Genomic DNA, 56,803 nt, shown 5'->3' with positions numbered 1-56,803 from the left:
CATCACCCAGTTCAACAAGCAGGGTGACTTCGAGCTGCTGGACAGCGAGACCTATCGCCCCATCAAGCACGGCACCCCGGACATGGGGACCCTGATCCAGGTGATGAACGAGCTGAACCGTTTCTATCGCGCCCCCTGAGCGCCGTCAGCCTGACCCGAGAGCCCGCCCTTTGGCGGGCTTTTTCTTGCTCCCTTCCCCGCCCTGGCACGCGCTCTCGCCCCTATTCAGGTGCCATTCGAAAACGCACCACGCCTCACTACTGAGATACCCATCAAAAAATTTCAATTTGATCAATGCCATAAAAACAAAATGATAATGATTATCAATCGCTGATCTGTTTGGGTCTCTCTGCAATAATCCGCGCCCTTCAGGCTCAAATAATAATTATTCTCAACATGAAAAATTTGCTTCACTACTGGCCCATGCTGCTGTCCGGTACGGCACTGGCCGCCAGCGATCCCGCCAGCACAGATCTCGCCGGCCATCCGCCCGCTCTCCGGGAACACGAGACCATAGTGGTCAAGGGGCAGCGCATCGAACAGAAGCTGTCCGATGTCGCCGGCTCCATCACCGTCATCACGGAGGAGGATCTGGAACGCCAGGTCGCCACCGAACTCACCGACGTGTTCAAGAACGAGCCCGGCGTCTCGGTGACCGGCTCAGCCGGACGGCCGCAGAACATCATAGTGCGCGGCATGGGCGGCAACCGGGTGCTGATCATCAAGGACGGGGTCCGGGTCAGCGACGGCTTCGGCGCCGACGACCTCAACGACAAGGTGGGCCGCTTCAGTTTCGACCTCGACGACGTCAAGCAGATCGAGGTGGCCAAGGGCGCCGGCTCCTCCCTCCATGGTTCGGATGCCATCGGCGGCACCATCGTCATCAGCACCAAGCAACCGGAAGACTACCTGCAGGGCCAGGATGCCTACCTCAGCAGCAAGGTGCTGCAGGATGGCGGCAGCGACAAGCAGAAGCTGAGCGCCACCGGTGCCGCCAGGCTATGGGAGAGCGAACACCTGCTGCGCCTCTCCGGCTGGCAGGGGCACGAGACCGCCAACTACGACGAGAGCCGCATCCCGGCGGATCTGGACGGCCTCAGCGCCTCCACCAGCTCCCGCTTCCCGCTAAGCGATCATCACCAGCTGCGCCTGGAATTCGACTACTTCGAGGACAACGCCGAGCGGGATCAGGGCCCGCGCGAGGTGCCCCAGCCCGACGGCAAGTGGCAGGTGCGCCAGTACCAGGAACAGGGCAGCCAGCGCACCCAGGGGGGCAAGCTCGCCTGGGAGGCGAGCCGCCTGGACAGCACCCTCGCGGATCAATTCACCTGGAGCCTCTATGGCAACCACTCGAAGAACACCGCCAACAAGCGCAGCCTGCTGCAAAACGACCTGCTGAGCGGCTACCCCCGCTATCGCAGCGAGCGTGAGCTCGCCACCTTCACCGAGGAGCGGATCGGCACCGAGCTGGACGTGCGCCGGGATCTCGCCACCGGCAACCTGATCCACAAGTTGAGCTACGGCGTCGAGCTGGAGCGCACCACCCACGAACGGCCGGTGGAGAAGTTGAGTCTGGAGGCCGGCATCCCCCAGCCCACCCAGTCCGCCCCCTTCAGCCGCGCCCGCACCGACCGTGCCGGGGTCTGGCTCGGCGACGTGGCGACCCAGGGGCCATGGCAGTTCACCCCGACCCTGCGCATGGATCACCAGTGGCTGCAGCCGCTCGATGGCAGCAACGGCGAGAACCACAGCTGGCACCTCTCCCCAAGCCTGGCCACCAGCTACCGCTTCAACGAGCAGTGGCGCAGCTGGCTGAGCTACGCCAACGGCTTTCGCGCCCCCTCCTATGACAAGGTGTACGGCAACATCCCCCACTACTTTGCCCTGCCGCCGTTCGAGATCATCGCCAACACCGGCCTCAAGGAGGAGACCAGCCACAGTTTCGAGTGGGGGGTGAGCGGTGAAGGGGATGAGTGGAGCATCAAGCCTGCCCTCTTCTACAACCGCTACTACAACTTCATCGACTGGCGCGAGGTGGGGCTGCGCCTGAGCGATGGCGTCATCCTTCGCCAATACCGCAACGTGGCCAGGGCCGAGACCTGGGGGGCCGAGGTGGCCGCCAGCTACTGGCTCACCCCGGCCTGGGAGCTGGCCATCAAGCTCGGCTGGGTCGACGGGGAAGACAGCCAGGGCGAGGCGCTGCGCACCCTCACCCCGCTGGAGGGCAACACCCGCCTGAGCTACCAGGCCAGCGACTGGAGCGTCGGGGTACAGGCAGACTACGCCGCCGCCATGAGCCGGGTGCCCAGCTGCGGCAACAGCCTGAGCGGTCGCCAGGGGGACTGCCTCAAGAGCGCCGGCTGGTTCAGCCTGGGTCTGACGGGAGACTGGCTCGTCACCGACGCCCTCAAGGTCAACCTCAAGCTCGACAACCTGTTCGACACCCGCTACACCCGCTACCAGGATGTGGCCGGGCTGGAAGCCGGCACCGATGCCTCCCTCTTCACCCAGAGCGGCCGCACCCTGAGTGCCAGCCTGCGCTACACCTTCGTGGGGTTATGATGCAGGCACTCTTGATCCTGGCCAGCCTGCTGGCCGCCCCGGCGCCGACGGCCGCGCCGGCCCCCCGGATCCCCGAACGCCCTCTGATGATGAAGGGGGAGATAGCCCGCCTCGATCCCTACGGCGGCTGGCGCGACGACAGTCGCCAGGATCCCGCCCTGCTGGCGCTGCTGGGGGAGCAGAACCGCTGGACCGAGCAACAGCTCGCCAGCCAGGCCCCCCTGGCGCAGGCCCTGCAGGCGGAGTGGCAGACCCGCCCCCGCGGCGAGCCCATGCCACAAGAGTGGCTGAGCGAGGCCGGCAGCCAGTGGCGGATGGACGCCGACGGCAGCCTGTGGCAGCGCAGCAGCGAACAGACCGCTCCCCGCCAGCTGCTGGCCCCGCGCCAGCCTGCCGAGGGCTACTACGAGCTCGCCGCCTGGGCCCTGCGCCCGGACGGGCACCTGCTTGCCCTGGCCGAGGATCGCAGGGGAGATCGGGACTACCGCATCACCCTGCTGGATCTGGCGAGCGGCGAGACGGTCGCAACCCTGGAGCACCGCGCCGCCGATCTGCTCTGGAGCCGGGACGGCAAGACCCTCTACACCATTGCCAACGAACCCCGCACCCTGCGCCCCTGGCAGCTGTGGGCCTGGCAAGAGGGTAAAGAGGTGCTGGTGCATCAGGAGGCGGACGCCGCCTGGCTGCTCAGCCTCTATCGCACCACGGATCGGCGCCACCTGATCCTGCAGAGCAACAACCACGACAGCGCGGAGCAGTACCTGCTGGAGGATGGCAAGGCGACCCTCGTCAAGGGGCGCCAGCGCGGGCTCGAGTACTACCTGGATACGCAGGGGGAGCGGGTGCTGCTCAAGAGCAACCGGGATGGCGCCATGGGTCTCTACCAGGCCGCCAGCCTGGGAGAGGTGGCCAGCGGGCCCTGGCGTCCGCTCTGGTCAGGCGAGGGCAAGGATCTCGAGAAGTGGCGCCTCTTTGCCGACTACACGGTCCTGCAGTATCGCCACAATGGGGACGACTGGCTCGATGTGCTGGATGGGGGTGGCCAGCTCACCCACCGCCTTCCCCTGACCGAGGGGGCCGGCACGGCCTGGATCCAGGGCAGCCAGGATCCGGCTGGTGCGCGGGTACTCATCCGCCGTCAGGGCATGGCCGAAGCACCGCACCAGCGCTGGCTGGATCTGGCGAGCGGCCAGTGGCAGGCCGATGATCGGCCCGCCGAAGACGCTCTCTATCAGAGCGAGCGGCGCTGGGTGACGGGCAAGGACGGCGTCAAGGTGCCCGTCTCCTTGGTGTGGCGCAAGGAGATCCACACGCCCAGGGCGCTGCTGCTCTATGGCTATGGCGCCTACGGCACCCCCATGCGCCCCTACTACCAGCCTCAGGTGCTGAGCCTGCTGGATCGCGGATTCGTCTACGCCATCGCCCACGTGCGCGGTGGCGGTCTGCTCGGGGACGAGTGGTATCGGGCGGGGCGCGGCCGGCACAAGCAGCAGAGCGTGGACGACTTCCTGGCGGTGGCCGATGCCCTGGCCCGGGATCCCGCCATCGATCCCGCCCGGCTGTTCGCCATGGGGGGCAGTGCCGGCGGCCTGCTGGTGGCGGCCGCCCTCAACCAGGCACCGACCCGCTTCGCCGGGGCCGTGTTGCAGGTGCCCTTCGTCGATCTGCTCGGCACCATGAGCGATCCCGAGCTCCCCCTCACCCGCCAGGAGTATGCCGAGTGGGGCAACCCGGCCGTGGCCGCCGACTATCAAGCCATGCGCCGCCTGAGCCCCTATGACAACCTGCACGCGGCGCCCTATCCCCCCGTCCTTGTGACGGCCGGGCTGCACGACAGTCAGGTGCCCTATTGGGAGCCCCTCAAGTGGGTGGCCCGTCTGCGGGAACGCAGCACGGCGGCCGGCCCCTATCTGCTGCGCACCGAGCTTGACGGCGGCCACCTCGCCACGTCCCGAACGGCCCAGCAGCGCGCGGCGCAGGAGTATGCCTTCCTGCTCACCCTGGCCGGCGTCGACCACTGATGCCAGCCCTATTTTCTTCTGTCTTGGAGTCACTCATGAAATCGTCCTCCCCGGCCCTCTGGCTGGCGGCTACCCTGCTCTCCCAGCCGCTGCTGGCGGCCGAGCTGCAGTTTGTCGATGAACCGCCCCTCTCCACCACGCCCCGGGCCTGGCTCGAGGCACGCCTCGGCGTGACACTGGCCCCCGATTACGACAGGGCCAGTCTGCTCGGCCACCACTACAGCTTCCGCCAGCGGGTCAACGGCCTGCCGGTGGCCGCCACCCAGGCCGCCGTCAGCGTCAACACGGCCGACAGCCCCTGGCGCCTCTATCACAACCTGCGCCCTTTGCAGAGCAGTGAACCCGGCTGCGACGCCTCCGGCAATCTGGATCCCCTGCTGGGCCAGCTGCGCGACGGCGGCAGCGAGATCGACACCCTGGGTCCGGTCGAGACCTGGTACTGGCGTGACGGCGACACCCTGGTGCCCGCCCTGCGCCAGCGGGTGCGCGAACACCAGGCGGGCAACGCCAAGGCCAGCCAGGTGCAGCTGTTTGCCAGTTGCGACGGCGAGCGCGAGCTCGGCCGCCTCGGGGATCAGGCGACCACCCAGGCCCTGCGGGCTCCTGATACGGGGGATCACCTCGTCCAGGCCCGGGTGTTCGACCCCGACCCCCGCACCCAGTTGCAGGACGCCAGCCTGGTCTGGCACGAATCCCTGCAGTTGGCGGATGCCGCCTATCAAAACCAAGTTCCCCTGCCGGTCAGTCTGATAGAGGGGCACTATGTGCTGAGCGGCCCCAATGCCCGGGTGGTGGACGCCATGGCCCCCGAGTCTGCCCCCTACAGTGCCGACAATGCCCAGGCGTTTCGCCTGATCCGGGACGATCGCGGCTTTGCCGACATCAACGCCTACTACCACCTGGATCTCGCCCAGCGCCACCTCAAGGGGCTGGGCTTTGGCGAGCTCATTCCCGGTGCCCTCGACATCGACACCGATGCCGGCTATCAGGACAACTCCCTCTACGACCCGTTCGAGCGCAGGCTGGAGCTCGGCCGCAGCGGCGTGCCCGATGCCGAGGATCCCATGGTCATCTGGCACGAGTTCGGCCACGGGGTGCAGCACCACATACTGCCGGATCTCGGGGAAGAGGGGGACTGGGGCGCCATCGGCGAGGGCTTCAGCGACTACCTGGCCGCCAGCCACCGCCAGCGCAGCGAGACAGGCCGCCAGTTCGAGCCAGCCATGGTGTTCAACTGGGATGCCCGCTTCACCGACCGCACCCCGCGCCAGCTCGACGATCTGCGCGCCCGCTACCACCCGGACTACAGCTACCCGGCCCACCGCACCATCAACGGCAGCAACGGGGATCAGCTCTGGGGCACCCCGCTGTTCCAGGCCCTGCTGGCGGCGGTGGCCGCGCACGGCGACGAGGCCAGAGACGAGTTTGACCGCCTCGTCATCGAGTCCCACTTCGGCCTGGGCCCGGCCATCCGCATGCCGCAGCTGGCCCGCGTCACCGTGGATACCGCGGCCCGCCTCTACCCGACCCGCCACTATGCCCGGCTGCTGGAGCAGGCTTTCCGCCAGCACGGCCTGCTCCAGGCCCCCATCCAGGTCGCCCTGGCAGAGGGCAGCGCCATCGAGCTCGGCCAGCGCCAGTCGGTGCAACTGAGCCTCAGCAACCCGGGCAAGGCCCCGGTGACCCTGAACGCCCTGGCCCTCCAGCTGCCAACCGGGCTGCAGGCCGATCCCTATGCTTGGCAACCGGCAACCCTGGCCGCCGGCGCCACCATGACCACCACTTTGCGTCTGCTGGCCGAGAGCCCGCTCGCCTGTGGCGACGAGGTGGCACTGCCGGTGAGCCTCGCCATGAGCGGCACCAGCCCGACCGAGCGCCAGTGGCAACAGTCCCTGACCCTGCCCATCGGCACCCCCGTCATCCACCGGGCCAACGGTCAGCCGCTGACCTTGAGCGACGCCACAAGTGACGAAGTGCGGGGGCTGAGCGAAGCCAGCCTGCTGCTGGAGAGCCGTGACGCCCGTGTGAACGACAGGCTGCAACTGACCCTGGATCTGCAACACGAGGCGCTGGACGAGCTGGAGATCTGGCTCAACTCCCCCGCCGGGACCCGCGTCCAGATCTGGGACAAGGGCTACAGCCCGCTGCCGCGGCTCAAGGGGGTCTTCCCCACCGAGCTGCTGCCCCTGCAACCCTTCAGCGCCTTTGAAGGGGAACCCCTGGCCGGTCGCTGGACCCTGGAGATAGTGGACAGCAAGCCGGGCCACCGGGGCCGCCTCAACGGCTGGAGCATCAGCCAGCGCATCGGCGCCCAATGCGGTGAGCCCGTCCCCGTGCCCGACGACGGCATCATCCACTTCGACACCTCGGACAGCAGCGGCGGCGGCACTTTCAGCCTGCTCTGGCTGCTGCCGCTGGCCCTCTGGCGCCGCCTTCGCCGCCACGGCTCTACCCATATATAAGGAAGAGAGGGGCCAAGGCCCCTCCAAGGACACCCCATGACCATGAGAATGACCCCGATCGCCTGCCTGCTGGCCCCCCTGCTCAGTGCCTGTGGTGGCGGTTCGGATGAAGCCCCCCTGGCCGCTCCGGACTACCGCCTGACGGTCAACCTGCCCGCCGCGGGCACCCTGTGCGTGAACCTGAATCAGAACGACCGCTGCGAGGCCGAGGAGCCCGCCGTCAGCGGCAACGCAGGCCCCCGCTCCCTGAGCGGTGGCAGCCCCGCCCTGCTGACCAGCCCCTTGCTGTTCCTCCCGGCGGATCCGGCCGCCCTGACCTTAAGCCACCCGGCTGCCCGCCAGGACAACCAGACGCTCACCCCCAGCCCCCTGAGCACCCTGCTGCAGACCCGCATCGCGGACGGACTGCCGCCGGCCCAGGCCCTGGCCGAACTGCTGCTCGCCCTGGCGCCCCTTCACCCCGGCACGGATCTGGCCGCCCTGACGCAACTGCAGGACTTCAACGCGGCCCTCGGCGAGCTCGCCCTCGCCGTCCTCGATGACGACACCGCATTGCCCGGGCTCACGGCCAACGAACGTCAACGCCAGGTGTGGCAGGGGTTGCTCACCCTGCTGCCCGCGCTCGGCCAGCATTTCGCCGCCAGCCCCGAGTTGCTGAGCCTTCAGGCCGAACTCGGCGCCGTGTTGCAGCAACAGCAACCCGGGGCGCTGGTCACCGCCAGTGGCGTCACCACCTACAGCGACGGTGTCGACTACCTGCTCGAGCACGAACCCGCCGATCACCCGGGCCAGGAGGCCAGCCTTGGCCAGGCGCCGCTGCGCTATCGCAAGCTCGATGGCCGGGGCCTGCCCCTGCCGGACAGCGCGGCTCAATGGGATTGCGTGGAGGATCTCAATACCGGCCTCGTCTGGGAGAAGAAGCTGGCGGATCCGGACAGTCCGCGGGATCTGCACCGCACCTTCGCCTGGGAGTTCGATCATTACCACCCGACCCAGGAGGAGCGGGATTACGCCTGCCCCGAGGGGGAGGCCATCTGCACCACGGAGCAGTACCGTCAGTGGCTCAACGCCCAACAGCTGTGCGGCATCGCCAGCTGGCGCCTACCCCACGCCCGTGAGCTGATGAGCCTGCAGCACTACGGCTCCCTCGCCCGCCAGGATGGCCAGCTCGTCACCCTGGATGTGCACTACTTCCCCGATGTCGGCACCGGACTCAATGGCTTCGATGGCTATTACTGGAGCCAGACCCTGACCCCGTCCCGTCGGCTGGAGAGCGCCCCTCTGAGCGCCATCGCACAGATCTTCCTTGGGGACGACGCCGGCACCGACTACCCCACCCCAGTACAAAACAGCGACGATGCCAACGGTCTGCAACTGCGACTGGTGGCCGAGGTAACCCGATGAACAAGTATCTTCTGACCCTGCTGCTCTGCCTCGGCAGCCCGCTGGCCCTGGCCATCGCCATCTGCGACGACACCCTGCCCCGCACCAGCCCCACCTCCCGCTTCCTCGATCACGGCAACGGCACCGTCACCGACAGGGGCACAGGCCTCACCTGGATGCGTTGCCAGCTCGGCCAGACCTGGCGCGACCAGAGCTGCAGCGGTGAGCCGACCCGGCTTTACTGGCAACAGGCCCTGCTGACGGCCGAGCGGATCCGCACCGAACCGAGTCACGCGCTCCATGGTTTCGGCGGCCACAACGACTGGCGCCTGCCCACCATCAAGGAGCTCGCCAGCCTGCTGGAGTCCGCCTGCTACAAGCCCGCATTGAACGAGACCATCTTCCCCCGCGCCATGGCCGGAGACGGCAAGGAGGTGAACGACGGTTACGTCTATCTCTGGTCTTCCACCCCCTTCCCCTCGGGCAAGGCGGTAGCCTACCTCGACATCACCAGCGGTTCCGTCGGCCTGCGCGCCCCCGGTGCCTGGGCGAAACAGGTCTTGCTGGTGAGATGAAGGAGTCAGACGGGGGTCTCTTGGGCCCCCGTCAGCATTGCGGCACCGGGCCCGTTGTGACCCGAGCCGTCAAAAAAGCATCAAATTGCGTCACTGCATGCCGGTTAGGGCCGGTTTTGCGCCCCTGAGCGCTGGCGCGAAACCGGCAGAGCGGTTAGTCTAGCGGCGTTGAACCAATCCCAAGAGGTACAGATGAAAACCGTGTTGCGTTTTAGCCTGCTGGGCGCCTTGCTTTTGGGCGGCCATGCCTTCGCCGCCGAACCGAAAAAATTTGATATCAGCATGTTCCCTGCCGCCGAGGTGAACCAGGAACGTGTCGTGATCCGCCTGCCGGAAGTCGAGAACGAAGCCGACATGATGGTCGAGCTGCAAGTGGGCAAGAAGATGCTGGTCGACTGCAACCTGCCCCGCTTCGCCGGTAACCTGGAACAGCACAGCGTCAAGGGCTGGGGCTACAACTACCTGACCCTGGGTCAGGTCTCCGGCCCCGTCAGCACCCTGATGGCCTGCCCGGACGGCCAGAAGAAAGAGAGCTTCGTCCAGATCTATGGCCAGGGCTTCTTCGTGAACTACAACTCCAAGCTGCCCTTCGTCATCTATGTGCCCCAGGAGTATGAAGTGCGTTATCGCCTGTGGCGCGCCGACAACCTGGCCCAGCCAGCCATGATTGAATGAGTCCACGACTCTCAGGTTCAGCTCCGTCATGAAGTCAAAATAAGGCGCCATTTGGCGCCTTATTTTTATCCTGCAGACCCTGTCATGGCCGTTTTCTGCTGTACAAAAAGTGTCATAACTCCACTATTTTTCAGGCTTTTTTGTGCTGCTCCCCGCAAATTTCCGGTACGGGATGGGACAAACCCCGTTCGATAAAAGATATTTATTAACATAGTAAGAAAATTGATTTTGCACTCTGCGACGGCCTGATGATACTTGCCCGCAAAGGTCAAACTAACCAGAACAAGAGCACTATGAGCTTCGAATCAGACAAGCGTTTCAACGACTTCAAACATTTTCCCCGTGGCCTGCGTCGCAGTGGCGAATTCACCGTGGCCGAAGCGGACAGTCTGGAAAAATACGGCACCGTGATGCTGGCGCTCTATCAGGGCAACCAGGCTCCCCGCGATGACGTAGAAAGTGCCTTTATCGAACAGGTCAAATCCGGCGCAGCCGGCACCAACCCCCACGCCAAGGTGTGGTTCAAGTACCTGAAGGTGATTGGTCCCAAGCGCGTACACCGTCTGTGCACCGTCGCTGGCGGCGCCAATGAAGATGCGGGTGGCAGCTATGAGGGTGGCGGCGGCGGTGGCGGCAGCGACGAGTCCCTCGATTAATGGATACCGAGCTGCTTCGGACTTTCATCGAGGTCAGCAAGACCCGGCACTTTGGCCGGGCTGCTGAGAATCTCTACCTGACCCAATCGGCGGTAAGCTTTCGGATCCGCCAGCTCGAGCAGCAACTCGGGGTCAGCCTGTTTGCCCGCCATCGCAACAACATCCGCCTGACCGCCTCCGGTGAGCGTCTGCTACCCTACGCAGACGCCATCTTGCATACCCTGGGCCGTGCCAAGCAAGACGTGGCCCTCTCCCCCGGTTTCAGCCAGCAGCTCGCCATCGGTGCCCCCGCCGTCTTCTGGGAGCTCGATTTCAACGACTGGCTCAATCATGTCTATGCCCTGGCCCCCGGCCTTGCGGTGCGGCTCGAGACCGCCTCCCGCGAGCACCTGTGCCGCCAGTTGCTGGAGCGCTCCCTCGATCTCGCCCTGCTCTCCGAGCCCACCAAGATCGACGAGATCGCCCTGCACCCCATCGGCGAGCTGGTGTTCGAGCTGGTGAGCCGGGAGCCGGCCGCGAGTGCCGACAGCCTGATGCAGATGCCCCACATCCACCTCGACTGGGGCACCAGCTTCGAGCCGCCGTCGAGCCGGCTGCAGAGCCTGCAGAAGACCCCGGTGCTGCATTCGAGCTCCGCCAGCATGGCGCTGCAGTTCGTGCTGGCCAACGGTGGCGCCGCCTATCTGCCGCGGCGCATGGTGAGCCCCTTCCTGGAGCAGGGACGGCTTCACCTGGTGGAGGGAGGCCAGGCGCTGAGCCGTCCGCTCTACCTCGCCTATCTGGAGAAATCCGATCGCCGGGAGCTGATCGATCAGCTGCTCACCCTGCCCCTTGGCTGGGATGACGCCGATCTGCGCCTGCCCGTCGCCGAGCCGAGCCCGTCGCTCTGACAGGACCAGCGTCTCCCTACCGAGTACGACGCAAAACACATGAAAAAAGGGGCCGACAGGCCCCTTTTGCATGAATCCGGCACGGCCTCAGCCGTGATGACGACGATCGTTGGCCTGAGCCAGCAGGGTGCGGCTCTCCCGCAGGAACTCGTCCGCCCGCGCCCCGAAGAAGCCGGAGACCTGGGAGAACGCCTCGATGAAGCCTTCCCTGTCCCCCCGCTCCAGCAGCCCCAGCGCCTCGCCGAAGTTCTGGTAGTAGCGGCGGATCATCGCGAGGTTCTGCGGCGACGACAGAATGATGTCGGCGTAGAGGTGCGGATCCTGGGCGAACAGCCGTCCCACCATGGCCAGCTCCAGCCGGTAGATGGGGGAACTCAAGGCCAGCAGGCGGTCGAGGTTGGCCTGCTCCCGGGAGAGGTGCCAGCCGTAGGCGAAGGTGGCGAAGTGGCGCAGCGCCTGGATGAAGGTCATCGCCTCGTCGTGGGCCCTGGCTTCCACCTGCTGCAGGCGGGCGCCCCAGATGGTCATCTGATCCAGCAGCCACTGACTGGCCGCGGGCTCGCGCCCCTGACAACAGACGATCACCTGCTTGGCGAGGCTCGCCACGTCCGGCCCGAACATGGGGTGCAGCCCCAGCACGGGGCCCTTGTGGACCGCCAGCATGTGCTCGAGCGGCGCCGCCTTCACGCTGGTCACGTCCACCAGCAGGCAGTCCGCCGGCAGGTTGCCGAGCCGGTCGATCACCTCGCAGGTGACGTCGATGGGCACGGCCACCATCACCAGCCCGGCACCGCGCAGGATCTCGTCGGCGCGCGGCCAGTCGGCCTGACCCAGGGTCTCGACCCGGTAGCCCGAAAGGCTGAACAGGTTGCCGAACAGGCGGCCGAGCTGGCCCTGACCGCCGATGATCACCACCTTGCCAAGGTCCGGCTTCATGCACTTGAAGTGGTGCTCCTTGTCGCTGGCGGACTCCAGGATATAGGACTCGCGCATCACACGGCGCAGCACGTCTTCGATGAGATCGCCGGGTACCCCCAGGACTTCTGCCTCCGCACGGCGGCGGGCCAGCATGCTCGCCTCCCGATCCGGCGCGTAGATGGGCAGGCCGTGCCGGCTCTTCACTTCCCCCACTTCTCCCACCAGGGCGAGACGGGCGGCCAGCAGATCGATCAGCTGCTTGTCCACCGCATCTATCTTGTCCCTGAGGGCATTCAACTCTTCAGCCATGTCCAGTCCCTGCCGGCGCCGCCCGTGGCGGCGCCCTGTGAATCAATACGTTGCCACAAGATACCACGGCTTATGCCGATGTTCTGGCCAAAAGTGGTGCCGCCAGCTGGCTGTGGCAGCGGGCCAGCAGCGCGTCCGTGGTCTCCCAGTCGATGCAGGCATCGGTGATGGAGACACCGTAGCGCATGTCGCACTTGGGCTGCTCGCTGGACTGGTTGCCTTCGAACAGGTTGGATTCGAGCATCACCCCTATGATGGAGCGGTTGCCCTCCTGGATCTGGTGGATGACGTTGTCGGCCACCTTGGGCTGCAGGCGGTGATCCTTGCTGGAGTTGCCGTGGCTGCAATCCACCACCAGGCCGGGCAGCAGGCCCGCTTTCTCCAGCGCCTCTTCCGCCAGCGACACGTTGACCGAATCGTAGTTCGGGTGCTTGCCGCCGCGCAGGATCACGTGACCATCCGGGTTGCCCTGGGTCTGCAGCAGCGCAACCTGGCCCTGCTGGTTGATCCCCATGAAGGCGTGGGGGCTGGAGGCCGCCTGCAACGCATTGATGGCGGTACCCAGGTTGCCGTCGGTGCCGTTCTTGAAGCCGACCGGCATGGAGAGGCCGGACGCCATCTCCCTGTGGGTCTGGGATTCGGTGGTGCGGGCACCGATGGCCGACCAGGAGAAGAGCTCCGCCAGGTATTGGGGGCTGATGGGGTCGAGCGCCTCGGTGGCCAGGGGCAGCTCCAGCTCGGCGAGCCAGCAGAGCAGCTCGCGGGCCCGGTGCAGCCCCAGCTCCACATCGAAGGTGCCGTCCAGGTTCGGGTCGTTGATAAAGCCCTTCCAGCCGACCGTGGTGCGCGGCTTCTCAAAGTAGACCCGCATGACAATGTAGAGAGAGTCCTGATAGGCATCATGCAGCGCTTTGAGTCTGGTTGCGTACTCTTTGGCGGCGTCCATGTCGTGGATGGAGCAGGGACCACAGATCACCAGCAGACGGTGATCGCGACGGTGGATGATGTCGGCGATGGTGTTGCGGGCCCCTTGCACGAATGCCAGCGCACGATCGGAGATGGGCAGTTTCTCCTTGAGCTGGGCAGGCGTGATCATCACTTGTTCGGACTGGATATGGATGTTGTTCAGGGGATCTCTTTGCATTTTCTCATTCTCTCTACTGTATTAAGCCAAGGGCACCGACCGTATACTTTAGTTTACATAAGTCAGCACTTTGTTACGCAACCGCCCCCACCTTACCAAGGAAAAACAAACAATCAAGTGAAACCAGCGGCATCATGTACCAACAGATGGATAAATGACCACTGCGGCGCGCACAAATGCCAGAAAATAGCGTCCAGGAGTCCTCTCACAACCAGAATTCGTAAACATTTATTTCCAATCGCCTACAGCAAGGCCTCACCCAACGGCCGCACGTCCTGCCGATGAGCCCCCCATGACAGCGGCAGGACATAAAAAAGCGGGGCACCTGGCCCCGCTTGCATTCCCGTGTCGCTCTTCTTTTATTATTTGCCGTGCGCCTTGATCACCTCGACCGCCTTGTCGGGGAAGTCGCTGAATACCCCGTCCACATCCGCCTGGTAGAGGAAGATGTTGAGCAGGTCGGTGAAGTCTTTCGCATAGGCAGGGATCTGCCCCTCGTCCTGACGGAAGGTGTAGGGGTGTACCTTGAGGCCCGCCGCGTGGGCCTCTTTCACCATGGCGGTGAAGACCGGCTTGCCCGGGGTGCCTGGCTCGGTCACCACCATGGGCTTCCAGGGGCCAATCCCCTCGGCGTAGGTGGCGATGGTCTTCATGGCACCCGGCTTGAACATCCAGTCGTAGTCATAGGGGGTCGCCTTGCCCCTGGCGTCGTAGACCATGGTCTCGTTCCAGTCGGTCTCGGCCATCAGCTGCACCAGCTTGAGATCCATCCCCATGGCAGGCATCAGCTCGCTGTTGATGCGCTTGAGCTCGTTGGCATCGAAGCACTGCAGGTAGACCTTGTCGTCCTTGCCGGTGTAGCCGTACTCCTTCAATACCTTGAGCACCGCCCTGGAGATGTCCTTGCCCTCGTGACGGAACAGCCAGGGGGCCTTGATCTCCGGGTAGATGCCGATGTTCTTGCCGGTGCTCTTGTTCATGCCCTGGATCATCTCGATCTCTTCCTGGAAGGTGTGGATCTTGAAGCTGGACTTCCAGAGCGGGAAGCGGGCGGGATAGACGGGCACCTGCTTGCCGTCCACCAGCTGGAACGGCTCGGTCATGCGCAGGGAGCGCACCTCGTCCAGGGTGAAGTCCACCACATAGTAGCGGCCGTCCGGGCGGGCCCGGCCGGGGAAGCGCTCGGCCACGTCGGTGATGCCGTCGAGGAAGTGATCGTGCATCACCACCAGCTGGTCATCCTTGGTCATCACCAGATCCTGCTCCAGGTAGTCCACCCCCATGGCGTAGGCCATGGCCTTGGACTCCAGGGTGTGCTCGGGCAGGTAACCGGAGGCGCCGCGGTGGGCAATGACAATCTTGCCTTCATCGGCGGCAAGTGCGGGCAATGCGAGGGCGATCCCGAGGCCAAGGGCCACCAGGGTACGGTGAGTTTGTTTCATTCAGGGTTCTCTTTGTTATTGTTTATTTGGTGTAGGTGATTGTTATAGCAGAGGTTTATTGCTGTTTTACGGCGGGCGGCAAAGGCCGCCCGCCGTCATTCATCAGCTGGCCTTGGGCAGGGCGTTGTGGTGCTCCGCCAGCCAGGCGGCGAGCTGCTGTTGCTCGGCCTCGGAGAGGCGCAGCCCCAGCTTGCTGCGGCGCCACAGGATGTCTTCCAGGGAGTGGGCCCACTCCCGCGCGATGAGGTAGCGCACTTCGGATTCGTACAGACCGGCGCCGAAGTGCTGGCCACGATCCTCCTTCAGCCAGAGCCGGGCATGGCTGCCGTAGGCTTCGGCGATGCGGCGGGCGCTGCGCTCATCCAGCCACTCGAATTCGAGCATGTAGGCCCGGGCCAGCTCGGTGGTGGAGCAGTCAAACTCGCCCCCCGGCAGCCGGCAGCTGGCAGTCCAGTCCTCGCCCATCTGGCTGAACCAGGGTTTGAGCTTGTGGCAGGCGGCCTGGGCCAGCTTGCGGTAGGTGGTGAGCTTGCCGCCAAAGACCGACAAGAGCGGCGCGCCGTCGGACTCGCCGGACAGCTCCAGCGTGTAGTCCCGGGTCACCGCCTGGGGCGAGTCGGACTCGTCATCGCACAGGGGGCGCACGCCGGCATAGGTCCAGATCACGTCCTTGGGGGCGATCTGGCGGGTGAAGTGGGCGTTGACCACCTTGCACAGGTAGTCGATCTCGGCGTCGCTGATCTTGGCCTCCCGCGGGCTCCCCTTGTGCTCCACGTCCGTGGTGCCGATGAGGGAGTAGTCCTGCTGATAGGGGATGACGAAGACGATGCGGTTGTCCTCGTTTTGCAGGATGTAGGCCTCTTCGCGCTCGTGGATGCGCGGCACTATCATGTGGCTGCCCTTGATGAGGCGAATACCGCGCGGGGATTTCTCGTGCAGGCTCTCGTCATAGAAGGTCTTGACCCAGGGGCCGGCCGCATTGACCAGACCGCGGCAGCTGACGGTGAACTGCTCCCCCCCTTCCCGCTCCAGCGTCAGGGTCCAATGCTTGGAGCCGCGCACCGCCTTCACGCAGCGGGTGCGGGTCTGCACGTCGGCGCCCATGTCCCGGGCCAGCATGGCGTTGAGAACCACCAGGCGGGCGTCGTCGACCCAGGCGTCCGAGTATTCGAACCCCTTGCTGATGCCGTTCTTGAGGCCGTCTTGCGGCAGGAAACGCACGCCGCAGCTGCCCTTGAGCTTGTCGCGCTTGGCCAGGTTGTCATAGAGGAAGAGGCCGGCGCGGATCATCCAGGCCGGGCGCAGGTGCGGGCGATGAGGCAGGCGAAAGCGCATGGGACGGGCGATGTGAGGCGCCATGCCGAGCAGCACCTCCCGCTCCGCCAGCGCCTCTTTCACCAGCCGGAATTCGTAATGTTCGAGATAGCGCAGGCCGCCGTGGATCAGCTTGCTGGAGTTGGACGAGGTGGCAGAGGCGAGATCGCTCGCCTCGAACAGCGCCACCTTCAGCCCCCGCCCCGCCGCATCTGCCGCAATGCCGACCCCGTTGATGCCGCCGCCGACGACGACCAGATCATAATGTTCGCTCATGTTCACCTACTTTCTTATTTTGTGTTTGCTATGACAGCAATGTTTGATTTCGCTCATATTAGAGCATGAAAAAACATTAAACGAACATTTCATGAGAGAAATGTGATCGCGATTGTTTTGGCAATGCTAAAAATGCTGCCAGTCGGTGACGAAACTCCGTGCTGGGGCCGGGTCCACGGGAAGCCGGGGTCTGGCGTGCGGCTCGGTGCGTAGGGGAAGTCGTGGGGAAAGTGGAGCGTTCAACGCTGCAGGCGGCAGTCGCAACTCGATGAATGGCGTTCGGGTAGGCGTGTGGAGGAATGGGGTGTTCAGCGCTGTGGGCGGCAGTCCGTCAGTCGGGCCTGGGAGCGCAAGCCGGTGCGCGGGGGGAGTGGGCGTTTAGCGCCGCTGAGCGGCCATCAGTCAGCCGTGAAACGGCGGCGAGGCGTGCAATGGGGAGGAAAAAGCGGCCGCCACAGGACGGCCTGATGCTAGAGCAGTGGAAATATCAGCAGATATGGCAGGCGATCTGGTGCTGGGACATCAGCCGCATCAGCTTCTCCGGCGGCTCCTGATCCGTGAACAGGGCGTGGATCTGGCTGAGGTTGCCGAGGTTGACCATGGCGTTGCGGCCGAACTTGGTGTGGTCGGCGGCCAGGAATACCTGGCGGGAGTGGGCGATGATGGCCTGGGCGATCTTCACCTCGTGGTAGTCGAAATCGAGCAGGGAGCCATCGCTGTCGATGCCAGAGATGCCGATGACGCCATAGTCCATGCGGAACTGGCCGATGAAGTCGCGGGTCGCCTCCCCGACGATGCCGCCATCCCGGTTGCGGATCTCGCCGCCGGCGATGATGACGGTGAAATCATCCTTGGCGGTCAGGATGCTGGCGACGTTGAGGTTGTTGGTGACGATGCGCAGCTCGCGGTGATCCAGCAGGGCGCGGGCGATGGCCTCCGTGGTGGTGCCGATGTCGATGAAAAGGGACGAGCCATCCGGGATGTTGGCGGCCACTTCCCGGGCGATGCGCTCCTTCTCCTTGAGCTGCATCACCTTGCGGGCGCTGTAGGCGGTGTTGACGGTACTCGAATGGAGGGAGGCCCCGCCGTGATGACGCCGGATCTTGTTCTGCTCGGCGAGATCGTTCAGATCACGACGAATGGTCTGGGGGCTGACGTCAAAATGGGTCACCAGATCGTCGGTCGAGACAAAACCCTGTCGGGTCAGCACGTCCAGGATCTCCAGGTGTCGTTGGGTTTGCTTCACGCTTGCACTCCGCAGATGAGACGAAAAAAGGCCCCGGCAGGTGCGGGGCCCTTGGCAGTTTACCTGATCCCTTTTCCGATCGATAAGGGCAGGATCACGTTTTATGCCTTATCGGCAGCGGCCTTGTGCGCGATCGAAAGGTTCTCGTGCTTGAGGGTCATGGCCAGCAGCACGATGGAGAGCACGCAGGAGACGGTCAAGACCATGAAGCCGCCGTCCCAGCCGAAGTGGTCCACGGTGTAGCCCAGCATGGCGTTGGCGGCAACGGCGCCCCCCAGGTAACCGAACAGCCCGGTGAAGCCTGCCGCGGTACCGGCCGCCTTCTTCGGCGCCAGCTCCAGGGCATAGAGGCCGATCAGCATGACGGGACCATAGATGAGGAAGCCGATGGCGACCAGGGCCATCATGTCGATGGTCGGGTTGCCGGCCGGGTTGAACCAGTAGACCAGCACGGCCAGAGTCACCAGCACCATGAACAGGATGCCGGCCGGGGCGCGGCGGCCCTTGAACATCTTGTCCGAGATCCAGCCGCACAGCAGGGTGCCCGGGATGCCCGCCCACTCATAGAGGAAGTAGGCCCAGGAGGAGTGATCCACGCTGAAGTCCTTGGCCTCTTTCAGATAGGTCGGAGCCCAGTCCAGCACGCCGTAACGGATGAGGTAGACGAAGGCGTTGGCGATGGCGATGTACCACAGCAGCTTGTTGTGCAGCACGTACTTCATGAAGATCTCCTTGGCGGAGAACTCCTGTTCGTGGCTGGCGTCATAGTCCTTCGGGTAGTCGTTCTTGTACTCCTCGATGGGGGGCAGACCGACGGATTGCGGGGTGTCGCGCATCACGAAGAAGGCGATCACCGCGATGGCGGCAGCGGCGGCGGCCGGCACATAGAAGGCGCTGCGCCAGTCGTTGAACCAGCCCATGCCGAGGATGAACAGCGGGCCTATCATGCCGCCACCCACGTTGTGGGCCACGTTCCAGACCGAGACGATTTCGCCCCGCTCCTTCTGTGACCACCAGTGCACCATGGTGCGACCGCAGGGGGGCCAGCCCATGCCCTGTACCCAGCCGTTCAGGAACAGGAGCACGAACATGATGGCGATGCTGGAGGTGGCCCAGTGCATGGTGCCCATCATGAACATGATGCCGGCCGAGAGCAGCAGGCCGGCGGAGAGGAAGTAGCGCGCGTTGGATCTGTCCGACACGTTCCCCATCAGGAACTTGGAAAGACCGTAGGCGATGGAGACCCCGGAGAGGGCCAGACCCAGATCGCCACGGGAGAAGCCCTGCTCGATGAGATAGGGCATCGCCAGACTGAAGTTTTTCCGTACCAGATAGTAACCGGCATAGCCGAAGAAGATCCCGAAGAACACCTGCCAGCGCAGGCGCTTGTAGAAGGGATCTATCTTGTCTGCCGGTAGCCTGTCTATGTGGGGGGCAGGCTTGAAGAGACTAAGCATGTTCTGCTTCCTTGTTGTTGTTATGGGCGTAGAGGGTGCCCCGGTCACGCTGCGATCAGATGAGTCCCCATTCGCAAGCGAGCCAATTGTGCTCATATGTGAGCATTTAATCTGTGATGGGAACGGAATTATTGCAGTTTTATTACAAAATAAATCACTAAATGAGTGATCGCTCATTGCGTGCCAGCCCGCGTCGATCAAGGGATTCAACTACTCCCTAAGTAGTATTTGGTGCATTGTCAGTTGCTTTTCGTCACATTTTCTTAGCAATGAATGGGATCTTGCCCACATTTCCGGTGGCGGGGATCTGGTGAATTGGCACAGAAGGTTTATTTTCTCTCTCGTCCAAGAACGAGCGCAAACGAGCATAACGTTTGCGGAGGCTCAAACAACAAGAAGAAACGTTTTCGGACGCAATAAATGGGACTGCAAGATAACGAAACGGAACATCAAACCTACTGTGGGTGGATATAAGGAATAACAACTATGAGCATACAAAGACCCAATACCCTGCTTGGCGAATGTCTCGCCGAGTTCATCGGCACCGGCCTGCTGATCTTCTTCGGCGTCGGCTGCGTGGCCGCCCTGGTGCTGGCTGGCGCCAACTTCGGGCAATGGGAAATCTCCATTACCTGGGGCCTGGGCGTTGCCATCGCCATCTATGTGACCGGCGGCATCTCCGGTGCCCACCTCAACCCTGCCGTGACCCTGGCCCTGATGACCTTCTGCGGCTTCGACAAGCGCAAGGTGGTGCCCTTCATCATCGCCCAGATCGCCGGTGCCTTCGCCTCCGCCGCCCTGGTCTACGCCCTCTACAGCAACCTGTTCACCCAGTGGGAACTGACCCACAACGTGGTACGCGGCAGCATCGAGAGCCTCGGCACCGCCGGCATCTTCTCCACCTACCCCAATGCCCTGCTCTCCAACATGCAGGCCTTCGCGGTCGAGATGGTGATCACCGCCGTGCTGATGCTTGGCATCATGGCCCTGGGTGACAACAACAACGGCGCCCCCAAAGGCTTCGCCGCAGCCCTGCTGATCGGTATCCTGATCGCGGTGATCGGTGCCTCCCTCGGCCCCTTGACCGGCTTTGCCATGAACCCGGCCCGTGATTTCGGTCCCAAACTGTTTGCCTTCGTCGCAGGCTGGGGTGATGTTGCCCTGACCGGTGGTCGCGACAACCCCTACTTCTGGGTCCCCATCCTCGGCCCCATCGTCGGCGCCCAGATCGGTACCGCCCTGTACGTGAAAGTGCTGGCTCCCTGCGTCCCGGGCAACCGCGTCGCCGCCGAAGAAGCCACCAAGCTGTCTAACAAAGAAGAGGCCGCCGCCTGAAAGCGGTCCCCCCAACGTGGAAAACAAGAACGTGGAGAACATCATGTCTGCTGATAAAAAATATGTCGTCGCGCTGGATCAAGGCACCACCTCCTCCCGTGCCATCGTCTTCGATCAGGATGCCAACATAGTCGCGACCTCCCAGCGCGAATTCACCCAGCACTACCCGAAAGCGGGTTGGGTGGAGCACGACCCCATGGAGATCTGGGCGACCCAGTCCTCCGTCTTCACCGAAGTGCTGGCCAAAAGCGGCCTGCACAGCGAGCAGATCGCCGCCATCGGCATCACCAACCAGCGTGAAACCACCGTGGTGTGGGAAAAAGCCACCGGCAAGCCCATCTACAACGCCATCGTCTGGCAGTGCCGCCGCACCGCGGCCATCTGCGAGGAGCTCAAGGCCCGCGGCCTGGAAGAGTACGTTCGCGAGAACACCGGCCTGGTGCTGGATGCCTACTTCTCCGGCACCAAGGTGAAGTGGATCCTGGACAACGTGGAAGGGGCCCGCGAGAAGGCAATGAACGGCGAGCTGCTGTTTGGCACCATCGACACCTGGCTGGTGTGGAAGATGACCAACGGCGAAGTGCACGTCACCGACCCGACCAACGCGTCGCGCACCATGCTCTACAACATCCGCGATCTGAAGTGGGACGAGCGCATGCTGGACGAGCTGGGCATCCCCATGTCCATGCTGCCACAAGTCAAACCCTCCTCCGAGGTCTATGGCTACACCACCCGTGGCGGCGGCTCCCGCATCCCCATCGCCGGCATCGCCGGTGACCAGCAGTCCGCCCTGTTCGGCCAGCTCTGCTTCGAGAAAGGCATGGCCAAGAACACCTACGGCACCGGCTGCTTCATGCTGATGAACACCGGCACCGAGCCGGTTCGCTCCAGCAACGGCCTGCTGACCACGGTCGCCATCGGCCCGAAAGGGGAAGTGAACTACGCGCTGGAAGGGGCCGTGTTTATGGGCGGTGCCACCATCCAGTGGCTGCGTGACGAGCTCAAGATCATCCACGATGCCCGCGATACCGACTACTTCGCCTCCAAGGTGGGCGACACCAACGGCGTCTACCTGGTGCCGGCCTTCGTGGGCCTGGGCGCCCCCTACTGGGATCCGTATGCTCGCGGCACCATGGTCGGCCTGACCCGTGGCGCGAACCGCAACCACATCATCCGTGCGGCGCTCGAATCCATCGCTTACCAGAGCCGCGACGTGCTGGATGCCATGCAGCAGGACTCCGGCATCAAGCTGGCGGCCCTGAAGGTGGATGGCGGCGCGGTCGCCAACGACTTCCTGATGCAGTTCCAGGCCGACATGATGCACACCCCTGTGGTGCGTCCGACCCGGATCGAGACCACCGCCATGGGCGCCGCCTTCCTGGCCGGCCTCGCCGTCGGCTTCTGGAAGAGCTCGGAAGAGCTGGAAGACAAGTTCAGCGTGGACCGCGAATTCATCCCCCAGATGGACCGCGACGATCGCGCCAAGCGCTACAACGGCTGGAAGAAGGCGGTCGAGCGTTCACGCCGCTGGGCAGAAGAGGAGTGATCGGGTAACCGATATCCTTGAAATGAAAGCAGAAGAGGCCGACAGCGATGTCGGCCTCTTTTTATTGGCGCTCGCAAGCACCCTCGGTTCCCTCCCCTTGCCAAGGGGTGGGAGAAATTGACCCCTCCCCCTCGTGGAGGGGGAGGCCGGGAGGGGGTTGGAACTGTCGGCATGCCCTCTATAACGCCTCAGCGCCGAGTTGCTCCTTGAGAAAATCCAGCCAGACCCGCAGCCGGATGTCCCGCTGGGCATCGGAATAAAAGACCGCATTGATGGGGCGCGAGGCACCGCTGTTGCTGCGGGCAAGCACCTCCACCAGGGCGCCGCTCGCCCGATCATCCCCCGTCATGAAGTCCGACAGGCAGACGATCCCCTGCCCCGCCAGCGCCAGCTGACGCAATGTCTCGCCGCTGCTGGCCCGCAGGGTCGGGGTGATGGAGAACCTGTCCCCCTGCTCCGTGCTCAGCAGCGGCCAGTGGTTCAGGTGATCGGGGTGCAAAAAGCCGAGCAGCTCGTGACCCGCCAGCAGATCCGCCGGCTGGCGCGGGGTACCGCGCGCCTCCAGATAGGCCGGGGATGCCAGCAGCCGCAGCTTGGATCGCCCGAGCGGGAGGGCCCGCAGGGAGGAGTCGGTCAGCTCGCCGATGCGAATGGCCATGTCCACCCGCCGCTCCATCAGGTTGATAAAGCCCTCCGAGCTGTGCAGTTGCAGCTCGATCCCCGGATAACGGCGGCGAAACTCGCCGATGATGGGCACCAGCCGGTGCAGGATGAAGGGGGTGGCGGCATCGACCCGCAGCACGCCCTCCGGCTGCTCCCGACGCATCAGCAGCAGCCCCTCCGCCTCGCTCATCTCGGTCAGGATCTTCACCGCCCGCTGATAGAACCAGCTCCCCTCCTCGGTCAGGCTGACCCGGCGGGTGGTGCGATTGAGCAGCACGGTGGCGAGCTTCTCTTCGAGGCGCTTGATGCCCCGGCTCACCACCGAGTTGTCCATGCCGAGGTTCTCCGCCGCCTGGCGAAAGCTGCCCGCCTCCACCACGGCCACGAACAGGGTCAGTTCATCGGAATGGGTCTTCATTGCTGTCATCCTGGCAAGAGTGATGGGCCTTTATAGGCGCAATGGCCGGGAGTTGGCAAGGCAGGCGTCACTTCGTATCGTGACACTCCGCCTGTTTTATCTTCCCCCATGTCTGTACAATGCCGCCTGATGGCACCGTATGGCGCCACACCATGACAGGGACGATGATATGACATTCGAATACAGGCTGGCCGCCGCCCATAGAGAGCTGGCCGACAAGGGCGTGCAGGAACTCAACTACAACCCGCCGATCATCTGGCTGCTGCGCAAGGCGGGACTCACCGTCAGGCCGCCCCACTACGAGCGCTTTCTGGTCAACATCCTTGCTCTGGGTCTGCCCATCGGCGCTATCTGGGGGATGTTGATGTGGTTCTTCGGTTGGCAGCATGAGGCGAGCCTGGGGTTTGCCCTGCGCCAGGGACTCCTGTTTGGCATAGGGGTCGGTCTGCTGATGGCGACCTGGCTCTGGTTTCGGCGCAAGCAGCTCAAGCTGACCCCCTGGGACGCCTTGCCCCACTCCACGATCCGCACGCAAAAGCGCTGGCAGCCCAGATAGATGACACCCGGCCTCACTTATCAGCAGGGAGCGGTACCTTATGAAAGCCCATGAAAAACTGAACTATGTGGAGTTTGCGGCCAGGGATCTCGCCGCCACCCAGGCCTTCTTCACCGCCGCCTTTGGCTGGCAGTTCGCCGACTACGGCCCCGATTATTGCGCTTTCGAGGGAGAAGGGCTGGATGGCGGCTTCTATCGCGCCGAACTGTGCAACCAGAGCGCGCAAGGCGGCGCTCTCCTGGTGTTTTACAGCGCCGATATCGAGGCGACCCTGGCGAAGGTGAGCCAGCATGGCGGCACCATAGTGCGCCCCCTGTTCGACTTCCCCGGCGGCCGCCGTTTCCACTTTGTCGAGCCCAGCGGCAACGAGTTTGCCGTCTGGTCGGAGCCGGCCCAGATTTGATGACGAGGGGTAGCCCGGCTGCCCCCGGCTTAAAGTCACCTTCACTTAGCGTGCCACCTTCCTGCATTGGCTGGCGTCGCCGCCCTGATTGCTGCGCTTATCCCAATAGTGTTTTGCAACTGCTGCCCTGTATCCCCCAGTCTAGGGCGGGCATACTGGCCTTCGACATTGCAAGGAGGTCCAGATGCCATCCCCCATCACAGTGATTGCCCGGCTTGACGCCAAACCCGAATTTGCCGACCGGTTTCGCGCCGCCTTGAACCCCTTGATTGCCGCTACCCTGCAAGAGCCGGGGTGCCTTCGCTACCAGCTGCACCAAAGCCTGGAGAGCCCCCATGGCTGGATGTTGCACGAGGAGTGGGAGAGCGAGGCCGCCCTCGACGCCCACCAGCAGCAGCCCCACTTTATCGCCTTTGCCAGCCTCGCCGCCCCCTGGTTTGCCAACCGGGTCGTGAGCCGCTACCGGCGCGTCTGATATCCCTGCGGCCCACCCTCTGTCCGCCTAGGGGCGGGTCGGCACAAGATTGAGCGTACAAACAATAACCTGAGGAATTGAATGATGAAGATGCCCAACCTGGGTCTTGGAACCTTCCGCCTGAAAGATCAGCCCCTGCGCGACTCCCTGCTCCAGGGCCTTGAACTTGGCTATCGCCATATCGACACCGCCCAGATCTATGACAACGAGGCTGAAGTGGGCCAGCTCATGAGCGAAAGCGGCGTGCCCCGCCAGGATATCTACCTGACCACCAAGGTGTGGACCAGCGAGTTCGGCCCGGGCAAGGTGATCCCGAGCCTGGAAGCGAGCCTGGAAAAACTCGGCACCGACTACCTGGATCTCGCGCTTATCCACTGGCCCTCCCCCCAGGATGAGGTGCCGATGGCGGTCTATCTGGAGCAGCTGGCCGAGGCCAAAGCCCGGGGCCTGACCCGGGAGATCGGGGTTTCCAACTTCACCGTGGCCCAGCTTGAACAGGCCATCGAGATCCTGGGACCGGGCGCCATCACCCACCAGCAGGTGGAGATCCACCCCCTGCTGCAAAACCGCAAGGTGGTGGAGTTCTGCCAGGCCCATGACATCGCCATCACTGCCTATATGCCGCTCGCCTATGGCAAGGTGCTCACCGAGCCGCTGCTGATGGAGATCGGCAAGCGTCACGGCGTCTCTGCGGCCCAGGTGTCGCTCGCCTGGCTGCTGGCCCAGGGCATGACGGTGATCCCGAGCTCCACCAAACGGGAAAACCTGGCCGCCAACCTGGCGGCGCTGAAGGTGCAACTCACTGCCGAGGAGATGGCGGCCATCGCCACCCTGGACAGAGGCGAGCGCTGCGCCAACCCGGACTTTGCACCGGCTTGGGACTGATCCGGGGCGATCACGCAGCACCACACACAACGACAAGCGGGAGGCACTGTGCCTCCCGCTTTTTTATTTGGCGCCATGCATCATTCGTCCTATCCCCCCGTCGCGATTGCTGCAAATTCACCAAAAGTCATTTGATATCGCCGCCATTTTTGCCAACAAAGGTCATCGTCATACTGGCGCCATTCTCCCGTCGGGAGCCACCATCCAAGGAGTTGTTATGCCACTGGCGTTATTTGCCCTCACCTTAAGTGCCTTTGCGATCGGCACCACCGAATTCGTGATCGTGGGACTTATTCCCACCATCGCGGAGCAGCTCAATGTCTCGCTCCCCTCGGCGGGCCTCCTGGTCAGCCTCTATGCCCTGGGGGTGGCTATCGGCGCCCCCGTGCTCACGGCACTCACCGGCAAGGTGCCGCGCAAGTGGCTGCTGGTGGGGCTGATGGCCCTCTTCACCGCCGGCAACCTGCTCGCCTGGCAGGCCCCCGGTTACGAGAGCCTGATCGTCGCCCGCATCCTCACCGGGCTGGCCCACGGGGTCTTCTTCTCGGTGGGCAGCACCATCGCCACCGGCCTCGTGGCCAAAGAGAAGGCGGCCAGCGCCATCGCCATCATGTTCAGCGGCCTCACCGTGGCCCTGGTGACCGGCGTGCCCCTCGGCACCTGGATTGGTCAGGTGTTCGGCTGGCGCGATACCTTCCTGGTGGTGAGCCTGCTCGGGGTCGTCGCCATGGTGGGCAGCCTGCTGCTGATCCCAAATAACCTGCCCCAGGGCGCGGCCTCTACCCTCCGCGAGCAGCTCTCGGTGCTCACCAAGAAGCCGCTGCTGCTGGTCTACGCCAAGACGGCGCTCGGTTACGGCGGCGCCTTCACGGCCTTTACCTTCCTCGCCCCCATCCTGCAACAGGTGAGTGGCTTCAGTGCCGGTGCCGTGAGCCTCATTCTGCTGGTGTACGGAGTGTCGGTCGCCGTCGGCAATATCTGGGGCGGCAAGCTGGCCGACAAGATGGGCCCATTGCCCGCGCTGAAGCTGCTGTTTGCCGGCCTAGCCATGGTGCTGCTGGTGCTCACCTTCACCGCGCCCCATCCGGTGCTGGCGGTACTCACCGTGCTGGTGTGGGGCGCCTTCGCCTTTGGCAACGTGCCCGGTCTGCAGGTGCTGGTGGTGAAACAGGCAGAGCACCATGCTCCAAACGCGGTCGACGTGGCCTCCGGCCTCAACATCGCCGCCTTCAACGTCGGCATTGCCCTGGGCTCCGTGGTCGGCGGCCTGGTGGTGGAACACCTCGGCCTGATGCACACCCCCTGGATTGGCGCCCTTATCGTGCTCTTGGCTTATGGTCTGACCCATCTGAGCGAACGCCAGGCCACCCGCCTAGCCCCTGCGATCTAGGAAAGAACGCAACAAAAAGGCCGACACTGGGTGTCGGCCTTTGTCATATCCAGCGGCGGGGCTCAAGACTCCTTGAGATCCTCATCGGCGGCCCAGCGGGCCTCCAGCCAGAGCAGGTTGACCAGGCCGCACAGCAGGGCGAAGCCCAGTCCCAGCATCCAGGTGAAATACCACATATCGAAGACTCCCAAGTTCGTGTCAGTAGAGGCTATGGCCGTGCTGGCGCACCTGCTCGGTGCTCACCTTGCCGCGCACCACCCGGTAGACCCAGAGGGTATAGCCGATGTTGACCGGCATCAGCACGGCGACGATCCCCAGCATGATGAAGAGGGTGCGCTCGCTCGAGGTGCCGTCCCACAGGGTCAGGCTGCTCGCCGGATCCAGGGACGAGGGCAGCACGAAGGGGAAGAGCGCGATGGCCACGGTCAGCATCATGACGGCGCAGGCACCGCCGCTCGCGGTGATCGCCAGGCGCGGCCTGCCAGAGGCGCTTGCCAGGGCGCTCAAGAGCGGCAGCAAGAGACCCGAGGCCGGCACGGCCCAGAGCACAGGGTGGGCGGCGAAGTTGCCAAGCCAGCCCGCCGGTACCGCCGCTACCTCTTTCATCAGCGGCGTGAGGGCCCCGTTGAGATCGCCGATGGCCGCTATCCGGTAGCCATTCATCTGGCCGAGCCAGAGCCCGCCAATGGCAAAGAGCAACGTCGCCAACGGGCCGAGCCAGAGGCTGTGGCGGGCGCTGCGCCGGGCGATCTCCCCTTGAGTCTTGCACTGCAGGAAGCTGGCGCCATGCAGGAGCAGCAGCGCCAGCGCCGTCCCTATGCAGGTCAACAGCAGCGGCCAGTGGAAGTCAAATGCACCATAGTGGATGCGAAGGGCCGTATCGAAGCGAAACGGCAGCCCCTGCAGCAACAAGCCCAGGGTGGCGCCAAACACCAGGGTCGGCAGCAGACCGCCCACCACCAGGGCGCGATCCCACCAGCGGCGCCAGACCGGGTCCGGCAGCTTGCTGCGATAGTCAAAGCCCACCGGACGCAGGAAGAGGCCGAACAGCAGGAACATGAAGGGGACGTAGAGCGCCGAGAAGGCGGCGGCATAGACCAGGGGCCAGGCGGCGAACAGGGCGCCGGCCCCGGCGATGAGCCACACCTGGTTGCCCTCCCACACCGGCCCCACGCTGTTGAGCAGCACCCGCCGCTCCTCGTCGTTCCTGGCCACCACCGGCAGCAGCATGGCCACGCCGAGATCGAAGCCGTCCATCACCACGAAGCCGACGAGCATGAAGAGCACCAGCCCCCACCAGATCAATTTCAGGGTTTCGTAATCCATCAGGCAGGACTCCCGTTTTGCAACACTTCACCTTGATAGCGACCCGTCTGCAGGCTGGCAGGCCCTTTGCGGATCACATGACGCAACAAGAACAGCTCCACCACCAGCAGGCTGGTGTAGATGAGGAAGATGGCGATGAGGCTGAACCAGAGCTGGCCCGGTTGCAGCAACGACACCGAGGCCGACACCGGCAGCACGTCGCTGATGGTCCAGGGCTGGCGACCGAACTCCGCCACGAACCAGCCCGCCTCGATGGCAATCCAGGGCAGCGGGATAGACCAGAGCAGGGCCCTGAGCAGCCGCGGGGATTGCACCAGCCTGCCCCGGCACAGCTGCAGGAAAGCGGCGGCAAAGAGCGCCAGCAGCACCACGCCGATGCCCACCATCAGGCGAAAGCTCCAGAACAGCGGCGCCACCTGGGGGATGGAGTCCTCCACCGCCCGGGCGATGGCCCCCTCGTCCGCCTTGCCGATCTCCTTGGCATAGGGGGTGAGCAAGAGGCCGTAGCCCAGATCGCCGCGGTGGCGCTCGAAGGTGGCGCGGGCCGCCTGGTTGCTGCCGTCGGCCCGCATCGCTTCGAGCGCCTCGTGGGCCAGCATGCCGCTGCGAATGCGCGCCTCGTGCTGCGCTTTCAGATCTTTGAGGCCCGTCACCTGCTCATCCAGGGAGCGGGTGGCGATGATGCCCATCAGATAGGGGATCTTGATGGCCGCGTGGGTGGTTTCGGCACGCTGATCCGGCAGGCCGAACAGGGTGAAAGAAGCCGGGGCGGGCTCCGTCTCCCACTCCGCCTCGATGGCGGCCAGCTTCACCTGCTGCACCTCCCCCGAGCGATAGCCCGACTCGTCCCCGAGCACGATGACAGAGAGGATGGCCGCGAGGCCAAAACCCGAGGCGATGGCAAAGGATCGCAGGGCGAAACGCACCTCCATGCCGCGCAGCAGATACCAGCTGCTCACCCCCATCACGAACAGGGAGGCTGCCACATAGCCCGCCGCCACCGTGTGGACGAACTTGACCTGGGCCACCGGGTTGAAGATGACCGCGGCCACGTCCACCAGCTCCATGCGCATCGTCATGGGGTTGAACTCGGCGCCGACCGGGTTCTGCATCCAGCCGTTGGCGATGAGGATCCAGAGGGCGGAGAGGTTGGAGCCGAGCGCCACCAGCATGGTCACCAGCAGGTGCTGACCCCGGGAGAGCTTGTCCCAGCCGAAGAAGAACAGACCCACCAGGGTGGACTCCAGGAAGAAGGCCATCAGCCCCTCCACCGCCAGCGGCGTGCCGAAGATGTCGCCGACGTAGTGGGAGTAATAGGCCCAGTTGGTCCCGAACTGGAACTCCAGGGTGATGCCGGTGGTCACCCCCATCACGAAGTTGATGCCAAACAGCTTGCCCCAGAAACGGGTGATGTCCTTGTAGATCACCTTGCCGGTCATCACGTAGGCCGACTCGGCGATCACCAGGATCCAGGACAGCCCCAGGGTGAGGGGCACAAACAGAAAGTGGAACATCGCCGTCGCCCCGAACTGCATTCGGGAGAGGCTGACCACATCATCCAGGCTTATCATGCATGACTCTCTATGTTGCATTTAACGGACAGGTTTTCGCCCGTTAAGTACATCACGTGCCATGACACCTATAACAGATGCAGTTATAGTGAAATACACCTATAACAGTTTAAGCCCACCATGTCCCTATACGGCCAGCTGGCAGATCAGCTGCACCAGCAGATAGAGAGCGGCCTCTGGCAGCCGGGGGAGCGCATCCCCTCCATCCGCCAGAGCTGCAAGACCCACGGCCTCAGCCCCATGACGGTGCTGCAGGCCTATCAGCTGCTCGAAAGCCGCGGCCTCATCCTGGCGCGGCCCCAGTCCGGCTACTACGTCAAGGCCGCCGCCTCCCCTCAGCGCATCAGCACTCCCCTGCAGGCCAGTTACAGCGGTTCGGTGGACATCAACGACCTGGTGTTCGAGGTATTGCAGGCAAGCAAGTCCCGGGAACTGGTGCCGCTCGGCATGGCGATGGCCGATCCCACCCTCTTCCCTCACCCCCAGCTCGGCCGGGCGCTGGCCAGCAGCATGCGCCGGCTCGACCCCTTCAGCACGGTGGCAGATCTGCCCCCCGGCAACGAAGCGCTGCGCCGCGCCATCGCCCAGCGCTACGCCGGTGAGGGGCTGGCGGTGGATCCCGGGGAGATCATCATCACCACAGGCGCCATGGAGGCGCTCTCCCTCAGCCTGCAGGTGCTGACCGAGCCCGGTGACTGGGTGGTGGTGGAATCCCCCACCTTCTACGGTGCCCTGCAGGCCATCGAGCGGCTCAAGCTGAACGCGGTGGAGATCCCGGTGATCCCCGGCGTCGGCATCGATCTCGCCCTGCTGGAAGAGGCCCTCGCCGAGCGCCCCGTCAAGGCGTGCTGGCTGATGGGCAATGTCCAGCATCCCCTCGGCCATACCATGCCGGATGAGCACAAGCAGGGGCTGATGGCGCTGCTCAACCGACGCGAGGTGGCGCTGGTGGAGGACGACGTCTATGCCGAGCTCTATGTCGGGCGCGAGCGGCCCAGGCCCATCAAGTACTGGGATACGCGGGGGGACAGCCTGCTGTGCAGCTCCTTTTCCAAGTGCCTGGCGCCGGGCTTTCGGGTCGGCTGGGTGGTGGCAGGGCCCCATGCCGAGCGCATCCAGCGGTTGCAGCTGATGTCGACCCTCTCCACCAATGTGCCAAGCCAGCTCGCGCTCGCCGACATGCTGCGCCAGGGTGGAGTGGACGCCCATTTTCGCCGGCTGCGTCACACCCTGGCCCAGCGCCAGCAGCAGATGCGGGCGGCCCTGCTGCGCCTCTTCCCCGAGGCAAGGATCAGCGCCCCGGATGGCGGCTATTTTCTCTGGCTCGAGTTTGACCCCGGCCTCGACAGCCGCGCCCTGCACGCCCGGGCGCTGGCCAGCGGTTTTTCACTGGCGCCGGGGGCCCTCTTCTCCAGCCAGGGGCTGCACAACCACTGTCTGCGCCTCAACAGCTCCCATCCCTGGAGCGAGCCGCTGGAGGCCGCTCTCACCCGGCTGGCGGAGCTTATCCGGCAGCAGCTGGACGCCATTCCCTCAAGAAACGACAAGGCCCCATAGCGGGGCCTTGTCGACACTCCATGGATTAACCCGGGATCAACCCGGCCCCTCCAGCTGGGCCACCTGGCGTTCTATGCTGCCTTTGAGGTTGTCATCGAGCTTGAGGGCCCGTGCCAGCTCGTCCAGATAGCCGCGCTCCATGAAGTGGTCCACCTCGATGGCGAGCAGGGAGGCGAGGTAGACCTCGGTCGCCAGCTCCATGTCGGTCACTTCCCGCGCCAGTGCCTGGGGATCCAGCGGGCGGGACAGCTCGCCGTCAATCCAGCGGGCCGCGTCCCCCTGACCCTGTTCGGTCAGGTACTGCTGGATTTTCTGGCGCTCGGCGACATCGATGTGACCGTCGGCCCGGGCCGCCGCCACCATGGCCCGCACCAGCAGGTTGGCGCGGGCATCCAGGGCGTTGCCCTCCAGGGTGCCGAGGGGCTGGGTCGGCTGCGCCGGGGTGGACTGCTGGGCCTGCCAGTCCTGATAGAGCTTGTAGGCGAGCCCGCCGAGGGCGGCCGCCCCGCCCACCGCCGCTACCTTGGTGCCATACTTGCGCATCTTCTTGTTGCCAAGCAGCAGCGCCATGGCCCCGGCCGCCAGCCCGCCCTGGGCCATGCCCTTCATCTGGGCCTTGCGCGTGTCGCCACCGTCGTTGAGCCAGCCCTTGCCGCTACTCAGCAGTTGATCAAGTATTTGTTTCATAGGCCCTCCTCATTGCATGTTGCCTCATGCTGGTGCGCGGCCACTGAACTCAAGGTGAATAAATGCCACTGCCACGCCTGCTCTTCCTGACCCTGCTGACGCTGGTGGCCTTCGCCGCCAACTCGGTGCTCTGCCGCCTGGCGCTGTTTGAAGAGCAGATGGATCCGGCGCTGTTCACCCTGCTGCGCCTGACCAGCGGTGCCCTGGTGCTGATCCTGCTCTGCTCGGCCCGCCGCCCCCAGCCGCCCCGCCAGGGGGACTGGGGCGGCGCCCTGGCCCTCGTCACCTATGGCGCCGCCTTCTCCTTTGCCTACCTGACCCTGACCGCAGGCACCGGGGCTCTGCTGCTGTTCGCCGCCGTCCAGCTCAGCATGCTGGCCCCGCCCCTGCTGCGCGGGGAGCAACTGCCTCCCCTCCAGTGGACAGGCCTGCTCATCGCCGCCGCCGGGCTGATCCTGCTGCTGCTGCCCGGCATCACGGCCCCCGATCCCCTGGGGGCCGTCCTGATGATCGCCGCCGGCATCGCCTGGGCCTGCTATACCCTGCGCGCGCCGCGCTTTGCCGACGCCCTCGCCGCCAACGCCGGCCACTTCCTGCGGGCCAGCCTGCCCGCAGCCCTGATCTACCTGCTGCTGGGCCGGCTCGAGGCCAGCCCGACCGCCATCGGCTACGCCCTGGCCTCGGGGGCGCTGGCCTCAGGCCTTGGCTATGCGCTCTGGTATCGGGTATTGCCCCAGCTGGGGCGTACCCTGGCCGCCAGCGTACAACTGCTGGTGCCACTGCTCGCCGCCATGGCCGGCCTCCTCTTGCTGGATGAGTCCTGGTCCTGGCGGCTGTCACTGTCATCGCTGGGCATCCTGGGGGGGATAGCCCTGGTCATAGCGGGACGCCCCCCAACGGGAGACAAACCATCATGAAGATTGTCATACTGCTACTCGCCTGCGGCCTGTCGGGCGGCCTGCTCGCCGCCGAACAGGACAGGGAAACCCACCAGGCCGGACTGGATCGCGCCTGCCTCAACGCCCAGCAGCAGCTGATCGTGCAGGGCAGGCAGCAGCGCATCGACGCCTGCATCAAGGAGGGGGGCAAGGCGACCCGCTGCCAGCAGGAATTCGCCAGCTTTGGCCAGCGGGAGGGCAACAAGCGCCCCGACTTTTCGAACCTGCCCCCCTGCCAGCAGGCCGAGGCCTACCGCAAGAGTTACCGGCAGTGATGCCTGGACAACCCACAGAGGAGAACACATGACCCCACCCCGCGAGCTGACCCTGCAGTTTCTGGCCGAGCCCGCCGACGTGAATTTCGGCGGCAAGGTGCACGGCGGCATGGTGATGAAGTGGATCGATCAGGCCGGCTATGCCTGCGCCGCCGGCTGGTGCAGCGGCTATGCCGTCACCGTCTACGTGGGGGGCATCCGCTTCCTGCGCCCCATCCAGATAGGCCAGCTGGTGGAGGTGCACGCCCAGGTGATCCACACCGGCACCACCAGCATGCACCTGGCGGTGGACGTCTACAGCCGCCACCCCACCGACCCCGAGCGCCGCAAGACCACCCACTGCATCATCATCTTCGTGGCCATGGACGAGCACGGCAAGCCCACCCCAGTGCCCCAGTGGCAGCCGGTGAGCGAGAGCGATCGGCAGTTGCAGCTCTACGCCAAAAAGCTGATGGCCCTGCGCGAGGAGCTCGACAAGGAGATGCGCCAGCACCTGTGACGGGCGCGGGGCGTGTGTCCCGGGTCATCGAGGGTATAATGGCGTCTTTGCCATCCCATGAGAGAACACGATGTCACTGGAAACCGCCCCCGCCGAGGTGCAGCTCGCCGTCGATCTGATCGAGCTGCTGGAGACCAACAAAATCGCCCCCGAGCTCGCCCTCGCGGCGCTCGCCATCGTCCGCCAGGACTATGAGCGCAAGCTGAGGGAAGGCCGGGAGCTCTGATCCTTTCACCTGCCAGGAGGTGCCATGTCAGACCCCATCCGTTTCGAGACCGGCAGCACCATGCTGCTTGGCGGTCTGCGCCGTCACCACGCATTCCAGCACGCCGACTTCGGCGGCCAGTGGCGTGAGTTCGATGCCTTCGGCCCCCTGCCAGGCCAGCTCGGAGAATACGCCTACGGCGTCATCTGCGGCGCCAGTGCAACGGCCTGCGAATACATGTGCGCGGTGGAGGTGAGCGCCCTGGAGGTGCTGCCCACCGGGCTCGGCCGGATGCGCATCACGCCCCAGCACTACGCGGTCTTCCTCCATCAGGGTCATGTCTCCACCCTGCCCCGGACCTGGCAGGCCGCCCTCGACTGGCTGGCCCGGTCCAGCTGGGAGTCCGCCCACAAGCCGGACTTCGAGCGCTACGGCGCCGGGTTCGACCCCACCACGGGCAGCGGCGAGGTGGAGATCTGGCTCGCCATCGTCCCCAGGCAGATCCTGACCTGACGACCCAGCCCGAGCATCAGCCCGGCATCAACGGGGCCTGAGGGCGCCCCCCTCTCCCATGACCTCGTCACACAGGGCGATCAGGGCCTCCCCCAGCCTGGCGAGCGGCTCGCTCGCCCCCGGCCCCTGATGCAGGGCCAGCTCCACCGCCGTCACCGTCGGCCAGTCCTTCAGCACCACCTGATCCGGTTGCACCAGGCGGGCGGGCAGCAGGCTGACGCCGATGCCCGCACTCACAGCCCCCTGCAAACTGGCGAGGCTGGCACTCACATAGGCGATGCGCCAGGGGACCCCCTCCCCATCCAGGGCGTCGGTGATCTGGCGCCGGTAGAGCCCCTCGTTCGGAAACACGGCCAGGGGCAGCGGCCTGCGTCCGGCGGCGGGCCAGTCGCGGCTGTCGACCCAGGCGAGCGGCTCGCGCCAGCGGGCGACGGGCTCCCCCTGGCCACGCCCCTGCTTGATCAAGGCCAGATCCAGCCCCCCGGCCTCGAAGGCCTGCCACAGGCCGTGGCTCAGACCGCTTTGCACCTCCAGCCTGACCTCGGGATGCTGGCGGGCAAAGGCGGCCAGCACCGGGGTCATGACGCCGGCGGCAAAGTCCTCGGGCACCCCGAGGCGCAGGGGCAGGCTCGCCTCCCTCACCCGCTCGCTCGCCCGAACCAGCAGCCCCAGGATCTGGCGCGCCAGCCCGAGCAGGGTCTCCCCCTGGGCCGTGGTTACCACCCGGCGCCCGGAGCGATCGAGCAGGGTGCAGCCGAGCTGCTCCTCCAGGCGGCGCATCTGCTGGCTGAGGGTGGACTGGGTCAGATGAACGCGCTCGCCGGCGCGGGTGAAGCTGCCGGTCTCGACGATGGCGACAAAGCTTTGCAGCAGCTGGGGATCCAGCATGGGCCTCTCCACGGGTCACTCCATTCATAAAATCACTGAAAGTCATTTTATCATTTAATTTCCAAATGGAATGGCGACCCTCTAGGCTGCGGCCATCCCCCATTTTGCCAGGATGACCCCATGCCACTCTCGACCCAATCCGGAGCCCGCCTCGTCAACTCCCTCAGCGCCCTCTCGGCCCCCAGCCATCAGGAGTGGCTGGAGCAGGCACTGCACCTGGCCCTGACCCACCGCCAGCAAGGGGGCCGCCCCTTCGCCGCCCTGCTGGTGCGAGACAACCAGCTGGTGGCGAGCGCCGTCAACCGCATGCTGGAAGCCGGCGACCCCACTCGCCACGCAGAGCTGGAAGCGCTACGGGAAGGGAGCCGCCAGGGCCCGCTTGCGGGGGCTATCGTCTATGCCAGCGGCCACCCCTGCCCCATGTGCCTGAGCGCTCTGGTGATGAACGGCATCCAGGCGGTCTACTACGCCTTCGACAATGCCGACGCCGCCCCCTTCGGCTTCGACAGCAGCGCCGCCTACGCCGCCCTGCGCCTGCCCCTGGCCCCGCCGCCCCTGCCCCTCATCAAGCTGGCGAGCCCCATCCCGGCCGAGGCTCTCTACGGTCCCCAGCCCCATGAATAAGCGCCTCATCGCTCCTGGCAGCGGCGCCCTGCTGGTGCTGGTGGTGCTGATCGCCCTCAACCTGCGCCCCTTTCTCACCGCCATCGGCCCCCTGGCGCCCCAGATAGACGCCCGTCTGGCCCTCGGCATGGATGCGCTGGCCTGGGTCACCCTGCTGCCGCTCTGGCTTATCGGGGTCGGCGTGCTGCTCACCCCGGCGCTCCTTGGCCGCACGGGCCCGCACCCCTTGCTCGCGGCGGCCCTGCTGCTGCTGACTCTCGGCAGCGCCCTGCGCGTCGATCTGACGAGCGGCGCCCTGCTCATCGCCAGCGCCGCCCTGTGCGGCCTGGGCTCGGCCCTGGTGCAGGGGGTGCTGCCCGGCCTGATCAAGCAGTGTTTCGCCCAGAGGGTGCCGCTGGTGATGGGGATCTTCTCCGCCTGCATGATGGGGGGCGGGGCGCTCGGGGCCGTGCTCACCCCGAGGCTCGCCGTGTACCTCGACTGGTCCCGGGCCCTGGCACTCTGGGGCCTGCCGGTGCTGCTGGCCCTCGCCTGGCTCGCCTGGCGGGTGCGCCTGCCCGCCACGGCCAGACCTGCCGCCAGCGGGGGGGAGCAGCGCCTCATCACCCTGCCCCGCAGCTGGCTGCTCATCACCTGCTTTGGCATCATCAACAGCGGCTATGGCATCGTCGTGGCCTGGCTGGCACCGGCCTACATGGCTGCGGGGTGGAGTGCCCAGCAGGGGGGCGAGCTGGTGGCCTGGCTGGCCCTGGCCCAGACTGCGAGCGGCCTCGGCCTGCCGCTGCTGGCGGCCCGCAGGCTCGACAGGCGCCCCTGGATGGCGCTCGCCATCGCCATGCAGATGGGCGGTTTTGCCGGTCTCTGGATAGCACCGACCAGCGCCCCCCTCCTCTGGTGCCTGCTGTGCGGGGCAGGGCTTGGGGGCAGCTTCTCCCTCATCATGGTGATGGCCTTGGATCACCTGCCCGACCCGCGCCGGGCAGGCGCCCTCTGCGCCCTGATGCAGGGGGTGGGCTTCATGGTGGCGGCCACCGGCCCCTGGGTCGCGGCGCGCCTGCACCACGTAAGCGGTGACTTTGCCGCCGCCTGGCAGTGGCAGCTGGGGGGCCTGGTGCTGATGAGCCTGCTGGTGATGCGCCTCGATCCGCGCCGCTACCCCGGGGCGATGGGCCTGCCCCAGAGCGAGGCAGAGAGCAGCGCGCCACTGGCCCGCAGCCAGGGGGTTGCCTGACCCCCAGCGAGGCCGCAAGCCCTCGCGGGAGACAAAGCCCAAAAGCAACACACCGGCCAGAGGCCGGTGTGTTCAATGCTGATGCGGGGAAGGGCGGGGCGCTTAGCGTCCCTTCTTCTGCCGCCCACCCTGGCCGGCACGCGGCTTGCCCGGGGCGGGTTTGCCCCCCTTGCTCGGTGCGCCTTTGCCAGCACCGCCTTTGCCGGCTGCCCCCTTGCCTGCGGGGCTCTTCTTCTCGAATGCTTCCGGGCCCGGCACATTGGGACGGCCACCGATCTCGTGATCGTCGCTTCGACGCGGCTTCTTGCCCGGTGCAGCCTTGCCGGCTGAGGCCGCCTGCGCCTTGGGTTTGCCACCCTGGGCATTGGCAGGTTGCGCCCCCTTGGCCGGTTTCACCTCGGAGGAGGAGTCCTCAATGAGCTTGAACAGCTCGATCAGCTCGTCGTCGGTGAGATCTCGCCACTCCCCCACCGGCAGCCCCTTGAGGCTGACGTTCATGATGCGGACGCGCTCGAGCTTGGTCACCTCGAAGCCGAAGTGCTCGCACATGCGGCGGATCTGGCGATTCAACCCCTGCACCAGGGTGATGCGGAACACAAACGGGGCTTCCTTCTTCACCTTGCACTTCTTGGTGACGGCGCCGAGGATGGGCACCCCGGCCGCCATCCCCCTGACGAACTCGTCCGTCACCGGCTTGTCGACGGTCACCAGGTACTCTTTCTCGTGATCGTTGCCCGCCCGCAGGATCTTGTTCACCAGATCCCCGTGGTTGGTGAGGAAGATGAGCCCCTGGGAATCCTTGTCGAGGCGGCCGATGGGAAAGATGCGGGTGCTGTGGTTGACGAAGTCGACGATGTTGTCCTTCTCCCCCGCCTCCGTGGTGCTGACGATCCCTACCGGCTTGTTGAGGGCGATGAAGACCAGGCTGTCCGCCTCCCGCGGCTCGATCACCTGGCCGTTCACCTTGACCAGATCCCCGGCAAACACCTGATCCCCCACCCCGGCCCGCTTGCCGTTGATGAAGACGTTGCCCTGCTCGATGAAACGATCGGCCTCCCGGCGCGAGCAGATACCGCTCTCGCTGATGTACTTGTTCAGGCGCATGGATTCATCGGCCAGCATGGGGCACCTCCCGGGTCGCAAGGGCTGTCGGGATGGCTGGCTGGCGTGTGGTCGGGTTCGTCTGCATACAACTCCATGGAAAAAAGGGCCTGTGCCCTGCATGTTCGGCAAAAAACGCCGCTACAGTAGCACATTGCCCTCCTCCTTGCCCGGTTGCCATTGCCGGAGTGTGCCTCCTGCCCCCTGTCCGCCACTTCGCCGTGGCCTCGCGGCCCCCGTGATGAGGTATCGGCGCTGTGCCAAACCGCGTACCGAAGGGCGCTATACCACAACGGCGCCTCCCCCTGCCGCCGGCGACAAGGCCGCCAACAAGATCCAAAAGAGACAAACCAATCCTTGATATTTATCTAGCAAAAATGCATAAAAAGATTTTAGTCATCGCGAATTATCTTTTCCCCGCCGATGACGGGAGACGACACGAGCCGCCGGGCAGGACGAGATCCCCTCTTTCCTGCTCGCCACGGCCAGGCTCCCCTCGCAGGCAGGACGCCAATTTCATCGTTCACGACAGGAGTCAAAGATGCATCACCCCCTCTCCCAGGAGGCCTTCCTGGCCCAGGTGGCCAGTCGCAACCCCCACCAGCCCGAGTTCATCCAGGCCGTGAGCGAGGTGATCGCCTCCATCTGGCCCTATGTGGCGCGTCATCCCCGCTACCTGCAGCACGGCCTGCTGGAGCGCCTGGTGGAGCCGGAGCGCCTGGTGCAGTTCCGGGTGAGCTGGGTGGATGACCGGGGGCAGGTGCAGGTGAACCGCGGCTACCGGGTGCAGCACAACAGCGCCATCGGCCCCTTCAAGGGCGGCATGCGTTTCCACCCCTCGGTGGATCTCTCGGTGCTGAAGTTCCTCGCCTTCGAGCAGACCTTCAAGAACGCCCTCACCACCCTGCCCATGGGGGGCGGCAAGGGGGGGAGCGACTTCGATCCCAAGGGCAAGAGCGAGGGCGAGGTGATGCGCTTCTGCCAGGCGCTGATGCTGGAGCTGCACCGCCACCTGGGGGCCAACACCGACGTACCGGCCGGCGACATTGGCGTCGGCGGGCGCGAGGTGAGCTACATGGCGGGCATGATGAAGAAGCTCACCAACAGCGCCGAGTGCGTCTTCACCGGCAAGGGACTCTCCTTTGGCGGCAGCCTCATCCGTCCGGAAGCCACCGGCTACGGCCTGCTCTACTTCGTAGAGGCCATGCTGGCCCAGCGCGGCGAATCCCTCGACGGCATGCGGGTCTCGGTATCGGGTTCTGGCAACGTGGCCCAGTACGCCATCGAGAAGGCGATGGCCCTCGGCGCCCGGGTCATCACCGCCTCCGACTCCGGCGGCACCGTCTATGACCCCGAGGGCTTCACCCCCCAGAAGCTGGCCCGCTTGATGGCACTCAAGAACGAAGAGCGCAAGCGGGTGGCGGATTACGCCCATGAGCTCGGGCTGGAATTTTTCAATGGCCGTACCCCCTGGCATCTGGCGACAGACGTCGCCCTGCCCTGCGCCACCCAGAACGAGCTGGGGGAAGAGGACGCCAGGCTGCTGGTCGAGCACGGCGTGCGGCTCGTGGCCGAGGGGGCCAACATGCCGAGCAGTGCCGCCGCCATCCGGGTCTTCCACGAGGCCCGCGTGCTGTTTGCCCCGGGCAAGGCCGCCAATGCCGGGGGCGTCGCTACCTCAGGCCTCGAGATGAGCCAGAACGCCCAGCGCCTCTCCTGGACCCGGGAGGAGGTGGACGCCCGCCTCAAGGGGATCATGACCAGCATCCACGCCACCTGCGTGCGCTATGGCGAGGACGAGGCGGGCCATGTGAACTACGAGAGTGGCGCCAACATCGCCGGCTTCGTCAAGGTGGCCGACGCCATGCTGGCGCAAGGGGTCTGCTAGGCTCCCCGTCACGCCGCCTGCAACAGCGGCTTCAAGCACAACGGCAGCCTTGGCTGCCGTTGTGTTGGGGACCCACCATCCCGCACTGCTTGCTCAGTGCCCCGCTGGTCGCGATTGCGGCTAAGCCCCCTTCCACAGAGAAACTCGCCTGGCGGCGGGGCTCAGCGATAGCGGCTGATCTCGATAAGGTTCTGATCCGGGTCCAGGCAATAGACCGACTCGATGGGACCGCAGGCACCGCTTTTCATCACAGGCCCCTCCACTATCTCGACCCCCTGACTCGCGAGCTGGGCCATCACCTGATCCAGGGGCCAGCGGGTGATGAGGCAGAGATCCCCCGACCCCACCTGCGCCCGGTTGCGCGGCTCCTGCCCCAGCAACTGCAGATTGATCTTCTGGTTGCCAAAGCGCAGGGCCCGGCGCCCCTCGCCGAAGGTGATGGGCTCCATCTTGAAGGCACCGCTGTAAAACGCCACCGCCCGCTCGATGTCGCTCACCGTCAATACCAGATGGTCGATATGGCTGATCATGGTTCCTCCTAGTGATTGTACTTTCCACCAGAAATTGTCTGCTGCTCATACAAGAGTGTCGGCAGATGTACCTCCAAGTGCAGGCACAAACCTAAGCAACTCTTTGACAAAGTCATATCAGACCAGTTAGCGACTACCGCGAGCAAGCGTGACCTATCACAACTCCCATGATAATTTTAGAGATATAGTCTTGACACATAAAGATACTTCATAAAAATTCATGAAATATTTAAAACCTACAAGGTTTCTATGATTGATAAAAAGTGAAGATTTTTTCGTCTTGTCGAGCAACGCGTAAATGGATCTCTGCATGAGATCCTTTTGATAGGCTTTCGAATAGGAATGCGCATTGTTTTACCGGTGAGGAATCTTCAAAGCACACCATAAGGAACTGGATCGGGTAACGTCTCGCTTAGGCGATGCCGATGGCACGTCATCTGGCGATTTCAAACTGTAAAATATTTTTACCAATAAACCTGCTTTTTGAGAGGAACGGGATGATTGAACAACCACAGTGGAAATTTTTGAAACAGCCTTTAGGAGCCAAAGCGCGAGACCCGATGCAGGATGAGTTTTTCCAAGATCAGTCCATCGAAGGGCTCGAGCATGCCTTGGTCCGTGAAACAATTCAGAACTCTCTGGATGCACGACTGAGTGATGATCCAGTCCTAGTGACTCTTTCTCTGGGCAAACTTTCAGCTGACAATGCTAACTTCTGGTTTCCCAAAGAGGTACAAGATCATTATTCAGCAAAGGAAATTCGATTGGCGAGCCTACCGAACTGGGGGGCGGAAGAGTGCATCTACCTTGCGATTGAAGACTTTGGAACCAAAGGGCTTGAAGGGAAAATTGATTCTGTCGATCCTCAGGTCGGTGGAAACTTCTACCACTTTTTCAGAGCTGAAGGGCTCTCGAATAAGAAAGATGGCGAACGGGGAAGTTGGGGGGTTGGTAAGATCGTAATACCTCGTTCTAGTCGAATCCGTACTTTCTTTGCTATTACTCGACGTGCATCCGAGACTGGTATGCACCTAATAGGACAAACTATTCTAAGGCACCACGAGATTAATGGTGTGAGATATACTCCAGACGGCTGGTTAAGCCAAGATAAAGATGGCCTACAAATCCCATTTACCAGTGACATGGTTACAGAGCGATTAAGGCAAGACTTCCGATTGCGCCGAGTAGATGAACCTGGTTTGAGTGTGATCATTCCATGGGCGTATGAAAAATATTTGACTCTAGAGCGGTTAGCAGCGGTTATCGCCAAGGAATACTTCATTCCTATATTGGCTGGAGACCTAGTAATTGAACTGCGAGATCATAATAACGACAACTATCAGCGCTTTGACTCAAGCAGCTTCTCTACGCTCATTCAGGTTGCCCCAAAAGATGACCAGCTCCAAGAGGCGATTCAATTAGCAAGAAATTTACTGCGACTCGGACAAGTAAATCCCTTGGAGGTTAAAGTCATTCATAAGCACGACCAAGATACTCTGGATTACGACTGGTCAAATTACCAAACCGACTTGCCCCCACAGGATATCGAATCAGCGCTAGAGAATAACCGTGTAGTGCACTTCAAGGTGCCCATGATCATCATAGCGGCCAAAGGTGACCCTGTAGCGTGTGAGTTTGATGTACTGGTCAAGAGGAAGTCTGGGCGTCATTACCCTATATATGTACGAGATGGACTGATCATACCCAACCAACCAACTCGCAGAAAAGCTCCTGACTGTATTGGTTTAATTTACACATCAAATAACGCAATCGCAGAAGCGCTGCGACGAGCCGAGTGCCCCGCACACACAGACTGGAAAGCCAGTCGTGATAAATTTAGAGAGCCCCGGTACTACGCAGCAAATAAACTAATTCCCTTCGTTCGCGAAAGTGTACACAAACTCATCGACAAGTTATCTAGTGAAGATGACCAACCAGATCACAACCTGCTAGCCGATCTGCTCCCGTATCCATCAAATAATTCACCTCTACAGCCAAAATGTAACAAAGTACTGAGCGAGGACGATAAAAAAACACATAAAACAACCAAGCCAGACGACCCGAATATTCCACTTCCTACACCGCGCTGCTGGCGGCTCAAGCAATCCGCAGGAGAAATATATCTCACTGGCAACCCAGATGGGTTCACCAATAAAGAAGGTTACCGACTGGTCCTCCAAGCAGCATATGATATTCATGGCCGTAATCCTTTTAAAACTCACTCGAAATTCGACTTTGACCTAAAACAAGCAGCTGAAAATGGGATAGATGATAAAAGCGGTTTCCGAGTCGTCACAAGTAGCACACTGATCGAGAGTGGTGATTATGGAAGTTTGGTTTTTCAAGTAAGTAAACCTGATTTTGAAATTATTTTACAACCAGCGGACCTCAATCGTGACCTAATAATTAAAATCAGTTCGACTCCCATTGGGGAGGATGACATTGTGGAGATAACGGAATGAGTCGCCGTTTTAATTTTACAGGCCGAGCCAAGATCTTTAGAGAAGATGTCAAAGTCACCATTGAACCTCGTGACAACGCCATTATTTGCAATGTTCACCTCAGACTAGCAGGATATGGACTGAGACCTGATGCCTTGATAGTTGTTGAGGCTGAGCGAGGGCGCGTTATGCGCCTGCGAAACGACTGGGGATATGCTGGAAAAGCATTTACTATCGACGGTTCAGACTCCGAGTTTGATATTAGCGCTATGGGCGATCCCGAAGATGTACGCTTTCGTGTGCTTGTTGTTGAACCGAAGTCCTGCCGCTTGCTGGCAACAGCAGAAAACGTGGAGGCTCACAACAGTGGGGACGGAGAAGCACCACAACGATCTTTGCTTCCCATAAAAATGCGTGATCTACAAGGTGGCGTCTGGGAATTGGAAAATATGGATGATACTCCGACACTAGTGCTCGACATCAATCTAGGCACCAAACAGGAACTCAAAGCAAGTCCTATCCTGTCTGCTCTTCTTCCTGGTGTAGTCAGAGCCATCCTAGTGTACCAAGCTCATGCCCAGCAGGACGCAGGTAAGGATGATGAAGTAACGACTGACGAAGGAGAGACCACAACATGGCTGGCTCTAGGAAAGAAATGGGTAGGCGTCTCATATCCTAATAACGGTGATCATCAAGAAATTGATGATTGGGCACAAAAAGCGGCTACTGGATTTTGTAGAGAAAAGAAACTGCGTGATCGATTAATTAACTTCCTGACGTTGGAGTATTGATAATGGAAATATTTCAGATGCGGGCATTTAACCCAGACGGCATTGAACAAATGCGTGCTTGGCTTGATCAAGCTCGCCATAACCCATCAACGCCAGTCCCTCCTGAATTGATGGATAGTCCTGCATTTACCGAAATCAGGGGAAAACCAGTTTCTACAGATATATTCAGCCCTTCTGCATTCGAAACAAAGTTGCAACTGGCAAGAGCCATTGATCTGGCAGTCAAGTCCGCAAAGCTGGATGAGGAATCCTTGGAAGCCGATCAAGGTTTCTGGAGCTGGTTGACTCTCAACTATGCCAGCAAGTTCATTGGTAGCAAGGGTCAGATAGGCGAGTACGCTCTATGGATATATGAGCCAGGAAACTGGCGTAAAGTCTACCGACAGAAAATGGCCCCGCTTTGGTTAGCTTACCGTGCTCACAGTGACAACCCCGAATGTCTCAAAGCTGTTCTTGGTATTCCGGTAAACAAAACTGGTGAAGTCTTTGAACAAATGATGTCGAGAAAGTGGATTGTACTTAGTACTGGAATTATGACCTTAGTCACCAAACTCTATTTCGATGAGGCTCAAGGAAAATTGAAGAAAGGTAGTGGCGGGAAGGATGGTGGTGCTCCAAGACGTCTTTCTACAGTCCTTGAACAGCTGGACCTGACATATGATATCGAAGAGTTAGGGTGTGATATTTTAGCTAAAATGCTACCAAATGACTTTAGAAAATTTATGTAACACCATAAATATTCATGATGTCGATTTCGTGAAGCGTTAAACGCTTCACGAAATCGCTTTTTACATTAAAGTTTTTTACAACACTCATGCTAAATAGCGTTAATTAGTAACATCAATTTTCTATATGAGGATTATATTATGTAAGTATATCAAATACAATTTCAGCTATTTTTTTTGCGAGCAAAGGGGGGACCGCATTCCCAACCTGATGATACTGCTGTGTTCTTCCTCCATGGAAGAAGTAATTGTCAGGGAATGTCTGCAAACGTGCGGCTTCTCTTACTGTCAAGCTGCGGCACTGTTTTGGATCGTAATGGATAAAGTAATGCCCATCTTTCGCAATATGACTGGTTATGGTAGTAGACGGAGCATCCGCCAGTTGCACCCTGAATCTGTCAGAGAACTGGCCTGATTCCCAGTTTTTGTGATCTGGAGCAAGTCCTGGTAGGCAAAAATCAGTATGGCCTTTGGGTGAACGGGAATACTCTTCTGAAAAACATGCAGCATATCCATAGCGCCCCAGATCATCGATTCGATGTCCCCTCGTTTCATGATTCAACCAGATATCAAGATTGGGATCAGAATACCAACTGTCTAACTCACTAATTCCAGTGGAGCCCTCTAGCTCATCAGATTTGGTCCAGCGCAATCCACCTGTTTCTTGTGCATTCAAATGCTCTGCTGCTATAGTCAATCTTGCTGAAAGAGGCATTATATCCCTCGGACCCCTTTGTGCGGACATGCTAAGTGACATCAGCTCTTCTCTGACCGAAGACTCCCAATTCAGGTATGAATCACTCTGCTTGCTGAGCTTGCTTCGCAATGCAGGCATGTTCCCGATGACCTGCTTGACTGTCACGGTGTCTGACTTTGACAGCTTTGGCAGTTCTGAAAGCTCAGTGCGAACACGATCACTGCGAATGCCCAGAAGTATCACACGGTGACGGGCCTGCGGAATACCATAATCTTCGGCCTGAATGATGAACTTCTTGGCATCGAGCAATTTGGGGTCATCACCATCCTGGAATACTTCGTCATTGACCAAGGAGACTATTTTGTATCTGAGACCGTCATCAGGCATCTCTAGGGCCACATTGGGACTGGCCAAGTCACGGAGAATTTGATGAAAAATAAAGTCTCCATTTATCTTTGAAGACAATATCCCCTTGACATTCTCCATGACAAAAATATCTGGGCGATTCTTCTGGATAATCCGCAGATACTCTTTATAGAGGAAATGACGATGATCCTCTTCCGGCTTATAATCCAATTTACCTTTGTTCCTTGAACGTCCGGCAATGGAATAGGCCTGACAGGGAGGACCGCCAATCAACACCCAAGGCAGTAATTCACTCTTGTTTTCAAAAGCCTTGGCTATCGCCTGATCAAGCCTTTTGTTGCCTTCTTCGCTGCCGATCTCCAGACACAGCGCCTCTCTTTCCGCTTTTTCCCAGAGATCCATGGTTTTTTCCGTGACCGGATTCTCGGCAGCACCATTGCAGAACTGGTAATAGTCCTGAATGAACTCTGGCCTGTGATTCTTGAGCAACCGGTAGAACGCGCGAAGTCTCAATGTCTGGCGAGCGACAGGATCCCTCTCTGCGGAAACCTGGATCTCGAATGCCTTGCCATCATTGAGAGAGGAGAAGCCCTCACCCAAGCCGCCAGGACCGGCAAACAGGTCGACGACGGGGATGGGTGGTGAAAAAATGGTCATGTCGAATTACTGTGTTTTTGATCAGGCCGTAAAGATACCAGGAAGCGTGCCTTCGAGGAAGAGAAAGCATGGATGTTGTTGATGCATCAACCCGTTCCGTGATGATGTCAGGCATCAGGAGCAAGAATACCCGCCCCGAAATCCTGCTGCGCAAATATCTCCACGCCCGGGGCTTTCGTTTCAGATTGCACGTGAAAGATCTTCCCGGCACACCCGACATCGTTCTTCCACGCTATCAGCTCTGCATCTTCGTTCATGGTTGCTTCTGGCATCGTCACCTCAATTGTTCATATGCAGCCACTCCAAAGAGCAACACCGCGTTCTGGCTGCAGAAGTTTACGGCCAACATGATCCGCGATGAAAAAGTGGAATACATGCTGATCCAGGCTGGTTGGAGAGTATTCAAGATCTGGGAATGCGGCTTGAAAGGAATGGATGAGACCACTGTGGAGTGGCTGCCCCCCATCATCAGGGGGACCACAACATCGCTAAGCTGGCCTGACTATCCAAAAGACTAAATTGTCTGGCAGGAAGCATAATGCCCCTTATCAGCGTCTCGAAAATTCCCCTGCGCTCCAAAACGGCCCACACAGGGCGGGCCGTTTTCATGTGGTCAGCAGGGGATCCGCTCGATACGGCCGCCGCTCAGTTTGAAGAAGGCGTCCTGCGGCAGCTCCTGCAACCAGGTGGTGGCGTAGTCCAGATCCGCATAGGCGCCGCGCAGCATGGCGCCGAACAGGCCGTGGGAGATCACGATGGCCTGTTCGGCAATGTGCTCGTCCTCAAGCCATTGCCGGGCCCGGCGCTGAATGCTCTCAAAACTCTCCCCACCGGGGGCTTGCAGATACCAGTCCGGCTCCTCCAGATCGAGTTCGGGGTGGGCCGCCAGCAGTTCGGGCACCCGGCGGCTCTCCCACTCCCCCATCCCTAATTCCACCAGCCGCTCGTCCCAGACGATGCGCTCCTGGTCCAAGCCAAGCTGCTGACACACTCGCTCTGCCGTCTGCCGGGCCCGGCCGAGGGGGCTGGCGTAGAGGGTCCAGTCGGCGGGCTCTGCCACCAATTCACTCAACCGGTTCCCCATGGCGAGGGCCTGGGCTTCCCCCCTGGGGGTCAGCTCGGAGTTGCAGCGCCCCTGCAGCCGCAGCTCGGCGTTATAGCGGGTCTGGCCGTGGCGCAGCAGATAGAGGATACGGGGCATGATTTCTCCAACAAGCTCAATGAGATAACAAGAATGAGGGGGCATGATAACAGATGTGCCGGGGCATCAAAGCCTCATACGGGGCAGACGACCATCCGCCGCCAGGCGGTGGCCCGCCTTGGTGGTTCCCTGGCGCGTCATGGCGGCGTCCAGCAAGAGGGCACGATAGGGAGGGATCATCGCGCTGAGAACAGATCTGCCAGGCACCATGACCAGCAACGTCCCCGGCCCATGGGTATCGACCCCCATCTCACGTCCTCTGGTACCAGGCGTCAGGAGTCCTGCGCCGGGAATCAAGGCGTCGCGGGACCGCCCATCAGCCCCCCTCGCCTAACCCCTGCCTTTAGAGCGGGGATGTTTGGAACCCAAACCGCTCTGAACAAAGGGGGAAGGCCGCCAATACGGCAGAAAAACGGCCTTTTCGCCGCGATATCGCGGCCATTTCACCAGGTATCACTGGCTCCTCCCGGGGGGGCCTGGTGTACAATCGCCAACCCGATTCGATCCTCTATCCGGCCATGGTGCAGGCCGTTTTTCACCCCAGAGTAGATGAATGTGACCGCGACCCACCCCATGCTCGACAGTTATTACAGCCAGGATCTGGTGTTCTTTTCCATCCTGGTGGCGGTGCTCGCCTCCTACACGGCGCTGAACATGACGAGCCGGGTGAGCCAGAGCCAGGGAAGGGCCGCCGTTCTGTGGCTCACGGGGGGCGCCTTTGCCATGGGGTTCGGTATCTGGTCCATGCACTTCATCGGCATGCTCGCCTTCAACCTGCCCATCGCGCTCGGCTACGAACTCCCCCTCACCGGTCTCTCCCTGGTGGCGGCCATCGGCTCGTCTGCCTTCGCCCTCTGGCTGGTGAGCCGCCCCCAGCTCCCCTGGGGCCGGATCCTGTTCGGGGCCGTGCTGATGGGGGCCGGGATCGCCACCATGCACTACATCGGCATGGCGGCCATGAAGATAATGCCCGGCATTCACTACCAGAGAGGGCTCTTCGTCCTCTCCATCCTCATCGCCGTGCTCGCCTCGGGGGCCGCCCTCTGGATTGCGTTCAGGCTGCGCAACAGCAGCCCGCGCGCCTTCTTCAGCAAGGCTTGCGCCTCCCTCGTCATGGGGGCCGCCATCATCGGCATGCATTACACCGGCATGGCAGCGGCCCAGTTTCCGGAAGGGAGCCTGTGCGGCGCCCTCTACACCGGGCTCGATACCCAGTGGCTGGCGACCGTGGTCATCATCGTGACCCTGGCGGTGTTCGCCATCGCCCTGGTCCTCTCCATGCTGGATGCCCACGCAGCGCGCCTCTCGACCTCCCTCCACCAGGCCCACAACGAGCTGCTCAAGCTGGCGCTGCACGACAGCCTGACCCGGCTGCCCAACCGCTTGCTGTTCGCCGACCGCCTGGAGCAGCGCATTCAGGAGTGTCAGCACAGCCAGCGCAGCTTCTCCCTGCTGTTTCTCGATCTCGATGGCTTCAAGATCATCAACGACGCCCACGGCCACCACACCGGGGATCTGCTGCTGGTCGAAGTGGCGGAGCGGATCTCCGCGCTGCTTGGCCCCAATGACACCGCCTCGCGCTTCGGGGGGGATGAGTTCGTGCTGGCCCTGGCGCCGGGGGATGTCGGCCAGACCACGGCCTTCGCCGAGCGCCTGCTGGCCGCCCTGGCACAGCCCTATCAGTGGGAGCACCACAGCCTGCACATCACCGCCAGCATCGGCATTGCGGTCTATCCCCAGGATGGCACCAGCCTGCACGAGCTGACCCTCAACGCCGACGCTGCCATGTACTACGCCAAGGAGCGGGGGCGCAACGACTACTACTACTTCGACAGCGCCATGAACGCCAACGCCCACCAGCAGTTCCTGCTGCAACAGGAGCTGCAACACGCCCTGGAGCGGGGGGAGCTCGTCCTGCACTACCAGCCCAAATACGCCGCCCGCAGCGGCGAGGTGGTCGGTGCCGAGGCCCTGCTGCGCTGGCAACACCCGCAGCAGGGGGCCATCTCGCCGGCCCGCTTCCTGCCCCTGGCGGAGAAGAGCCGACTCATCATTCCCATCGGCAACTGGGTCATCGACGAGGCGTGCCGCCAGATGAGCCGGTGGCGGGATGCAGGGCACCCGGACTGGAGCGTGGCCGTCAACCTCTCCACCATACAGCTGGCCAGCCCTGGCCTTTTGGAAGAGGTGGAATCCGCCCTCGCCCGCCATCGGCTGGAGGCCCGTCACCTGACCCTGGAGATCACCGAAACCACCGCCATGGAGAACGCCGAGGAGAGCCTGGCCATCCTCAGCCGCCTGGCCGAGCTCGGGCTTGGCATCTCCATCGACGACTTCGGCACCGGCTACTCCAGCCTGCTCTACCTCAAGCGCTTCCCCGCCAACGAGCTCAAGATAGACAGGGGCTTCGTCACCACGCTGGCGCCACAGGGGGACGATGCCACCATCATCGGCGCCATCATCGCCCTGGGCCAGGCCCTGGAGATGCGCATCGTGGCCGAAGGGGTGGAAACCGAGGAGCAGCGCGCCCTGCTGACCCTGCTCGGTTGTGACACCCTGCAGGGGTATCTGCTCGGGCGTCCCATGACGGGCGACCAGCTGCTGACGCACTGCCGCGCCGAGGCGGCAATCCCAGACAGCGTGCCCGCCTGAACCTCCCCCCTATCTGCGCCCATCCCGTGTTCACCGATTGCACCTTGCCTCGACTCTGGGTAGGCTGCGATAGGGCGACTCAAATGCTACCAGCCGTCCCGTCAAACGGGGCTGCCTGCGTGTTTTCCCTATCGCAACAAGGCAGTTCACATCAGGAGCAACAGATGGCCAGATACCAGTTCTTCAGCGTGCCGGCCTCCAACCGGCAGCAATACACCTATATCGACATGGCATCCCCCAGCTTTCTGACCGAGAAGTCGGCGCTGCTCGCGCAAGGGTTCGAGGTGCAGGAGGACTTTATCGATGCCGCCAACCCGACGGAGGCGGTAGAGAAGTACAAGTCAGACTTTCTCTATGTCGCCGATGAGGTGGGCAAGTCCGATGCCGGCTACGGCGCCATGGTCGCCCTGCAGGAGCTGGGCAAGATGCTGCGAGGATACAAGCGGGGCAACTGAATACACCGAGAAACCCTGGCCGTCGGCAGCGTGTCGATGGCTACGAGAGACGCCCCCTGGCGGCGGGCGAGCTGGCGGAACATGGCGATTAGCTCCTCTTCGCTGGCGGGTTCCAAGGGCAGATACGCCTGGTGCGAGGGCACATCCCGTGCGCAAGCCCTTCGCCCCCCCCCTTAAAGCCGCACAACAAAAACGGCGCCCTGAGGCGCCGTTTTTATTCCCGTCTTTGTGTGTTCACCGACGGGGCGAACAAGCCAGGGCTTATTCGTCTTCCAGGTAGGCGTAGCCTTGCAGACCCAGCTCCAGCTCTTCGAGCAGGGCCTTGCGGGTCGCATCGTCCAGCGCCGGGTGGGAGACGATCCGCTGGTAGTTTTCGCGGATCACGGACGGGTCGATGTTGACGTAACGCAGCAGCTGGTCGACGGTGTCGCCGCGCACCACGTTGCGGATGTCCATCCTGCCTTCCTCGTCCAGCCACACTTCCGCGCAGTGGGTGTCACCGAACAGGTTGTGCAGATCGCCGAGGATCTCCTGGTAGGCGCCCACCAGGAAGAAGCCGACGTGGCACTCTTCGTTCTCACCGTACTCCGGCATCGGCAGGGTGCTTTCCACCCCCAGACCGTCGACGTAGTGCTCCACCTGACCGTCGGAGTCACAGGTGATGTCCATCAGGATGCCGCGGCGGGTGAGCGGGCGCTCGAGGCCGGAGAGCGGCATCACCGGGAACACCTGACCGATGCCCCAGGCATCCGGCAGGGACTGGAACAGAGAGAAGTTCGCAAAGCACTTGTCCGCCAGCTTCTCGGAGAGCTCGTCAGCCAGGGCGCGGTGGTTGCGGTTGACCGGGTTGAGCAGCTCTTTCAGTGCCAGACAGGTGTTCTGGTGCAGCATCTCGGCCCAGGCGCGCTGCTCGAGGTTCAAGAGACCCATGGTGTACTGGGTGTTGACGTCAGCCAGATCCGCCACGGAGTCGTGGAAGATCTCCAGCAGGGAGGGATCTTCCCCGCGCAGGTCCAGCCAGCCCTTCCACATGTTCTGCAGAATGGTGGGCGCGTCTTCATCCGGCGCGCTGATGTCGTTCACCTCGACCCCTTCGGCACCGATGATGTTGGTGACCAGGACGGCGTGGTGCGCGGTCAGGGCACGGCCGGACTCGCTGATGATGGTCGGGTGCGGCAGGTCGAACTCGCGGCACACGTCACCGATGCCCCAGACCACGTTGTTGGCGTACTCGGACAGGCTGTAGTTGGCGGAGCAGTGGCTCTGGGAGCGGGTGCCCTCATAGTCCACGCCCAGGCCACCGCCCACGTCCACCACCTCGACCTTGGCGCCCAGACGGCACAGCTCGGCGTAGAAGCGGCCGCACTCGCGGATGCCGCCCTGGATGTCGCGGATGTTGGCGATCTGGGAGCCCAGGTGGAAGTGCAGCAGTTGCAGGCAGTCCAGCTTGCCCAGGCTGCGCAGGCGCTCGACCAGCGCCAGGATCTGGGAGGCGGATAGGCCGAACTTGGACATGGAGCCGCCGCTCGACTCCCACATGCCGGAGCCGGTGGAGGCGAGTCGGGCACGCACCCCGATATTGGGTTTGATGTTAAGGCGAGCTGACTCGTCCAGCACCATTTCCAGCTCGGAGGGCTTCTCCACCACGATGTAGACCTTGTGGCCCATCAGGTTGCCGAGCAGGGCGTGGCGGATGTATTCCCGGTCCTTGTAACCGTTGCAGACGATCACGGACCCTTGCTCATGGTGGTGGGACAGCACGGCCAGCAGCTCCGGTTTGGAGCCTGCTTCCAGCCCAAGCCGGGGCTTGTCGCTGTAGGACTGACTGATGGTCTCGATGACGCGACGCTGCTGGTTCACCTTGATGGGGTAAACACACAGGTAGTCCCCTTCATAGCCGGACTTCTCGATGGCCTGACCGAAGGCGTTGAACAGCGCGTCGACCCGGCTCTTGAGGATGTCGGGGAAGCGCAGCAACACAGGGGTGGTCAGCCCGGACTGGCGCAGTTGCTCGATGGCTTCGGACAGCACGATCTGCGCTTCGGGACGAGACTTGTCGGGAGAAACGGTCACATGACCGGCGTCATTGATATTGAAAAAACCCGCACCCCAGTAGGGAACGTTGTAGACCTTCAAGGAGTCCTTGCTGGACCAGTTAGTCATGGGCTATGCCTCGCAAATGAGCGGCCGTGGGCCGCCTTCGTTACCCTCAATCACATCCAGACCATCGATGGCAACATGGGGCGGGCCAGAGTGGCCTGCCTGCCCGGTGCGTGACGGCACACTCGGCGGCGGCCTGTCTGCCTCGCCGTGGCCCGGTCACCCCGGTTAATCTGTTGCACATCGCGGCAAGCCAAGGCTGCCTGGTGGATCTTGGGAAGTAACGAGTCTTGATGTGGGGCTGGTGGCTTTACATCAAGCTCAACGGTATGCGGTGCCACCTTAACGGGGCGCCGCGGTACTTTGATGACAATCGGCATCAGCCACGCCGTTTGTTCATCATTCGGCAGCGTTCCCGACGGACAGGAGAGGGTTCCAAGGAAGAGAAGGGAAGACGTCAGCACGCAAGGTGTTGATAGACGACGACCACCACAGCCAACCCATTTCCAGTGACCGCCCATGACAAGGGAAGATGATGAGCCGTTGGCTCACTCGGTCAGCCGAAAGATGAGAGTCCGTTGTTCTCCCTGATACCGGAGCCTAACCGGTATTAAAGAAACCATTCCCCAGCAGTGTCTGTCGTTTCTGCGTGCCTCGCCCTATAGGCGTGTGACCCTCCGGGTGTCTGGCGGCCTCTGCCTGCTCAGGGTTACCCTCGGATCGGCGCGGAGTGTACACACTTACCGCCGCCAGTGACAATAAAAAATCGTGTTAAAAAACGGGTTTTCGTCGGGGGGGCAGATCTCGCTGCCAGCGAGGCGGGCTCTGGGGTGGCGGGGTATGAGTCCGGTCTGGATAAGCCCTGAAAATAACGGGTGATCCGCCCTTTTTCCCCCACCCCTCGCCAATGCTGGGCCAGGGGCAAATTCAGGGCTTTCGCATATGCTTAACCAGTTTTTATTTTGGAATTTTTATTCATCCAGATACCCAAAGGCCCCCGCCGGTTCCGCCCTCGCCCTCTCCTGCTTCCGATAAAGTCATCAAAAGCTGCGCTGACGCAATAAGCGTCGTGAGCATCTTGGCCACAATGGATCCTCTTCCGTGACCCGAGGCCTGCCAATGACCACCCTGCTTGAGCGTTTTCTCCATTATCTGACCTTCCACACCCGCTCCGACGCTACCAACCCCGCCTGCCCCAGCAGCGAGGGGCAGCTCGTCTTCGCCCGCGCCCTCTTCGACGAGATGACCGCCATGGGGCTGGCCCAGGTCACTCTGGACGAGCACGGCTACCTCACCGCCTGCCTGCCGGGCAACCAGCCGGAGGCGCCCGCCATCGGGCTCATCGCCCACATGGATACCGCCGACTACGAGGCCCGGCATGTGGTGCCCCAGATTGTCGAGAACTACCAGGGGGGTGACATCTGCCTCGGCAAGGGGGACGAGGTGCTGGCCATCCGCCAGTACCGCTTCCTGAAAAACTACCTGGGACAGGATCTCATCACCACGGACGGCACCACCCTGCTGGGTGCCGACGACAAGGCGGGCATCGCCGAGATCCTCACCGCCGTCGAATACCTGCAGGCCCACCCGGAGATCCCCCGCGGCGATCTCTGGATAGGCTTCACCCCGGACGAGGAAATAGGCCGCGGCGCCGACCGCTTCCCGCTGGCGCGCTTCCCGGCCAAGTGGGCCTACACGGTGGACGGCGGCGAGCTCGGGGAGCTCGAGTACGAGAACTTCAACGCCGCCAGCGCCACCGTGCGCATCGTCGGCAACAACGTCCACCCCGGCACCGCCAAGGGCAGCATGATCAACAGCCAGACCCTGGCCGCCCGCTTCCACGCTGCCATGCCGCCCGAACAGACCCCGGAGTGTACCGAGGGCTACGAGGGCTTCTTCCACCTGGCCCGGATGGAGGGCACTGTGGAGGAGAGCACCCTGCACTACCTCATCCGCGACTTCGACGACGAGGGCTTCGCCGCCCGCCAGGCCCAGCTCAAGGAGCGGGTCGCCTCCCTGCAGCTCGACGCCCCCAAGGCGCGCATCACCCTGGAGATAGCGGAGAGCTACCGCAACATGGGCAGCCAGATAGCGCCCCATCCCCACATCGTCGAACTGGCCAGGGCCGCCATGGAGGCCGCCGACGTGGCCCCGAAGATCAAACCCATCCGCGGCGGCACCGACGGCGCCCGCCTCTCCTTTATGGGGCTGCCCTGCCCGAATATTTTCACGGGGGGTCATAACTTCCACGGCAAGCACGAGTTCATCCCCCTGCAATCCATGGAGAAGGCGGTCGCCACCCTGGTGGCGCTGGTGCGCCTCACCTCGGCCTGGCGGGCAGAGTAAGGGATTGAGGACGGGGTTCGCCCCGTCATCAAACCGTCACGGCGCTGCCACACGGCGGGAACGCAGGGAAGGGAAGCTTGAGCAAAGTTCAGCGGAGCCTTGCCCATGTTCGACGTCGATACCCTGCTGGGGCAACACCTGCCCCGGCTCGCCACCCAACCCCTCATCCGTCCCCTGCTCCGGCAAGGACTGCGCTGGCTGCTCCACGAGGAGGCCTTCGCCCGCTTTGCCCAGCGCCACCCCCACCTGCGCGGTCTCGACTTCGTCGAGCAGGCCCTCACCGAGCTCGACTTCGATTATCGGGTGAGCGAGGCGCAGCTCGAGAACGTCCCCGCCAGTGGCCGGGTCATCCTGGTCGCGAACCACCCCATCGGCTCCCTGGACGGCCTCGCCCTGCTGCGCCTGCTCGGCCGCATTCGCCCGGACGTCAAGATAGTGGCCAACCGGCTGCTGGCAGAGCTCGCCCCCCTGCGCCCCCTGCTGCTGCCGGTGGACAACCTGGGGGGCAAGACGGACAGGCGCGCCATCCTGGCCATGGGGGAGCACCTGGCCCGGGAGGGGGCCCTCATCATCTTTCCCGCCGGCGAGGTATCGCGGCTCGGCCCCAAGGGGGTGAAGGACGGCCCCTGGCAGGGAGGCTTCATCAAACTGGCCAGGCGCACCCGCACCCCCCTGGTGCCGGTGCACCTGAACGGGCGCAACGGCCTCTCCTTCTATCTCGCCGCCTGGCTCAACAACGACTGGGCCGGCCTGCTGCTGGTCAAGCAGCTGTTTCGCCAGCAGGGGCGGCGCCTCTCCCTCACCCTGGGGGAGCGCATTCCGCCCCAGAGCCTCGGGGATCTCGCCCCCAAGAGCGCTGCCGCCCTGGTGCGCAGCCACCTCTATCGCCTCGGTAAGGGGAAGAAGGGGCGACTGCAGACCGAGGCCCCCATCGCCCTGCCGGAGGATCGCCGCCAGCTGAAACTGGCCATCGACGGGTGCGAGCTGCTCGGACAGACCCCGGACGGCCAGCGCATCCTGCTCTATCGCCGCCACGAGCAGAGCCACTCGACCATATTGCGCGAGCTCGGCCGGCTGCGGGAGATCGCCTTTCGCGCCGTGGGGGAAGGCTCGGGGCGGCGGCGGGATCTCGACGCCTTCGACGATGACTACCACCACCTCCTTCTCTGGGATCCGGCCCGGCTCGACATCGTGGGAGCCTATCGCTTCGCCCCGGTGGCCGAGCGCCTCGCGAGCAAGGGGCTGGACGGCCTCTACAGCCACACCCTGTTCGGCTTCGAAGAGAAGCTGCTGCCCCGCCTGGAACAGGCCATCGAGCTTGGCCGCAGCTTCATCCAGCCCGCCTACTGGGGCAAGCGGGGGCTCGATTACCTCTGGTTCGGCATCGGTGCCTATCTGGCCCGTTATCCCCAGTACCGCTACCTGTTCGGGCCCGTGACCCTCTCCGGCAGCCTGCCCCCGGCGGCCAAGGATCTGCTGGTGGGCTTCTACCGCCAGCACTTTGCCCCCGAGCTGGTGCTCGCCCCCTCCCGCCGCCC

General features: G+C 63.0%; 50 protein-coding genes (1 of these 50 cut by a window edge). 33 read left to right on the top strand and 17 right to left on the bottom strand.

All coding sequences use genetic code 11. The features are described 5' to 3' along the window. The 9 genes from BN1136_RS15200 to hdfR all read left to right on the top strand — a co-directional run. Positions 1-139, top strand: partial view of a DUF3413 domain-containing protein gene (locus BN1136_RS15200; protein WP_043761596.1) — the 3' portion only. It extends 1,709 nt beyond the left edge of the window; only the last 139 of its 1,848 coding nucleotides appear in the window; the start codon falls outside the window, past its left edge; its stop codon occupies positions 137-139. A gap of 257 nt (positions 140-396) precedes the next feature. After that, positions 397-2,562, top strand: a complete 2,166-nt coding sequence (locus BN1136_RS15195; protein WP_043761598.1) for a TonB-dependent hemoglobin/transferrin/lactoferrin family receptor — start codon at positions 397-399, stop codon at positions 2,560-2,562. Then, positions 2,562-4,583: a prolyl oligopeptidase family serine peptidase gene (locus BN1136_RS15190; RefSeq protein ID WP_043808838.1), complete on the top strand. Its 2,022-nt coding sequence runs from the start codon at positions 2,562-2,564 to the stop codon at positions 4,581-4,583. The genes BN1136_RS15195 and BN1136_RS15190 overlap by 1 nt, the downstream gene beginning before the upstream one ends. A gap of 35 nt (positions 4,584-4,618) precedes the next feature. Further along, positions 4,619-7,045: a proprotein convertase P-domain-containing protein gene (locus BN1136_RS15185; protein ID WP_043761600.1), complete on the top strand. Its 2,427-nt coding sequence runs from the start codon at positions 4,619-4,621 to the stop codon at positions 7,043-7,045. A gap of 36 nt (positions 7,046-7,081) precedes the next feature. Next, on the top strand, positions 7,082-8,449 hold the full coding sequence (locus BN1136_RS15180) for an Lcl C-terminal domain-containing protein (RefSeq protein ID WP_043761602.1): 1,368 nt from the start codon (positions 7,082-7,084) through the stop codon (positions 8,447-8,449). Beyond that, complete coding sequence (locus BN1136_RS15175; protein WP_043761604.1) at positions 8,446-9,003, top strand: Lcl C-terminal domain-containing protein; 558 nt, start codon at positions 8,446-8,448, stop codon at positions 9,001-9,003. The genes BN1136_RS15180 and BN1136_RS15175 overlap by 4 nt, the downstream gene beginning before the upstream one ends. Positions 9,004-9,195: 192 nt before the next feature. Continuing rightward, the gene (eco, locus tag BN1136_RS15170; protein ID WP_005328180.1) at positions 9,196-9,678 is read left to right on the top strand and encodes a serine protease inhibitor ecotin; all 483 of its coding nucleotides are present in this window, start codon (positions 9,196-9,198) and stop codon (positions 9,676-9,678) included. Between the two features lie 293 nt (positions 9,679-9,971). Continuing rightward, positions 9,972-10,334: a MaoP family protein gene (locus tag BN1136_RS15165; protein ID WP_043761607.1), complete on the top strand. Its 363-nt coding sequence runs from the start codon at positions 9,972-9,974 to the stop codon at positions 10,332-10,334. Beyond that, positions 10,334-11,224 carry an HTH-type transcriptional regulator HdfR gene (gene hdfR, locus BN1136_RS15160; protein ID WP_043761609.1) on the top strand — a complete coding sequence of 297 codons (891 nt, stop codon included), beginning with the start codon at positions 10,334-10,336 and terminating at the stop codon, positions 11,222-11,224. Before BN1136_RS15165 ends, hdfR begins: the two co-directional genes overlap by 1 nt. An 87-nt stretch (positions 11,225-11,311) precedes the next feature. Here hdfR and tyrA read toward each other — a convergent pair whose 3' ends face one another. The 6 genes from tyrA to glpT all read right to left on the bottom strand — a co-directional run bounded on the left by tyrA (position 11,312) and on the right by glpT (position 19,330). Continuing rightward, positions 11,312-12,451, bottom strand: a complete 1,140-nt coding sequence (gene tyrA, locus BN1136_RS15155; RefSeq protein WP_043761611.1) for a bifunctional chorismate mutase/prephenate dehydrogenase — start codon at positions 12,449-12,451, stop codon at positions 11,312-11,314. Between the two features lie 70 nt (positions 12,452-12,521). Then, positions 12,522-13,595, bottom strand: a complete 1,074-nt coding sequence (locus BN1136_RS15150) for a 3-deoxy-7-phosphoheptulonate synthase (protein ID WP_043761614.1) — start codon at positions 13,593-13,595, stop codon at positions 12,522-12,524. A 362-nt stretch (positions 13,596-13,957) separates the two neighbouring features. Then, a complete protein-coding gene (glpQ, locus tag BN1136_RS15145; protein WP_043761617.1) occupies positions 13,958-15,037 on the bottom strand; it encodes a glycerophosphodiester phosphodiesterase in 1,080 nt (359 codons plus the stop codon). A 102-nt stretch (positions 15,038-15,139) separates the two neighbouring features. Beyond that, complete coding sequence (glpD, locus tag BN1136_RS15140) at positions 15,140-16,627, bottom strand: glycerol-3-phosphate dehydrogenase (protein ID WP_043761619.1); 1,488 nt, start codon at positions 16,625-16,627, stop codon at positions 15,140-15,142. 487 nt (positions 16,628-17,114) lie between these two features. Then, complete coding sequence (locus tag BN1136_RS15135; RefSeq protein WP_042077039.1) at positions 17,115-17,873, bottom strand: DeoR/GlpR family transcriptional regulator; 759 nt, start codon at positions 17,871-17,873, stop codon at positions 17,115-17,117. 101 nt (positions 17,874-17,974) lie between these two features. Then, complete coding sequence (glpT, locus tag BN1136_RS15130; RefSeq protein ID WP_043761624.1) at positions 17,975-19,330, bottom strand: glycerol-3-phosphate transporter; 1,356 nt, start codon at positions 19,328-19,330, stop codon at positions 17,975-17,977. 486 nt (positions 19,331-19,816) lie between these two features. On the opposite strand from glpT, the gene BN1136_RS15125 reads away from it, so the two are divergent. Further along, positions 19,817-20,665, top strand: coding sequence for an MIP/aquaporin family protein (locus BN1136_RS15125; RefSeq protein WP_043761626.1), 849 nt, complete (start codon positions 19,817-19,819; stop codon positions 20,663-20,665). Positions 20,666-20,708: 43 nt separating this feature from the next. Further along, positions 20,709-22,211: a glycerol kinase GlpK gene (glpK, locus tag BN1136_RS15120; protein WP_043761721.1), complete on the top strand. Its 1,503-nt coding sequence runs from the start codon at positions 20,709-20,711 to the stop codon at positions 22,209-22,211. 178 nt (positions 22,212-22,389) lie between these two features. Here the strand turns inward: glpK and BN1136_RS15115 are convergent, their stop codons facing one another. Continuing rightward, positions 22,390-23,292: a LysR family transcriptional regulator gene (locus tag BN1136_RS15115; protein ID WP_043761628.1), complete on the bottom strand. Its 903-nt coding sequence runs from the start codon at positions 23,290-23,292 to the stop codon at positions 22,390-22,392. Positions 23,293-23,461: 169 nt separating this feature from the next. Between BN1136_RS15115 and BN1136_RS15110 the strand changes: the two genes are divergently transcribed. The 5 genes from BN1136_RS15110 to BN1136_RS15090 all read left to right on the top strand — a co-directional run bounded on the left by BN1136_RS15110 (position 23,462) and on the right by BN1136_RS15090 (position 27,001). Further along, entirely contained in the window at positions 23,462-23,848 is a 387-nt protein-coding gene (locus tag BN1136_RS15110; RefSeq protein ID WP_043761630.1) for a DUF6404 family protein, read from the top strand. A gap of 40 nt (positions 23,849-23,888) precedes the next feature. Next, positions 23,889-24,251 (top strand): VOC family protein, encoded by a 363-nt coding sequence (locus BN1136_RS15105; protein WP_043761633.1) that lies wholly within the window; start codon positions 23,889-23,891, stop codon positions 24,249-24,251. A gap of 184 nt (positions 24,252-24,435) precedes the next feature. Next, the gene (locus BN1136_RS15100; RefSeq protein WP_043761636.1) at positions 24,436-24,726 is read left to right on the top strand and encodes a putative quinol monooxygenase; all 291 of its coding nucleotides are present in this window, start codon (positions 24,436-24,438) and stop codon (positions 24,724-24,726) included. Positions 24,727-24,807: 81 nt separating this feature from the next. Then, positions 24,808-25,611, top strand: a complete 804-nt coding sequence (gene dkgB, locus BN1136_RS15095) for a 2,5-didehydrogluconate reductase DkgB (RefSeq protein ID WP_043761639.1) — start codon at positions 24,808-24,810, stop codon at positions 25,609-25,611. 217 nt (positions 25,612-25,828) lie between these two features. After that, positions 25,829-27,001 carry an MFS transporter gene (locus BN1136_RS15090; protein ID WP_043761641.1) on the top strand — a complete coding sequence of 391 codons (1,173 nt, stop codon included), beginning with the start codon at positions 25,829-25,831 and terminating at the stop codon, positions 26,999-27,001. A 62-nt stretch (positions 27,002-27,063) separates the two neighbouring features. On the opposite strand, the gene BN1136_RS15085 is transcribed toward BN1136_RS15090, so the two are convergent. From BN1136_RS15085 to BN1136_RS15075, 3 genes are read right to left on the bottom strand one after another with little or no spacing between them, the layout of a single operon-like run. Continuing rightward, positions 27,064-27,177: a CydX/CbdX family cytochrome bd oxidase small subunit gene (locus BN1136_RS15085; protein WP_043761643.1), complete on the bottom strand. Its 114-nt coding sequence runs from the start codon at positions 27,175-27,177 to the stop codon at positions 27,064-27,066. A 22-nt stretch (positions 27,178-27,199) separates the two neighbouring features. Continuing rightward, the gene (cydB, locus tag BN1136_RS15080; RefSeq protein WP_043761645.1) at positions 27,200-28,327 is read right to left on the bottom strand and encodes a cytochrome d ubiquinol oxidase subunit II; all 1,128 of its coding nucleotides are present in this window, start codon (positions 28,325-28,327) and stop codon (positions 27,200-27,202) included. Further along, positions 28,327-29,898 (bottom strand): cytochrome ubiquinol oxidase subunit I, encoded by a 1,572-nt coding sequence (locus BN1136_RS15075; RefSeq protein WP_043761646.1) that lies wholly within the window; start codon positions 29,896-29,898, stop codon positions 28,327-28,329. The genes cydB and BN1136_RS15075 overlap by 1 nt, the downstream gene beginning before the upstream one ends. A 120-nt stretch (positions 29,899-30,018) precedes the next feature. Between BN1136_RS15075 and BN1136_RS15070 the strand changes: the two genes are divergently transcribed. Next, positions 30,019-31,455, top strand: coding sequence for an aminotransferase-like domain-containing protein (locus BN1136_RS15070; protein ID WP_043761648.1), 1,437 nt, complete (start codon positions 30,019-30,021; stop codon positions 31,453-31,455). A gap of 36 nt (positions 31,456-31,491) precedes the next feature. Here BN1136_RS15070 and BN1136_RS15065 read toward each other — a convergent pair whose 3' ends face one another. Then, positions 31,492-32,142 (bottom strand): tellurite resistance TerB family protein, encoded by a 651-nt coding sequence (locus BN1136_RS15065; RefSeq protein ID WP_043761650.1) that lies wholly within the window; start codon positions 32,140-32,142, stop codon positions 31,492-31,494. Positions 32,143-32,204: 62 nt separating this feature from the next. Between BN1136_RS15065 and BN1136_RS15060 the strand changes: the two genes are divergently transcribed. The 5 genes from BN1136_RS15060 to BN1136_RS15045 all read left to right on the top strand — a co-directional run bounded on the left by BN1136_RS15060 (position 32,205) and on the right by BN1136_RS15045 (position 34,572). Continuing rightward, a complete protein-coding gene (locus tag BN1136_RS15060) occupies positions 32,205-33,059 on the top strand; it encodes a DMT family transporter (protein WP_043761653.1) in 855 nt (284 codons plus the stop codon). After that, positions 33,056-33,355, top strand: a complete 300-nt coding sequence (locus BN1136_RS15055; RefSeq protein ID WP_043761655.1) for a hypothetical protein — start codon at positions 33,056-33,058, stop codon at positions 33,353-33,355. The genes BN1136_RS15060 and BN1136_RS15055 overlap by 4 nt, the downstream gene beginning before the upstream one ends. Before the next feature lie 28 nt (positions 33,356-33,383). After that, complete coding sequence (locus BN1136_RS15050) at positions 33,384-33,854, top strand: acyl-CoA thioesterase (protein WP_043761657.1); 471 nt, start codon at positions 33,384-33,386, stop codon at positions 33,852-33,854. 70 nt (positions 33,855-33,924) lie between these two features. Then, complete coding sequence (gene rsmS, locus BN1136_RS19985) at positions 33,925-34,080, top strand: pleiotropic regulatory protein RsmS (protein ID WP_081843784.1); 156 nt, start codon at positions 33,925-33,927, stop codon at positions 34,078-34,080. A gap of 24 nt (positions 34,081-34,104) precedes the next feature. Further along, positions 34,105-34,572, top strand: a complete 468-nt coding sequence (locus BN1136_RS15045; RefSeq protein ID WP_043761660.1) for a GyrI-like domain-containing protein — start codon at positions 34,105-34,107, stop codon at positions 34,570-34,572. A 27-nt stretch (positions 34,573-34,599) separates the two neighbouring features. On the opposite strand, the gene BN1136_RS15040 is transcribed toward BN1136_RS15045, so the two are convergent. Beyond that, positions 34,600-35,460, bottom strand: a complete 861-nt coding sequence (locus BN1136_RS15040) for a LysR family transcriptional regulator (protein ID WP_043761661.1) — start codon at positions 35,458-35,460, stop codon at positions 34,600-34,602. Between the two features lie 120 nt (positions 35,461-35,580). Between BN1136_RS15040 and BN1136_RS15035 the strand changes: the two genes are divergently transcribed. Together BN1136_RS15035 and BN1136_RS15030 are read left to right on the top strand one after the other, a co-directional pair. Beyond that, entirely contained in the window at positions 35,581-36,084 is a 504-nt protein-coding gene (locus tag BN1136_RS15035) for a nucleoside deaminase (protein WP_043761664.1), read from the top strand. Then, a complete protein-coding gene (locus BN1136_RS15030) occupies positions 36,077-37,315 on the top strand; it encodes an MFS transporter (protein ID WP_043761667.1) in 1,239 nt (412 codons plus the stop codon). The genes BN1136_RS15035 and BN1136_RS15030 overlap by 8 nt, the downstream gene beginning before the upstream one ends. 102 nt (positions 37,316-37,417) lie before the next feature. Here the strand turns inward: BN1136_RS15030 and rluF are convergent, their stop codons facing one another. Next, complete coding sequence (rluF, locus tag BN1136_RS15025) at positions 37,418-38,437, bottom strand: 23S rRNA pseudouridine(2604) synthase RluF (RefSeq protein ID WP_043761669.1); 1,020 nt, start codon at positions 38,435-38,437, stop codon at positions 37,418-37,420. Between the two features lie 520 nt (positions 38,438-38,957). Here rluF and gdhA point away from each other — a divergent pair. After that, positions 38,958-40,304, top strand: a complete 1,347-nt coding sequence (gene gdhA, locus BN1136_RS15020) for an NADP-specific glutamate dehydrogenase (RefSeq protein WP_043761671.1) — start codon at positions 38,958-38,960, stop codon at positions 40,302-40,304. 161 nt (positions 40,305-40,465) lie between these two features. On the opposite strand, the gene BN1136_RS15015 is transcribed toward gdhA, so the two are convergent. Then, positions 40,466-40,834: a VOC family protein gene (locus BN1136_RS15015; RefSeq protein ID WP_043761674.1), complete on the bottom strand. Its 369-nt coding sequence runs from the start codon at positions 40,832-40,834 to the stop codon at positions 40,466-40,468. Between the two features lie 425 nt (positions 40,835-41,259). On the opposite strand from BN1136_RS15015, the gene BN1136_RS20280 reads away from it, so the two are divergent. From BN1136_RS20280 to BN1136_RS15000, 3 genes are read left to right on the top strand one after another with little or no spacing between them, the layout of a single operon-like run. Then, positions 41,260-43,296 (top strand): hypothetical protein, encoded by a 2,037-nt coding sequence (locus BN1136_RS20280; protein WP_152552630.1) that lies wholly within the window; start codon positions 41,260-41,262, stop codon positions 43,294-43,296. Further along, a complete protein-coding gene (locus tag BN1136_RS20275; RefSeq protein ID WP_152552631.1) occupies positions 43,293-44,066 on the top strand; it encodes a hypothetical protein in 774 nt (257 codons plus the stop codon). The genes BN1136_RS20280 and BN1136_RS20275 overlap by 4 nt, the downstream gene beginning before the upstream one ends. A 2-nt stretch (positions 44,067-44,068) precedes the next feature. After that, positions 44,069-44,794, top strand: coding sequence for a hypothetical protein (locus BN1136_RS15000; RefSeq protein WP_152552632.1), 726 nt, complete (start codon positions 44,069-44,071; stop codon positions 44,792-44,794). 136 nt (positions 44,795-44,930) lie between these two features. Here BN1136_RS15000 and BN1136_RS14995 read toward each other — a convergent pair whose 3' ends face one another. Beyond that, on the bottom strand, positions 44,931-46,511 hold the full coding sequence (locus tag BN1136_RS14995) for a DNA cytosine methyltransferase (RefSeq protein ID WP_043761682.1): 1,581 nt from the start codon (positions 46,509-46,511) through the stop codon (positions 44,931-44,933). A gap of 68 nt (positions 46,512-46,579) precedes the next feature. Between BN1136_RS14995 and BN1136_RS14990 the strand changes: the two genes are divergently transcribed. Then, positions 46,580-47,029, top strand: a complete 450-nt coding sequence (locus BN1136_RS14990; RefSeq protein ID WP_043761685.1) for a very short patch repair endonuclease — start codon at positions 46,580-46,582, stop codon at positions 47,027-47,029. Between the two features lie 95 nt (positions 47,030-47,124). On the opposite strand, the gene BN1136_RS14985 is transcribed toward BN1136_RS14990, so the two are convergent. Beyond that, on the bottom strand, positions 47,125-47,712 hold the full coding sequence (locus BN1136_RS14985) for a histidine phosphatase family protein (RefSeq protein WP_043761688.1): 588 nt from the start codon (positions 47,710-47,712) through the stop codon (positions 47,125-47,127). Between the two features lie 573 nt (positions 47,713-48,285). On the opposite strand from BN1136_RS14985, the gene BN1136_RS14975 reads away from it, so the two are divergent. After that, a complete protein-coding gene (locus tag BN1136_RS14975; protein WP_043808835.1) occupies positions 48,286-50,364 on the top strand; it encodes a putative bifunctional diguanylate cyclase/phosphodiesterase in 2,079 nt (692 codons plus the stop codon). 164 nt (positions 50,365-50,528) lie between these two features. Beyond that, positions 50,529-50,819: a hypothetical protein gene (locus tag BN1136_RS14970; protein ID WP_043761736.1), complete on the top strand. Its 291-nt coding sequence runs from the start codon at positions 50,529-50,531 to the stop codon at positions 50,817-50,819. Positions 50,820-51,080: 261 nt separating this feature from the next. Here BN1136_RS14970 and speA read toward each other — a convergent pair whose 3' ends face one another. Further along, on the bottom strand, positions 51,081-52,982 hold the full coding sequence (gene speA / locus BN1136_RS14965; protein ID WP_043761739.1) for a biosynthetic arginine decarboxylase: 1,902 nt from the start codon (positions 52,980-52,982) through the stop codon (positions 51,081-51,083). A 1,056-nt stretch (positions 52,983-54,038) separates the two neighbouring features. On the opposite strand from speA, the gene pepT reads away from it, so the two are divergent. Together pepT and BN1136_RS14955 are read left to right on the top strand one after the other, a co-directional pair. Next, entirely contained in the window at positions 54,039-55,265 is a 1,227-nt protein-coding gene (pepT, locus tag BN1136_RS14960) for a peptidase T (RefSeq protein WP_043761740.1), read from the top strand. A gap of 105 nt (positions 55,266-55,370) precedes the next feature. After that, the coding region (locus BN1136_RS14955) for a bifunctional ornithine lipid synthase OlsF (protein WP_043808812.1) at positions 55,371-56,803 on the top strand (1,433 nt) is incomplete at its 3' end.

The sequence above is a fragment of the Aeromonas taiwanensis genome (genome assembly GCF_000820165.1).
Classification (GTDB): domain Bacteria; phylum Pseudomonadota; class Gammaproteobacteria; order Enterobacterales; family Aeromonadaceae; genus Aeromonas; species Aeromonas taiwanensis.
The sequence above is the reverse complement of the archived record's forward strand: the minus strand, read 5'-3'. Positions and strand labels throughout refer to the sequence as shown.

Excerpts from the sequence above, each read along its gene's own strand:
- BN1136_RS15195 (WP_043761598.1), top strand. The coding sequence starts at position 397 with ATGAAAAATTTGCTTCACTACTGGCCCATGCTGCTGTCCGGTACGGCA.
- BN1136_RS15190 (WP_043808838.1), top strand. The coding sequence starts at position 2,562 with ATGCAGGCACTCTTGATCCTGGCCAGCCTGCTGGCCGCCCCGGCGCCG.
- BN1136_RS15185 (WP_043761600.1), top strand. The coding sequence starts at position 4,619 with ATGAAATCGTCCTCCCCGGCCCTCTGGCTGGCGGCTACCCTGCTCTCC.
- BN1136_RS15180 (WP_043761602.1), top strand. The coding sequence starts at position 7,082 with ATGACCATGAGAATGACCCCGATCGCCTGCCTGCTGGCCCCCCTGCTC.
- BN1136_RS15175 (WP_043761604.1), top strand. The coding sequence starts at position 8,446 with ATGAACAAGTATCTTCTGACCCTGCTGCTCTGCCTCGGCAGCCCGCTG.
- eco (WP_005328180.1), top strand. The coding sequence starts at position 9,196 with ATGAAAACCGTGTTGCGTTTTAGCCTGCTGGGCGCCTTGCTTTTGGGC.
- BN1136_RS15165 (WP_043761607.1), top strand. The coding sequence starts at position 9,972 with ATGAGCTTCGAATCAGACAAGCGTTTCAACGACTTCAAACATTTTCCC.
- hdfR (WP_043761609.1), top strand. The coding sequence starts at position 10,334 with ATGGATACCGAGCTGCTTCGGACTTTCATCGAGGTCAGCAAGACCCGG.
- tyrA (WP_043761611.1), bottom strand. The coding sequence starts at position 12,451 with ATGGCTGAAGAGTTGAATGCCCTCAGGGACAAGATAGATGCGGTGGAC.
- BN1136_RS15150 (WP_043761614.1), bottom strand. The coding sequence starts at position 13,595 with ATGCAAAGAGATCCCCTGAACAACATCCATATCCAGTCCGAACAAGTG.
- glpQ (WP_043761617.1), bottom strand. The coding sequence starts at position 15,037 with ATGAAACAAACTCACCGTACCCTGGTGGCCCTTGGCCTCGGGATCGCC.
- glpD (WP_043761619.1), bottom strand. The coding sequence starts at position 16,627 with ATGAGCGAACATTATGATCTGGTCGTCGTCGGCGGCGGCATCAACGGG.
- glpT (WP_043761624.1), bottom strand. The coding sequence starts at position 19,330 with ATGCTTAGTCTCTTCAAGCCTGCCCCCCACATAGACAGGCTACCGGCA.
- BN1136_RS15125 (WP_043761626.1), top strand. The coding sequence starts at position 19,817 with ATGAGCATACAAAGACCCAATACCCTGCTTGGCGAATGTCTCGCCGAG.
- glpK (WP_043761721.1), top strand. The coding sequence starts at position 20,709 with ATGTCTGCTGATAAAAAATATGTCGTCGCGCTGGATCAAGGCACCACC.
- BN1136_RS15115 (WP_043761628.1), bottom strand. The coding sequence starts at position 23,292 with ATGAAGACCCATTCCGATGAACTGACCCTGTTCGTGGCCGTGGTGGAG.
- BN1136_RS15110 (WP_043761630.1), top strand. The coding sequence starts at position 23,462 with ATGACATTCGAATACAGGCTGGCCGCCGCCCATAGAGAGCTGGCCGAC.
- BN1136_RS15105 (WP_043761633.1), top strand. The coding sequence starts at position 23,889 with ATGAAAGCCCATGAAAAACTGAACTATGTGGAGTTTGCGGCCAGGGAT.
- BN1136_RS15100 (WP_043761636.1), top strand. The coding sequence starts at position 24,436 with ATGCCATCCCCCATCACAGTGATTGCCCGGCTTGACGCCAAACCCGAA.
- dkgB (WP_043761639.1), top strand. The coding sequence starts at position 24,808 with ATGATGAAGATGCCCAACCTGGGTCTTGGAACCTTCCGCCTGAAAGAT.
- BN1136_RS15090 (WP_043761641.1), top strand. The coding sequence starts at position 25,829 with ATGCCACTGGCGTTATTTGCCCTCACCTTAAGTGCCTTTGCGATCGGC.
- BN1136_RS15085 (WP_043761643.1), bottom strand. The coding sequence starts at position 27,177 with ATGTGGTATTTCACCTGGATGCTGGGACTGGGCTTCGCCCTGCTGTGC.
- cydB (WP_043761645.1), bottom strand. The coding sequence starts at position 28,327 with ATGGATTACGAAACCCTGAAATTGATCTGGTGGGGGCTGGTGCTCTTC.
- BN1136_RS15075 (WP_043761646.1), bottom strand. The coding sequence starts at position 29,898 with ATGATAAGCCTGGATGATGTGGTCAGCCTCTCCCGAATGCAGTTCGGG.
- BN1136_RS15070 (WP_043761648.1), top strand. The coding sequence starts at position 30,019 with ATGTCCCTATACGGCCAGCTGGCAGATCAGCTGCACCAGCAGATAGAG.
- BN1136_RS15065 (WP_043761650.1), bottom strand. The coding sequence starts at position 32,142 with ATGAAACAAATACTTGATCAACTGCTGAGTAGCGGCAAGGGCTGGCTC.
- BN1136_RS15060 (WP_043761653.1), top strand. The coding sequence starts at position 32,205 with ATGCCACTGCCACGCCTGCTCTTCCTGACCCTGCTGACGCTGGTGGCC.
- BN1136_RS15055 (WP_043761655.1), top strand. The coding sequence starts at position 33,056 with ATGAAGATTGTCATACTGCTACTCGCCTGCGGCCTGTCGGGCGGCCTG.
- BN1136_RS15050 (WP_043761657.1), top strand. The coding sequence starts at position 33,384 with ATGACCCCACCCCGCGAGCTGACCCTGCAGTTTCTGGCCGAGCCCGCC.
- rsmS (WP_081843784.1), top strand. The coding sequence starts at position 33,925 with ATGTCACTGGAAACCGCCCCCGCCGAGGTGCAGCTCGCCGTCGATCTG.
- BN1136_RS15045 (WP_043761660.1), top strand. The coding sequence starts at position 34,105 with ATGTCAGACCCCATCCGTTTCGAGACCGGCAGCACCATGCTGCTTGGC.
- BN1136_RS15040 (WP_043761661.1), bottom strand. The coding sequence starts at position 35,460 with ATGCTGGATCCCCAGCTGCTGCAAAGCTTTGTCGCCATCGTCGAGACC.
- BN1136_RS15035 (WP_043761664.1), top strand. The coding sequence starts at position 35,581 with ATGCCACTCTCGACCCAATCCGGAGCCCGCCTCGTCAACTCCCTCAGC.
- BN1136_RS15030 (WP_043761667.1), top strand. The coding sequence starts at position 36,077 with ATGAATAAGCGCCTCATCGCTCCTGGCAGCGGCGCCCTGCTGGTGCTG.
- rluF (WP_043761669.1), bottom strand. The coding sequence starts at position 38,437 with ATGCTGGCCGATGAATCCATGCGCCTGAACAAGTACATCAGCGAGAGC.
- gdhA (WP_043761671.1), top strand. The coding sequence starts at position 38,958 with ATGCATCACCCCCTCTCCCAGGAGGCCTTCCTGGCCCAGGTGGCCAGT.
- BN1136_RS15015 (WP_043761674.1), bottom strand. The coding sequence starts at position 40,834 with ATGATCAGCCATATCGACCATCTGGTATTGACGGTGAGCGACATCGAG.
- BN1136_RS20280 (WP_152552630.1), top strand. The coding sequence starts at position 41,260 with ATGGCACGTCATCTGGCGATTTCAAACTGTAAAATATTTTTACCAATA.
- BN1136_RS20275 (WP_152552631.1), top strand. The coding sequence starts at position 43,293 with ATGAGTCGCCGTTTTAATTTTACAGGCCGAGCCAAGATCTTTAGAGAA.
- BN1136_RS15000 (WP_152552632.1), top strand. The coding sequence starts at position 44,069 with ATGGAAATATTTCAGATGCGGGCATTTAACCCAGACGGCATTGAACAA.
- BN1136_RS14995 (WP_043761682.1), bottom strand. The coding sequence starts at position 46,511 with ATGACCATTTTTTCACCACCCATCCCCGTCGTCGACCTGTTTGCCGGT.
- BN1136_RS14990 (WP_043761685.1), top strand. The coding sequence starts at position 46,580 with ATGGATGTTGTTGATGCATCAACCCGTTCCGTGATGATGTCAGGCATC.
- BN1136_RS14985 (WP_043761688.1), bottom strand. The coding sequence starts at position 47,712 with ATGCCCCGTATCCTCTATCTGCTGCGCCACGGCCAGACCCGCTATAAC.
- BN1136_RS14975 (WP_043808835.1), top strand. The coding sequence starts at position 48,286 with ATGCTCGACAGTTATTACAGCCAGGATCTGGTGTTCTTTTCCATCCTG.
- BN1136_RS14970 (WP_043761736.1), top strand. The coding sequence starts at position 50,529 with ATGGCCAGATACCAGTTCTTCAGCGTGCCGGCCTCCAACCGGCAGCAA.
- speA (WP_043761739.1), bottom strand. The coding sequence starts at position 52,982 with ATGACTAACTGGTCCAGCAAGGACTCCTTGAAGGTCTACAACGTTCCC.
- pepT (WP_043761740.1), top strand. The coding sequence starts at position 54,039 with ATGACCACCCTGCTTGAGCGTTTTCTCCATTATCTGACCTTCCACACC.